Origin of the sequence: Staphylococcus xylosus (assembly GCF_002732165.1) — a bacterium.
Taxonomy (GTDB): Bacteria; Bacillota; Bacilli; order Staphylococcales; family Staphylococcaceae; genus Staphylococcus; species Staphylococcus xylosus.
Genome location: NZ_MRZO01000004.1, coordinates 173,015 through 230,685, shown reverse-complemented (window position 1 = coordinate 230,685; position 57,671 = coordinate 173,015). Strand labels below are relative to the sequence as shown.

The 57,671-nt window shown below is 32.7% G+C and carries 47 protein-coding genes (2 of these 47 running past the window's edge); 14 read left to right on the top strand and 33 right to left on the bottom strand.

Going from position 1 to position 57,671, the window contains the following annotated elements:
* From lgt to fakB1, 13 genes are all read right to left on the bottom strand, one after another.
* Nucleotides 1-765, bottom strand: the 5' portion of a protein-coding gene (gene lgt, locus BTM19_RS08000; RefSeq protein WP_029377666.1) for a prolipoprotein diacylglyceryl transferase. The gene continues 72 nt to the left of window position 1, outside the view; only the first 765 of its 837 coding nucleotides appear in the window; its start codon is at nucleotides 763-765; the stop codon falls past the left edge of the window.
* A gap of 3 nt (nucleotides 766-768) precedes the next feature.
* Nucleotides 769-1,722, bottom strand: a complete 954-nt coding sequence (gene hprK, locus BTM19_RS07995) for an HPr(Ser) kinase/phosphatase (protein WP_029377667.1) — start codon at nucleotides 1,720-1,722, stop codon at nucleotides 769-771.
* A 306-nt stretch (nucleotides 1,723-2,028) separates the two neighbouring features.
* On the bottom strand, nucleotides 2,029-4,863 hold the full coding sequence (uvrA, locus tag BTM19_RS07990) for an excinuclease ABC subunit UvrA (protein WP_029377668.1): 2,835 nt from the start codon (nucleotides 4,861-4,863) through the stop codon (nucleotides 2,029-2,031).
* Between the two features lie 5 nt (nucleotides 4,864-4,868).
* Nucleotides 4,869-6,851: an excinuclease ABC subunit UvrB gene (gene uvrB / locus BTM19_RS07985; RefSeq protein ID WP_038678148.1), complete on the bottom strand. Its 1,983-nt coding sequence runs from the start codon at nucleotides 6,849-6,851 to the stop codon at nucleotides 4,869-4,871.
* 324 nt (nucleotides 6,852-7,175) lie between these two features.
* A complete protein-coding gene (locus BTM19_RS07980; RefSeq protein ID WP_017722498.1) occupies nucleotides 7,176-7,406 on the bottom strand; it encodes a CsbA family protein in 231 nt (76 codons plus the stop codon).
* 5 nt (nucleotides 7,407-7,411) lie between these two features.
* Nucleotides 7,412-8,053, bottom strand: a complete 642-nt coding sequence (locus BTM19_RS07975) for a YfbR-like 5'-deoxynucleotidase (protein ID WP_029377670.1) — start codon at nucleotides 8,051-8,053, stop codon at nucleotides 7,412-7,414.
* A gap of 315 nt (nucleotides 8,054-8,368) precedes the next feature.
* Entirely contained in the window at nucleotides 8,369-9,319 is a 951-nt protein-coding gene (locus BTM19_RS07970; RefSeq protein ID WP_038678146.1) for a COG3942 and LysM peptidoglycan-binding domain-containing protein, read from the bottom strand.
* 472 nt (nucleotides 9,320-9,791) lie between these two features.
* A protein-coding gene (gene prfB / locus BTM19_RS07965; protein WP_099265805.1) for a peptide chain release factor 2 occupies nucleotides 9,792-10,908 on the bottom strand; the annotation gives its coding sequence in 2 pieces (ribosomal slippage) (nucleotides 9,792-10,835 and nucleotides 10,837-10,908; 1,116 coding nt in all).
* Between the two features lie 220 nt (nucleotides 10,909-11,128).
* Complete coding sequence (gene secA / locus BTM19_RS07960) at nucleotides 11,129-13,660, bottom strand: preprotein translocase subunit SecA (protein ID WP_058626003.1); 2,532 nt, start codon at nucleotides 13,658-13,660, stop codon at nucleotides 11,129-11,131.
* A gap of 285 nt (nucleotides 13,661-13,945) precedes the next feature.
* Nucleotides 13,946-14,512: a ribosome hibernation-promoting factor, HPF/YfiA family gene (hpf, locus tag BTM19_RS07955; RefSeq protein ID WP_029377674.1), complete on the bottom strand. Its 567-nt coding sequence runs from the start codon at nucleotides 14,510-14,512 to the stop codon at nucleotides 13,946-13,948.
* 66 nt (nucleotides 14,513-14,578) lie between these two features.
* Entirely contained in the window at nucleotides 14,579-15,250 is a 672-nt protein-coding gene (locus tag BTM19_RS07950) for a ComF family protein (protein ID WP_058626002.1), read from the bottom strand.
* Entirely contained in the window at nucleotides 15,243-16,427 is a 1,185-nt protein-coding gene (locus tag BTM19_RS07945; protein WP_228064925.1) for a DEAD/DEAH box helicase family protein, read from the bottom strand. The genes BTM19_RS07950 and BTM19_RS07945 overlap by 8 nt, the downstream gene beginning before the upstream one ends.
* Nucleotides 16,428-16,596: 169 nt before the next feature.
* Nucleotides 16,597-17,460 (bottom strand): fatty acid kinase binding subunit FakB1, encoded by an 864-nt coding sequence (gene fakB1 / locus BTM19_RS07940; RefSeq protein ID WP_029377676.1) that lies wholly within the window; start codon nucleotides 17,458-17,460, stop codon nucleotides 16,597-16,599.
* A gap of 164 nt (nucleotides 17,461-17,624) precedes the next feature.
* Here fakB1 and BTM19_RS07935 point away from each other — a divergent pair, with 164 nt between their 5' ends.
* Entirely contained in the window at nucleotides 17,625-18,266 is a 642-nt protein-coding gene (locus tag BTM19_RS07935) for a YigZ family protein (protein WP_038678138.1), read from the top strand.
* Between the two features lie 118 nt (nucleotides 18,267-18,384).
* Here the strand turns inward: BTM19_RS07935 and BTM19_RS07930 are convergent, their stop codons facing one another.
* The gene (locus BTM19_RS07930; RefSeq protein WP_029377678.1) at nucleotides 18,385-19,446 is read right to left on the bottom strand and encodes a glycosyltransferase family 4 protein; all 1,062 of its coding nucleotides are present in this window, start codon (nucleotides 19,444-19,446) and stop codon (nucleotides 18,385-18,387) included.
* A 403-nt stretch (nucleotides 19,447-19,849) separates the two neighbouring features.
* On the opposite strand from BTM19_RS07930, the gene gdpS reads away from it, so the two are divergent.
* From gdpS to pepT, 4 genes are all read left to right on the top strand, one after another.
* Nucleotides 19,850-20,920: a GGDEF domain-containing protein GdpS gene (gene gdpS / locus BTM19_RS07925; protein WP_029377679.1), complete on the top strand. Its 1,071-nt coding sequence runs from the start codon at nucleotides 19,850-19,852 to the stop codon at nucleotides 20,918-20,920.
* Between the two features lie 525 nt (nucleotides 20,921-21,445).
* Nucleotides 21,446-22,207 carry a threonine/serine exporter family protein gene (locus BTM19_RS07920; RefSeq protein WP_029377680.1) on the top strand — a complete coding sequence of 254 codons (762 nt, stop codon included), beginning with the start codon at nucleotides 21,446-21,448 and terminating at the stop codon, nucleotides 22,205-22,207.
* Between the two features lie 18 nt (nucleotides 22,208-22,225).
* Nucleotides 22,226-22,726: a threonine/serine exporter family protein gene (locus BTM19_RS07915; protein WP_228064924.1), complete on the top strand. Its 501-nt coding sequence runs from the start codon at nucleotides 22,226-22,228 to the stop codon at nucleotides 22,724-22,726.
* A gap of 17 nt (nucleotides 22,727-22,743) precedes the next feature.
* Nucleotides 22,744-23,976 carry a peptidase T gene (gene pepT, locus BTM19_RS07910; RefSeq protein WP_029377682.1) on the top strand — a complete coding sequence of 411 codons (1,233 nt, stop codon included), beginning with the start codon at nucleotides 22,744-22,746 and terminating at the stop codon, nucleotides 23,974-23,976.
* A 191-nt stretch (nucleotides 23,977-24,167) separates the two neighbouring features.
* Here pepT and BTM19_RS07905 read toward each other — a convergent pair whose 3' ends face one another.
* From BTM19_RS07905 to BTM19_RS07895, 3 genes are all read right to left on the bottom strand, one after another.
* Nucleotides 24,168-25,292, bottom strand: a complete 1,125-nt coding sequence (locus BTM19_RS07905; RefSeq protein ID WP_029377683.1) for a glycerate kinase — start codon at nucleotides 25,290-25,292, stop codon at nucleotides 24,168-24,170.
* 275 nt (nucleotides 25,293-25,567) lie between these two features.
* Nucleotides 25,568-25,888, bottom strand: a complete 321-nt coding sequence (gene ytxJ, locus BTM19_RS07900; RefSeq protein WP_029377684.1) for a bacillithiol system redox-active protein YtxJ — start codon at nucleotides 25,886-25,888, stop codon at nucleotides 25,568-25,570.
* A gap of 154 nt (nucleotides 25,889-26,042) precedes the next feature.
* Nucleotides 26,043-26,936 carry an EMYY motif lipoprotein gene (locus BTM19_RS07895; RefSeq protein ID WP_029377685.1) on the bottom strand — a complete coding sequence of 298 codons (894 nt, stop codon included), beginning with the start codon at nucleotides 26,934-26,936 and terminating at the stop codon, nucleotides 26,043-26,045.
* A 127-nt stretch (nucleotides 26,937-27,063) separates the two neighbouring features.
* Here BTM19_RS07895 and BTM19_RS07890 point away from each other — a divergent pair, with 127 nt between their 5' ends.
* The 3 genes from BTM19_RS07890 (at nucleotide 27,064) to BTM19_RS07880 (ending at nucleotide 29,087) form a co-directional block, all read left to right on the top strand.
* Nucleotides 27,064-27,606: a GrpB family protein gene (locus BTM19_RS07890; protein ID WP_029377686.1), complete on the top strand. Its 543-nt coding sequence runs from the start codon at nucleotides 27,064-27,066 to the stop codon at nucleotides 27,604-27,606.
* Nucleotides 27,607-27,837: 231 nt separating this feature from the next.
* Nucleotides 27,838-28,758 (top strand): UDP-N-acetylmuramate dehydrogenase, encoded by a 921-nt coding sequence (gene murB / locus BTM19_RS07885; protein ID WP_029377687.1) that lies wholly within the window; start codon nucleotides 27,838-27,840, stop codon nucleotides 28,756-28,758.
* A gap of 14 nt (nucleotides 28,759-28,772) precedes the next feature.
* Nucleotides 28,773-29,087 (top strand): CHY zinc finger protein, encoded by a 315-nt coding sequence (locus tag BTM19_RS07880; protein WP_099265804.1) that lies wholly within the window; start codon nucleotides 28,773-28,775, stop codon nucleotides 29,085-29,087.
* Nucleotides 29,088-29,324: 237 nt separating this feature from the next.
* On the opposite strand, the gene BTM19_RS07875 is transcribed toward BTM19_RS07880, so the two are convergent.
* The 8 genes from BTM19_RS07875 to nrdI form a co-directional block, all read right to left on the bottom strand.
* A complete protein-coding gene (locus tag BTM19_RS07875; RefSeq protein ID WP_029377689.1) occupies nucleotides 29,325-29,651 on the bottom strand; it encodes a PH domain-containing protein in 327 nt (108 codons plus the stop codon).
* A gap of 314 nt (nucleotides 29,652-29,965) precedes the next feature.
* Nucleotides 29,966-31,012 carry a ferrated catecholamine ABC transporter substrate-binding lipoprotein SstD gene (locus BTM19_RS07870; protein WP_029377690.1) on the bottom strand — a complete coding sequence of 349 codons (1,047 nt, stop codon included), beginning with the start codon at nucleotides 31,010-31,012 and terminating at the stop codon, nucleotides 29,966-29,968.
* Between the two features lie 102 nt (nucleotides 31,013-31,114).
* Complete coding sequence (locus tag BTM19_RS07865; RefSeq protein WP_029377691.1) at nucleotides 31,115-31,915, bottom strand: iron ABC transporter ATP-binding protein; 801 nt, start codon at nucleotides 31,913-31,915, stop codon at nucleotides 31,115-31,117.
* Nucleotides 31,912-32,871 carry an iron chelate uptake ABC transporter family permease subunit gene (locus BTM19_RS07860; RefSeq protein ID WP_029377692.1) on the bottom strand — a complete coding sequence of 320 codons (960 nt, stop codon included), beginning with the start codon at nucleotides 32,869-32,871 and terminating at the stop codon, nucleotides 31,912-31,914. Before BTM19_RS07860 ends, BTM19_RS07865 begins: the two co-directional genes overlap by 4 nt.
* Complete coding sequence (locus BTM19_RS07855) at nucleotides 32,861-33,829, bottom strand: ABC transporter permease (RefSeq protein ID WP_029377693.1); 969 nt, start codon at nucleotides 33,827-33,829, stop codon at nucleotides 32,861-32,863. The genes BTM19_RS07860 and BTM19_RS07855 overlap by 11 nt, the downstream gene beginning before the upstream one ends.
* 368 nt (nucleotides 33,830-34,197) lie before the next feature.
* The gene (gene nrdF / locus BTM19_RS07850; protein WP_029377694.1) at nucleotides 34,198-35,166 is read right to left on the bottom strand and encodes a class 1b ribonucleoside-diphosphate reductase subunit beta; all 969 of its coding nucleotides are present in this window, start codon (nucleotides 35,164-35,166) and stop codon (nucleotides 34,198-34,200) included.
* A 116-nt stretch (nucleotides 35,167-35,282) separates the two neighbouring features.
* Complete coding sequence (gene nrdE, locus BTM19_RS07845; RefSeq protein ID WP_029377695.1) at nucleotides 35,283-37,388, bottom strand: class 1b ribonucleoside-diphosphate reductase subunit alpha; 2,106 nt, start codon at nucleotides 37,386-37,388, stop codon at nucleotides 35,283-35,285.
* Nucleotides 37,351-37,749 (bottom strand): class Ib ribonucleoside-diphosphate reductase assembly flavoprotein NrdI, encoded by a 399-nt coding sequence (gene nrdI, locus BTM19_RS07840; RefSeq protein ID WP_017722526.1) that lies wholly within the window; start codon nucleotides 37,747-37,749, stop codon nucleotides 37,351-37,353. The genes nrdE and nrdI overlap by 38 nt, the downstream gene beginning before the upstream one ends.
* A 724-nt stretch (nucleotides 37,750-38,473) precedes the next feature.
* Here nrdI and BTM19_RS07835 point away from each other — a divergent pair.
* The 5 genes from BTM19_RS07835 (at nucleotide 38,474) to BTM19_RS07815 (ending at nucleotide 44,869) form a co-directional block, all read left to right on the top strand.
* Nucleotides 38,474-39,355, top strand: coding sequence for a DMT family transporter (locus BTM19_RS07835; protein ID WP_029377696.1), 882 nt, complete (start codon nucleotides 38,474-38,476; stop codon nucleotides 39,353-39,355).
* Nucleotides 39,356-39,376: 21 nt separating this feature from the next.
* Nucleotides 39,377-39,877 (top strand): preQ(1) synthase, encoded by a 501-nt coding sequence (gene queF, locus BTM19_RS07830; protein WP_029377697.1) that lies wholly within the window; start codon nucleotides 39,377-39,379, stop codon nucleotides 39,875-39,877.
* A gap of 183 nt (nucleotides 39,878-40,060) precedes the next feature.
* Nucleotides 40,061-41,575, top strand: coding sequence for a peptide MFS transporter (locus BTM19_RS07825; RefSeq protein WP_029377698.1), 1,515 nt, complete (start codon nucleotides 40,061-40,063; stop codon nucleotides 41,573-41,575).
* A 483-nt stretch (nucleotides 41,576-42,058) separates the two neighbouring features.
* A complete protein-coding gene (locus BTM19_RS07820) occupies nucleotides 42,059-43,567 on the top strand; it encodes a peptide MFS transporter (protein ID WP_029377699.1) in 1,509 nt (502 codons plus the stop codon).
* A 351-nt stretch (nucleotides 43,568-43,918) separates the two neighbouring features.
* Nucleotides 43,919-44,869, top strand: a complete 951-nt coding sequence (locus BTM19_RS07815) for a diacylglycerol/lipid kinase family protein (RefSeq protein ID WP_080704801.1) — start codon at nucleotides 43,919-43,921, stop codon at nucleotides 44,867-44,869.
* Nucleotides 44,870-45,033: 164 nt separating this feature from the next.
* Here the strand turns inward: BTM19_RS07815 and BTM19_RS07810 are convergent, their stop codons facing one another.
* From BTM19_RS07810 to BTM19_RS07785, 6 genes are all read right to left on the bottom strand, one after another.
* Complete coding sequence (locus BTM19_RS07810) at nucleotides 45,034-45,582, bottom strand: 5' nucleotidase, NT5C type (RefSeq protein WP_017722532.1); 549 nt, start codon at nucleotides 45,580-45,582, stop codon at nucleotides 45,034-45,036.
* Nucleotides 45,583-45,831: 249 nt separating this feature from the next.
* Nucleotides 45,832-46,887 carry a histidinol-phosphate transaminase gene (gene hisC, locus BTM19_RS07805; RefSeq protein WP_029377701.1) on the bottom strand — a complete coding sequence of 352 codons (1,056 nt, stop codon included), beginning with the start codon at nucleotides 46,885-46,887 and terminating at the stop codon, nucleotides 45,832-45,834.
* A gap of 186 nt (nucleotides 46,888-47,073) precedes the next feature.
* Nucleotides 47,074-48,591: an ABC transporter permease/substrate-binding protein gene (locus tag BTM19_RS07800; protein ID WP_029377702.1), complete on the bottom strand. Its 1,518-nt coding sequence runs from the start codon at nucleotides 48,589-48,591 to the stop codon at nucleotides 47,074-47,076.
* Entirely contained in the window at nucleotides 48,588-49,550 is a 963-nt protein-coding gene (locus tag BTM19_RS07795; RefSeq protein ID WP_029377703.1) for an ABC transporter ATP-binding protein, read from the bottom strand. Before BTM19_RS07795 ends, BTM19_RS07800 begins: the two co-directional genes overlap by 4 nt.
* Nucleotides 49,551-50,004: 454 nt before the next feature.
* Nucleotides 50,005-51,783: a DNA helicase RecQ gene (gene recQ / locus BTM19_RS07790; RefSeq protein ID WP_029377704.1), complete on the bottom strand. Its 1,779-nt coding sequence runs from the start codon at nucleotides 51,781-51,783 to the stop codon at nucleotides 50,005-50,007.
* A 13-nt stretch (nucleotides 51,784-51,796) separates the two neighbouring features.
* Nucleotides 51,797-53,677, bottom strand: a complete 1,881-nt coding sequence (locus BTM19_RS07785) for an ABC-F family ATP-binding cassette domain-containing protein (RefSeq protein WP_058625500.1) — start codon at nucleotides 53,675-53,677, stop codon at nucleotides 51,797-51,799.
* A 112-nt stretch (nucleotides 53,678-53,789) separates the two neighbouring features.
* On the opposite strand from BTM19_RS07785, the gene BTM19_RS07780 reads away from it, so the two are divergent.
* The gene (locus BTM19_RS07780) at nucleotides 53,790-54,608 is read left to right on the top strand and encodes a ZIP family metal transporter (protein ID WP_017722538.1); all 819 of its coding nucleotides are present in this window, start codon (nucleotides 53,790-53,792) and stop codon (nucleotides 54,606-54,608) included.
* 256 nt (nucleotides 54,609-54,864) lie between these two features.
* Here BTM19_RS07780 and ltaS read toward each other — a convergent pair whose 3' ends face one another.
* Nucleotides 54,865-56,805, bottom strand: a complete 1,941-nt coding sequence (gene ltaS, locus BTM19_RS07775) for a polyglycerol-phosphate lipoteichoic acid synthase LtaS (protein ID WP_029377706.1) — start codon at nucleotides 56,803-56,805, stop codon at nucleotides 54,865-54,867.
* 699 nt (nucleotides 56,806-57,504) lie between these two features.
* Nucleotides 57,505-57,671 carry the 3' portion of a 5-oxoprolinase subunit C family protein gene (locus BTM19_RS07770; protein ID WP_029377707.1) on the bottom strand. Its footprint extends 838 nt past the window's final position, so the window shows 167 of its 1,005 coding nt (coding positions 839-1,005); its start codon lies off the right edge, out of view; its stop codon occupies nucleotides 57,505-57,507.

Genomic DNA, 57,671 nt, shown 5'->3' with positions numbered 1-57,671 from the left:
TCTAATAATCATTATGATAACACCAATTAGAATTAAGATAATAGACATTAACTGTGCTACACGAATATCACTTGTTAACATTAAGCTGTCCGTGCGCATGCCTTCCACGAAAAATCTACCAATAGAATACCAAATTAAGTAAAGGCAGAACGTATCACCAACACGCAGATGTTTTCTTAATAAAATTAATATAACAAAACCTAAAATATCCCATAAAGATTCGTATAAAAACGTTGGTTGATAATATTTACCATCAATGTACATATTATCAATAATAAAATTGGGTATATGTAAGTTTTCAAGTACAGATCTTGAAATTGGTCCGCCATGAGCTTCGTGATTCATGAAATTTCCCCATCTTCCAATACCTTGACCAAGAATCATACTAGGTGCAATGACATCGCCGATTTGAAAGGGATTAATATTCTTTTGTTTACAAATAATAATGCCGGTAACAAATCCTCCAATTAAACCGCCGTGTATCGCAATACCACCATGCCATATCATTGGTATCTCAATTGGATTTTGTATGTAGTATGGCCATTGAAAAATAACAAAATAAATTCTTGCTACAATAAAGCCAAATATTGCACTCCAAAAAATAATATCAACTAGCGTGTCTTGGTCATAGCCAATCTTTTTCACGCTAGCTTGTGCTATAAAATAGCCTAATAGGATACCAGCCGCAATGATAATACCGTACCATCGGACTGAAATCGGTCCTAGTTCAAATGCAATAGGATCGATATAGTTTAATGTCAACATTGCTTATTTCTCCTCACCATTATTACCGTTATTACCGTTATTACCATTGCGTAAAATTTCTGCGTTTAAACGATCATTAAATTCTTCAGCTGTATTAATACCCATAATATTTAGTCTGTAATTCATTGCTGCTACTTCAATGATTACTGCTACGTTACGACCAGGTCTTACTGGTATTGTTTTCTTCGTGATTTCTGTATCTAAGATGCGTAATGTTTCTTCATTTAATCCTACACGATCATATAATTTCTCTTTGTGCCAGTTTTCTAAATGAATATTCAAGCGCAATCTTTTTTCTGTTAGTATCGATCCAGCACCAAATAACGTCATAACATTGATAATGCCCAGACCTCTAATTTCTAGTAAATGTTCTATTAATTTTGGTGCTCTACCAATTAATTCATCTTTACTTATCTCTCTAATTTCAACGTTATCATCTGCTACAAGTCTATGACCTCTTTTAATTAATTCTAAGGCTGTTTCACTTTTACCTATACCAGAATCACCAGTTATTAGTACACCTACGCCGTACACATCTACTAGTACACCGTGAAGTGACGTTGTCCTAGCTAGTTCATGTTCTAAAAACGTGGTCAATCGGCTCATTAATTGTGTAGTAGCAATTTTAGAAGTTATTAATGGCGTTTCATGTTCTTTAGCAGCTTCAATTAATTCCTCTGGTGGTTCTAAATCTCTCGTCACAATAATTGCCGGTGTTTCTGGTCGGCATAATTTTCTCATGCGTCCTTTACGTTCTTCATCTGGCAATAAATTATAAAAAGATAATTCCGTAGTACCTAATAATTGGATACGGTCTGAAGCATAGTGAGAAAAATACCCCGCCATTTCCAATCCAGGTCTTGAAATATCAGTGTTTTTAATTTGTTTATTTAGTCCTGCTTCACCTGCAATCATCTCGAGTTCGAAGCGTTCTACTAAACTTTTTGTAGTTAACATTGGTTCACCTCTATCAATATTTCTCCGACTTTTATAGTATAGTTATTATCATATCAAAAAGAATTGATAATCCATATTAAAAAGTGTAGAAGATCAATAATTAATTCATCTTTTTAATCATATCACTGTCTAATTAATTATAAATGATATCTTCAATTTATAGTTCCTTCATCTAACGATTATGTATTTTTCATAACAAAATAGAGAAAAAGACTCCTTATATCTGACACTATTTCGTGTTTGGTATAAGGAGTCTCATTTTATATGATTTAATACGATTGGTTGCTCAGTATTAAATCGCGTTTTTTATTTAACCGTATCACGTGCTAATACTGGTTTTAAATATCGACCTGTATAACTCTCTTCAACTTCTGTAATTGCTTCAGGCGTACCAGTAGCAACGAGTGTACCACCACCATCGCCACCTTCAGGTCCTAAGTCTATGATATGGTCAGCCATTTTAATCACATCTAGATTATGTTCAATAATAACTACAGTGTCACCATTCTCTACAAGTTTATTTAACACTTTTAACAAACGACTAATATCGTCCACATGTAAACCAGTTGTAGGCTCATCTAATATATAGATTGATCGACCTGTAGATCGTTTATGCAATTCTGAAGCAAGTTTAACACGCTGCGCTTCACCACCGGATAAAGTTGTAGCAGGCTGGCCTAGAGTTACATAACCTAAACCAACATCTACTAACGTTTTCAATTTGCGATGAATTTTAGGTACGTTTTCAAAGAACATCGTAGCTTCTTCAGCAGTCATGGCTAAAATATCAGCAATATTTTTTCCTTTGTATGTCACTTCTAGTGTTTCACGGTTATATCTAGAACCACCACACACTTCACAAGGTACATATACATCAGGTAAGAAATGCATCTCTATTTTTATAATACCGTCGCCTTTACATGCTTCACAACGACCGCCTTTAACATTGAAACTAAAACGACCTTTCGTATAACCTCTCACTTTCGCTTCATTAGTCTGTGCAAAGATATCTCGAATATTATCAAAAACCCCTGTGTAAGTAGCTGGATTAGATCTTGGCGTTCGGCCAATTGGAGATTGGTCAATGTCAATGATACGATCTAATTGATCTATGCCTTGAATTTCATCGTAATCACCAGGTTTTATTTTAGATTTGTTGATATGTTTAGCTAATGATTTGTAAAGCACCTCATTCACTAATGTACTTTTACCAGAACCCGAAACGCCTGTGACCACAGTCATTGTTGAAAGTGGAAAATCAACATCTATACCTTTCAAGTTATTACTTCTCGCACCTTTCACACTAATTTTGCGATCTGTAACCTGTCTACGCGCTTCAGGTACTTCAATACGTTTTTGACCACTTAAATATTGGCCTGTTAATGATTTCTTATTATTCATTACCTGTTTCGGTGTTCCACTCGCAACAATTTCTCCACCATGTTCGCCGGCCCCTGGACCAACATCAACTAAGAAGTCTGCTGCGCGCATTGTATCATCATCATGTTCAACAACAATTAAAGTATTACCTAAATCACGCATTTCTTTTAACGTATTAATTAACCGGTCATTGTCTCGTTGATGTAACCCGATAGAAGGTTCATCTAAAACATAAAGTACACCTGAAAGTCTTGAACCAATCTGTGTCGCAAGTCGAATACGTTGTGCCTCACCACCAGATAGCGAACCAGACGCGCGATTCAATGTTAAATACTCTAGTCCAACATTATATAAGAATTCTAACCTTGAATTGATTTCTTTTAAGATTTGGTTCGCAATTTTTCTATCTTGTTCAGATAATTCTATATGTTCATAGCTATGCAACGCTTCCTTAATAGATTGTTCAACGACATCACCAATGTTATGTCCTGCAATATAAACAGATAGCGCTTCACGACTTAAACGTTTACCGTGACAAGTTTCACATGGCAATTCAGTCATGTATTTACTCATCATTTCTCTTACCAATTCAGATGGTGAATCATGATATCTTCTATTTATATTATTGATTACACCTTCAAACTCCATTGTACGTTTGCGAGTTTGGCCATTGCGTTGTGTGAATGTAAATTCAATTTCTTTACCTTTTGAACCATATAAAATGATATCTTTTTGTCGATCTGTAAGCTTTTTAAATGGTTTGTCCATATTTATTTTAAACACTTCACAAACACGGTTTAACAAAGTTGGATAATAATCAGAACTAGATGATTCCCAAGCAACAATAGCACCTTCGTTTAACGTTTTGTCAGCATCAGGAACTACTAAATCTAAATCAACAGTAAGTTTTTGGCCTAAGCCATCACAAGTTGGGCAAGCGCCAAATGGACTGTTAAAACTAAACATACGTGGTTCTAATTCGCCAATTGAGAAACCACAAATAGGACAAGCATGATTTTCTGAGAATTTTAATTCTTCGCCGTCAATAATATCTACAATGAGACTACCTTCAGAAAGTTGCAACGCTGTTTCGATAGAGTCTGCCAAACGTGCTTCAATGTCTTCTTTAACTACTAAACGGTCAATGACTACTTCAATAGTGTGGTTTTTATTTTTATCTAATGCAGGTACTTCATTTACATCAGTTATTTCACCATCTACTCTGACACGCACATAACCTTTTTTACTAATGTCATCAATTAATTTCTCATGAGCACCTTTTCTATGTGTAATCACTGGCGCGAGAATTTGAATCTTAGTACGTTCCTCTAATTTCATGACTTGATCAACCATTTGTTGTACTGTTTGTGATTCTATTTCAATGCCATGATTAGGGCAGAATGGTCTTCCTATACGCGCATAGAGTAATCTTATATAATCATAAATTTCTGTTACGGTTGCAACAGTAGATCTTGGATTTTTACTCGTCGTTTTTTGATCTATTGAAATAGCTGGAGATAAGCCTTCTATCGTGTCTACGTCTGGTTTATCCATTTGACCTAAAAATTGTCTTGCATATGCGCTTAATGATTCAACATATCTACGCTGTCCTTCGGCATATATTGTATCAAATGCTAAAGATGATTTACCTGAACCTGAAAGTCCAGTCATAACTATAAGTTTATCTTTAGGTATTTCTATATCAACATCTTTTAAATTATGGGCACGTGCCCCTTTTACTACAATGGATGGTTGTTTCATTTGTGTCACCCTTCTGCTTTTAATTCAAATAACATATCCCTAAGCTCTGTAGCTTTTTCGAAATCTAAATCTTTCGCCGCTTTTTTCATTTCTTTTTCTATATTTGCAATTGTTTTTTCGCGTTCTTTTTTCGTCATCTTCTTAGGAACTTCCGTTTGTTGTCGCTCATTAGTTTCATCGTTATCGACAGTAGCACTAATCACATCATGTATTTTCTTATTGATAGTCGTAGGCGTAATGTTATATTTTTCGTTATATGTTTCTTGGATTGTGCGACGTCTTTCCGTTTCGTCCAACGCATAACGCATAGAATCAGTAATCTTATCACCATACATAATAACTTCACCACGACTATTACGTGCAGCACGTCCAATCGTTTGAACAAGTGATCTTTGTGAACGCAAGAATCCTTCTTTATCTGCATCTAATATCACTACGAGAGATACTTCTGGTATATCAATACCCTCTCTTAATAAATTAATTCCGACTATGACATCATATGTGCCCATTCTCAAGTCACGAATAATTTCAATTCGTTCTAATGTTTTAATTTCTGAGTGTAGATAGTTAACTTTTATTCCTGCTTCTTTCAAATAAGTAGTTAAATCTTCACTCATTTTTTTAGTTAAAGTAGTTACTAGCACACGTTCGTTTCGATCAATACGATCTTGAATTTCTCCAATTAAATCATCAATTTGATTTTCAGTTGGTCGAACTTCAATCTTAGGATCCAATAAACCTGTTGGTCGAATAATTTGCTGTACCATCTCATCTGTATGTTCTAATTCAAATGGACCTGGTGTAGCAGATACATAGACTAATTGTTTGGTCTTCTCTTCAAATTCTTCAAATTTTAATGGTCTATTATCTAAAGCACTTGGTAAACGGAAACCATGGTCTACCAGTACTTGTTTACGAGCGCGATCCCCATTATACATCCCTCTAATTTGCGGTAATGTAACATGTGACTCATCAATCATCACTAACCAATCATCACCAAAGTAATCTAGAAGCGTATATGGAGTTGAACCTGTTGGTCTTAAAGTTAGATGAACGGAATAGTTTTCTATGCCTGAACAAAAACCCATTTCTCTCATCATTTCTAAATCATAGTTCGTCCGCTGTTCTAAGCGCTGTGCTTCTAACAATTTATTTTCAGAACGTAATTCAGTCAAACGTGCTTCTAATTCATTTTCAATTCTTTGGATAGCTAATTTCATTTTTTCTTCACGTGTTACGAAGTGTGAGGCTGGGAAAATAGCAAAATGGTCTCGTTCTCTTAATACTTCGCCCGTTAAGTAGTTAACTTCACGAATGCGATCTATTTCATCACCAAAAAATTCTACTCTTATACACATTTCTTCTCTTGAGGCTGGGAAGATTTCCACTACATCGCCTCTAACGCGGAACGTACCACGTTTAAAATCAATATCATTTCTTGTATATTGCACGTCAACCAATTTTCTCAGTAATTCGCTTCTGTCCATTTCCATGCCAACACGAACACTTACGACTAAATCACGGTATTCTTCAGGATTACCCAGACCATAAATACAGCTGACACTTGCTATGATAATAACGTCATCTCTTTCAAATAATGCACTAGTTGCTGAGTGTCGTAATTGATCTATTTCATCATTAATTGAGGCATCTTTTTCTATAAAAGTATCAGTCGATGGCACATAAGCTTCTGGTTGATAATAATCATAATAGCTGACAAAATATTCCACTCTATTTTCAGGGAAAAACTCTTTAAATTCGCTATATAATTGACCTGCAAGAGTTTTATTGTGCGCGATAATTAACGTAGGTTTACCCACTTGCTTAATAACGTTACTCATTGTAAAAGTTTTACCTGTACCTGTAGCTCCAAGTAACGTTTGATGTCTTTTTCCTTCATTGACACCATTCACAATTTTTTTAATGGCTTCTGGTTGATCACCTCGAGGCTCAAAATCAGAATGCAGTTCAAACGGATAATGTTCCATATTATAATCCCTACCTCCTATATCATTTCTAACGCTTAGAACCTATTTAAAATCTTTTTATTGGGCTATATATATATTATTTTTTGGCGTAATATTTTCCGAAGGTGTTTATACTCGATACATATTTTAACAGATTAGCAAACACGAAAGCAAACATTTGTTCGTTTTAATTAAACTTGTTCTATATAAATAAAAAAACAAACATAGTCACTCTACCATGTTTGCATAAATTAACATTATAATCATATTCTTGATTATCTTAAGCCATATAATTATAAAGCGATTATTAAATTATAGCAATTAGGTTGCTCAACACTTACTTTTTCAATCGTCTTCTTTTTTGTGCAATTCTAATTGATCAATAATGAGATATCCTGCCAACATAGACACTACATCTATAAAAATAATCCATTCACTATGGAAGAATCCTTTTTGTACAGATGCACCTATAATAACTAATGTCAGAATTGTTCCTACCCATTTACTTCTCGTTAATACACTAAACAACACAACAAATATACAAGGAAAAAAGGCCGCAAGCGCATACCAAATCATTCAATTCACCCATTCCTATTATTTAGAATAGCCATGGTTGTTTCTCGTAATTCAGATTTTGGAATGAACTTTTCCGTTAGCATTTCAGGGATGATATTTTCTATGAAATCCTGAACTGAGCTAAGGTGATCAAATTGCATGATTGTCTCTAATGACATTTCATATATTTCAAAGAATAGTTGTTCTGGATTACGTTTTTGAATTTCTCCAAATGTTTCATACAATAAATCTATTTTATCGGCTACCGAAAGTAATTGGCCTTCTAAAGAATCGTCCTTACCTTCTTGTAGCCTTTCTCTATAGATAGCTTGATATGGTTCTGGAATCTCTTCATTTATAAAATGATCCACCATTTCCTCTTCTACTTGTGAGAATAATTTCTTTAATTCTCCACTAGCATACTTTACAGGTGTTTTGATATCTCCTGTAAATATTTCTGCAAAATCGTGGTTTAATGCCTTTTCATATAAGCTTTTCCAATCCACTTCATTCCCATGATACTCTTCAACTGTACCTAAATATTGAGCTATTTTAGTCACTTTGAATGAGTGGGCAGCGACGTTATGCTCGAAATACTTAAATTTACCTGGCAATCTAATTAATTTTTCTAAATCAGACAAGCGTTTAAAATATTGATGTACTCCCATGACATCGCCTCCTAGTTTATTTAATGAATCATTATACTTGTTTTTATAATATCACTCAACAAATAAAATGTCTTACCAATATCCTTAAAAATAATTATTTATTTGTATTATAAACACACTTCTTTAATTAATATAATAAAGGAGTGAGACAATGAAATCATTGTCCCACTCCCTTAAACACAACTTTCAGGTTAGTTAGTCACTTCTTCAGCCTTAATTTTATTATATAAATATTGTTCGTGATTCTACTCATTATGTCACAAAAGAAGATATCAACCTATTTATTCTCAATCCAACTGAAAGCTATAGTATTAGCTAATGAATGTAATTATATTGTCCTGTGTTATGTACCGTTCTATAGGATTTTTGTCCTACTCCTTGCCAGTTCATTTCTGACACAAGAATCGATCCATCTGAATTTTTACGTTCCACTACACCTACATGACCATAGCTACCAGCATTACTTTGGAAAATAGCGCCAACTTCTGGCGTGTGGTTTACTTGATATCCATTTTGGCGAGCTGCTGAAGCCCAATTATTCGCATTTCCCCATAAATTACCAACTGATTTTCCTAATTGCTGGCGTCTATCGAAAGCGTAATATGTACACTGTCCCCATGTGTAATAGTTATTGCCATTTGAAGCTTGTTGTACTGGGCTATAGTGTTTTGTGTCTTCCGCATTACCATCGACATACACATGTTGATTATCTCCACCTGCATCTTGTGTGTTAACATTTGACCAGGTTTGCGGTACCACAGACGTCACGTTAGTTGATGTTGTAGCACGATGTGGTATTGACTGTTCACTAATTGCTTCATTGTAATTACTATTAGAGGTATTGCTTTGTCCTTGGATTTGCTCATTAAACATTTGCTGTAATTGATTGTTTAAATGTGCTGAACCTTTTTCAGAAACTGCGATAAGCTGACCAGGATATATGATTTCGCCTATATTTGGGTTCAACTGGTTAAGTTGCTCAACTGTCAGTTGATGTGCAGTTGCAATACTTTGAACGGAATCACCACCTTTTACTTCTACAATATCATTGTCTGGTAATACTAATCTTTCCCCTGCTTGTACATATTCTCTATCATCTATTTGATTTAAATTTTGAATTTCATTAGTTGATGTTGCAAATGCTTGAGCTATATCTGTTAATTTAGCATTTTCCTTTACTGTATGGATTTGGTCTGCTGATGCTATACCATTTATACCAAAAAACATTGCTGCCGTAGTTATAGAAAATGTTAAGCCTTTCTTCATTACATATTTCATCCTTTACTTTCTTAATTTTAATCAAGAATAATATAGCATATCCTCCATAGCCATATGTGTTTGTTATTATACTGTAATACAACAGTCAATTTTCAATTTTAACGAATAATTTTATATCGTTTAATTCTCGTCTAATCCCTTGATAAAACTATGTTTGAATAAAGATTATTATTCTGCGAGTATCAGACTATGTAATATTAAAAAATGCATTTTACATCCAACTATTAAAGTTTTAAAGACATTAAAATATATAATTATATATTTTCACTCTATTTAACGAATAGACTGCCTATCCATTTGTTAAAGTTCGCATATCTTTTCTTAACATTCACTAAAAAATCCAAAAAAATAAGGGATGAAATAGCAATCAACATGTTAAATTTAATCGCTATCACATCCCCTCTATACATAGTAAGCTTCAGCTTGCTACTTTATATCATATATTTAATTACATTCATGCTTATTTTTCGCTATGGTCCATCTGACTGCGTAAATATGCTTCTATAAACGAACTAATGTCTCCATCCATAACCGCATCAACCTTACCAGTTTCAGCATTAGTACGATGATCTTTAACCATGGCATATGGGTGGAATACATAAGATCTTATTTGACTACCCCAGCCTATATCTTTTTGTTCTCCTCTAATTTCTGCCATTTCTTGTTCTTGTTCTTCAATTTTTAATTGATATAACTTAGATTTCAAAGTCTTCATAGCAGCTTCTCTGTTTTTAATTTGAGAACGTTCGTTTTGGTTATTTACAACTATACCAGTTGGATGGTGAGTTATTCGGATAGCTGATTCAGTTTTATTGATGTGTTGTCCACCTGCACCTGATGCTCTAAAAGTATCAATTGTAATATCATCTTGATTAACTTCAATTGCTATCTCGGTATTATTAAATTGTGGGATTACATCACATGATGCAAATGATGTATGTCTACGACCTGAAGAATCAAATGGAGAAATTCTAACAAGTCGGTGCACTCCCTTTTCAGCTTTTAAATAACCATAAGCATTATGACCTTTTACGATTATCGTTACACTTTTAACTCCAGCCTCATCTCCAGGTAAATAATCAGCAATTTCTACCTTAAACCCTTTTTGCTCACAGTAACGCTGGTACATTCTTAATAACATGTTAGTCCAATCTTGTGATTCGGTACCACCTGCACCTGGATGTAACTCCATAATTGCATCGTTCGTGTCATATGGACCATCTAACAATAATTGTAACTCGAAGTTATCTAACTGGCTTTCAAACGTATGAACGTCTTCTTCCAATTCTTGTTTCATTGTGTCATCATTTTCTTCTAATAGTAATGCTCTTGTGGTGTCCATGTCTTCCAGAGTTGATTCAAGTGATCTATAAGCATTCACAATTGATTTCAAAGCATTGTTCTTATCAATTACCTCTTGCGCTTTATCTTGATTATCCCAAAAAGTAGGATCTGTCATCATCTCTTCGAATTCCTTAATATTCGTCTCTTTTTCTTCTAAGTCAAAGAGACCCCCTAAGTTGTTCTAATCTTTCTCTATAAGCATCAATATTTCGCTTGATTTCTGATAATTCCATTTTGCATCTCTCCTATTATCATTTAAATGAAGTACTTACAAAACATACTTATTCATCTTATTTATTTTATCCAATATCACTATTCTACATAACTCGCGGTTAACATTTCAACTTTACACTTAATCTCCTCCGTTTACCTGTAATGTTGTAGAACAAAAATAAAACCGGAAGTTAATGATACGACTATCAAAGCTCCCGGTTTAATTTATAATCACATGTGTTACGCACCGTGACAGTTTTTATATTTCTTACCACTACCACAAGGGCAAGGGTCATTTCTACCAATATGTTCATCTTTAACATATGGTGACGATTTAGCTTTTTCTTTGCCATCTTCTGCAGAAACGTGTTCAGCTTTACCAAAGTCAGTAGCTTTGTCTCTTTCTACGTCATCTTCAACTGAAACAACTGATTTAAGAATATATTTACTTACGTCTTCTTCAATATTTTCCATCATTGTATCAAACAATTGATGACCTTCATTTTGATAATCACGCAACGGATTTTGTTGACCATAGGAACGTAAATGTATACCTTGTCTAAGTTGATCCATCGTATCGATATGGTCAGTCCAATGTGTATCAATAGAGCGAAGTAGTATCATACGTTCAAATTCGTCAAATTGCGTACCAATCTTTTCTTTTTGGTCTTTTAACGCTACTTCAACTTTATTCCAAACGATTTCAATAATGTCTTCTTTATCTTTCCCTTTAATGTCTTCAACTTTTAAGTCGCCTTCATTTAAAAATACATCATCGACATAATTAATGAATGGTTCATAATCAGGTTCGTCTACTTCTTCATTCACGTGATAGTGAACACTTCTCTCTAATGTTGAATGCAGCATTTGATCGACTAAATCACCACTTGTATCACTATCAATAATATTATTACGCTCACTATAAATAATCTCACGTTGCTTACGTAATACATCATCAAATTCAAGAACACGTTTACGCGCATCGAAGTTATTACCCTCAACACGTTTTTGTGCAGATTCCACTGCACGTGAAACCATCTTAGACTCAATTGGTGTAGAATCATCCATACCTAAGCGATTCATCATATTTTGTAAACGCTCTGAGCCGAAACGCACCATCAATTCATCTTGAAGTGATAAATAGAAACGACTATCACCTTTATCACCTTGACGACCAGAACGACCACGTAATTGGTCATCGATACGACGAGATTCGTGTCTTTCCGTACCAATCACTGCGAGTCCACCTATTTCTTCAACGCCTGCACCTAGTTTAATATCTGTACCACGACCTGCCATATTCGTAGCAATCGTAACAGCGCCACGTTGGCCAGCATTGGCAACAATATCTGCTTCACGTTCGTGATTTTTAGCATTTAATACATCATGACGTACGCCATTTTTCTTCAATAAGTTAGAGATGTACTCACTGGTCTCCACTGCCACGGTACCTAAAAGTACAGGCTGACCTTGCTTATGCTTTTCAATAACATCTTCAACTACTGCATCGAACTTACCTTTTTGACTAATGTATATCAAATCGGGTTTATCTATACGTTGAATCGGTTTATTTGTAGGTATTTGAGTCACAGTCATGTTGTATATATTTCTAAACTCTTCTTCTTCCGTTTTTGCAGTACCCGTCATACCTGATAATTTATTATACATTCTAAAATAGTTTTGGAATGTAATAGATGCCATTGTCTTAGATTCATTTTGAATTTTTACGCCTTCTTTGGCTTCAATAGCTTGATGTAGCCCTTCAGAGAATCGACGTCCCGGCATTGTACGACCTGTAAACTGATCGACAATAAGCACCTCGCCGTCATTGACCATGTAATCTACATCTCGTTGTAATGTTACATGAGCGCGTAATGCAGTATTAATGTGACTAATAATATCGACGTTTTTCACATCATATAGGTTATCAATTTTAAACATACGTTCAGCTTTATCGATACCTTGTTCTGTTAATTGAACTGCTTTTGTTTTCTCATCAAAGTTATAGTCATCTTCACTTTTTAGCATTTTTGCGAAAACATTTGCTTGTGTATAAAGGGAAGTAGATTTCTCTGCTTCACCTGAAATTATTAATGGTGTACGTGCTTCATCGATTAAGATAGAGTCAACCTCATCAATAATAGCAAAGTTTAACGGTCTCATAACACGCTCTTCTGCATAATTCACCATGTTATCACGTAAGTAGTCAAAACCTAGCTCATTGTTTGTACTATAAGTAATATCACATGCATAGGCTTCTCTCTTTTCATTTGTTGTCTTACTATTTAAATTTAAGCCAACAGATAATCCAAGAAACTCATATAATTCAGCCATTTCTTGGCTTTGAACACTAGATAAGTATTCATTGACCGTAATTACGTGTACGCCACGCCCTGTTAAAGCATTTAGATAAACTGGCATCGTTGCTGTTAATGTTTTACCTTCACCAGTTCTCATTTCTGAAATATCGCCACCATGAATTGCGATACCACCCATAACTTGTACTTTGTATGGAATCATGTTGAACACGCGTTTCGAACCTTCTCGTACGATTGCAAAAGCTTCTGGTAAAATATCATCTAGTATTTTATTTTGTTTTTTTATATCTTCTTCAGCTTGTAATTGTTCTTGAAATGCTTTTGTTTTCCCTTTAATTTCTTCATCAGTTAATATCGACATATCCTCTTCTAATGCAAGGACTTTGTCGGCTAATTTACCAAGGCGTTTTATTTCTTTTTTATTGCCATCTGCAATTTTTGATAAAAAACCCATTTTGTTCGCTCCTTTAGCTTAATAACTCTTAGCTTACAACAACTTATATTATCATTAATAAGCTTAAATTTACACTTATAGACTTCAATATATATGTTGATTGTGACATCAAACATAAACTTAGTTATTTTTTAATTCGTCTTCGAAACCCTGTTCACTAAAAATATACACAATTTCATGTATAACTTTCAAATTATTTTATAGTAACATAGCAAAAAATGAGCGTCCACGATTTAACACAATCATGAACGCTACTGTTATTTAATATGAAACTAAATTAAAATGTTATTCAGTTGTTTCAATTAGCCCATATTTACCATCTTTTCTTTTGTAAACAATGCTTGTTCCATCTGTTTCACGATCTGTAAAAATGAAGAAATCATGTCCTAATAGGTCCATTTGTAATACTGCTTCTTCTGAATCCATTGGTTTCAAGCTGAAATTTTTAGCACGAATAATTTCGATTTCATTTTCAGAATCGTCATTTTGAATTTCTACTGCTTCATTTTCTTCTGGTAGTGATGCAAATGCTTCTTGCTCACCACGGTTTCTATTTCTACGATTTACGCGTGTTTTGTATTTTCTAACTTGTCTTTCTAGTTTGCTATTAATTAAATCAATGCCTGCATACAAGTCATCGTTACGTTCTTCAGCTCGTAAAGTAACATTTTTCAATGGAATAGTTACTTCTATTTTAGTAGCTGAGTTTTGGTACGTTTTTACTTTAACGTGTGCAGTTGCATTTGGCACATCGTTAAAATAACGTTCTAGTTTACCAATTTTCTCCTCAATATAGTTGCGAATCGCATCAGTAATAGTGAGGTTCTCCCCGTGAATTTCAAATCTGATCATAATAATCGACTCCTTTAAAACCTCTATATTGGTAATATTGCTTACTCTTATAATACCACTTTTATGTTATCGTGCAAACGTAAACACATCGAATTTTCTGATTTTTCTAATAAGTAGTGTTGCTAATGCATTATGAACTGTTAATCCTGTAGTATATATATCATCTACAAGTAAAATATTTTTGTTTTCCAAATCTATGTTTCGCACAATTTCAAATGGATTGGTCAGCTCCGCACGATGTAATTTATTTAATACGGATTGTTTCGGTCTCACTTTTGCTATTAATAGAGATTCATACGCTACATTCATATGATCTAAGACACACGTCACAGGATTAAATGTACGTGCCTGATCTCTTTCTCTCGATGACGGTATAGGTATGACATAATCGTATTTCATTTTAGGCAGTTGCATTTGTGCTGCTAATACTTCAGCAAGTGCCACATCTTTCATAAATTTATATTCATGTAATAATTGTTTTACAATACCTTGATATTGGTAATTACAGTAAAGTTGATGCATTAGTTTAAATTTTGACGCCAAATACTTACAGTCTAAGCAAGCTGTTTCATTTATATCTAATCGTTTCAAACATCGCTGGCACCGATTTTCTGATGACAGCTTAGCCTTTTCCCACAGACCTAAACAACTATCACAGAACTTTGACGTTTTTTTATAGAATGTTTTAGCATTAAACGGTTCATTATATATTGTTTGGCACTGTATACATTTAGTCATCTATCCACCCTTTTTCACGAGCCAATTGATTCATACGTTTAATGTTTTTACGTGCCTGTAACATTTTAAATGTGATACCTTCATGCAAAAACAAAACAAGTCCACTGGGGTCTTCTCTCTTGCGTCCAACTCTCCCAGCTATTTGAATCAATGCATTGGTTGAAAAGTTATTACTATTGCACACTATAACGTCTAAATTAGCCATCGTAAAACCGCGTTCTAATATTGTAGTCGTAAACACAATATGATACTTTCCATTTCTTAAGTCTTTTACTTTTTCCAAGCGATAAACATCATCACTGTGCACATAAGTTATTGACTTGAACCGAGTTTTGTATTGGTTATAAGTTTCTTTCATTAATTGAATATTGTTAAAAAATACGAGTGTATAACGTTGATTAGTAATTTGCTTTCTTAAAATACTAAAGAGTTTTCTTTGTATTTGGTGAGGTTTTAAGTTGAAGTATTTAAAATGAGGTATCGGAAGGGAGTGTCTATGAAAACGTGCAGGTAAGACAATCACATCAATATAATTCAATCTTTGGAGTAAGTTTTTCGATGGCGTAGCAGTCATATAAATATGAGAACAATGTTTATTTGAAGCGTGTTTAACCGCTTCAAATAAAGAAGGGTCTATGTCTAAAGGAAAAGCATCTACTTCATCAACAATAATTAAATTAAAATGCCTTTTGAAACGATATAACTGATTTATTGTTGCTACGATGAAATGTCCATTATATTTTTGTCCATGCCCTTGGTATAAAACATCAATATCTTCTTGCTGAAAGGCTTCTGCAATTCTCATGCTCACCTCGATAACTACATCCACTCTAGGAGAAACAACGGCAACATTAAATCCTTGACTACGTGCATATTGAATAGCTTCAAATATCATCTCCGTCTTTCCTGCACCTGTCACTGCATATAATAACTTTGAACGAAATGCCTTTGTAGCAGCTAAAATTTCATTTGATGCATAGCTCTGTTGTTCCGAAAGGTTAAATTGCAATTGAAATGTGCCCGACGAAACGCAATTTTGTGATGCTGTGATGAAAACAGAGTGAACACTGTCCATTCTTCCTAAATTAATACAGTTTCTACAATAAACGATATACTTATTTAAAACTTCTGAATAATATTTATAGTAATGGCTTGGTTGATTAGTATGACATTGCATACAATACCACTTATTCTTTTTTATAATTACACCTTTTGATACATGACTTATCGTTTCATTTGTTAAAAGTGATTTATCTAAAATTAATCTACCATAATATTTTATCGCTCTTTACCTCCAAATAAAGACATGTGGCAACAAAGCCAAACATGTCTTTATTATAAAAATATTATTTTGTACGAATATTACGCCCTACATAACCTAATCCAATTCCACCTGAGCCTAGATGAGCTGCAATTACAGGTCCGAAACTAGAACGATAGACTGGATATTGCGCATATTTTTCTTCTAACTCATGTTGAATCCAATCTGAGTCTTCCGCGATGTCGCCCTCGATAACAAATAATGTTGCTTCATCAAAATCTTTTACTTCTGCAATAACTTTATCAATCATTTTACGTAATGCGCGTTTTTTTGTTCTTACTTTCTCGTCAGGTACTATTTTACCATCTTCAAATTTCAATACTGGCTTCATTTTCAGCATTGTACCAATCCATGCCTGTGCACCTGTGATTCGTCCACTTTTTTGCAGATTTTTTAAGTCATCCACCATTAAAACCGCACCAGTATCTTCTCGCATCGCATATAACTCTTCAATGATTGCTTGTGGTTCATAGTCTTGTTCAATCATTTCAATGGCCTTGAGTACATATGCACCTTCAACCATTGCAGCTAATTTTGAATCGAATGTATGAACATTGATACCTTCTACCATTTCTCCAGCTTGAGTAGCTGTTTGATAACAACCACTAATACCTCCAGATAAAAATACACAAATAATATCTGTATAACCTTCTTCACGTAGTTGCTCGAAATTCTCCAAAAAATCTCCAATCGCGGGTTGGCTAGTTGTTGGAATAGTATCAGATGTTTTCATGCGTTTATAAAATTCATCCGTTGATATTGTTGCATTCTCAACAAAATTTTCTCCAGAATCAAAAGTGACACTTAATGGGGCTACTTTTATATTATATTTTTCAATTAATGTTTGAGATAGATAACTCGTTGAATCTGTCAAGACAGCGATTTTCATCATAATCCTCCTCAATTATACTCACAACTATAATACCTTACTTTTGCTTAAAAGAAAATTTATTTTAACATTTAATCTATAATTCAATACAGTGTATAATATGAGTTAATAACTGATTCACTGAAAATGACTAAACGTATAATACATACTCGAGGTGACTATAAATGGATGACACAATCAAAACAATTAAACAAGAACATACGATTGAAAATATAATTAGTAAGTCGCGTTTTATAGCGCATATTAAACCTGTTGAATCAGAAGATGAAGCAAAAGATTTTATTGCAGCTGTCAAAGCAAAACATAAAGAAGCTAATCATAACTGTTCGGCATACACAATTGGTGATCAAATGAACATTCAAAAAGCAAATGATGACGGTGAACCAAGTGGTACAGCCGGCGTACCAATGTTAGAAATTCTAAAAAAGCTTGAAATCCACAATGCATGCGTCGTGGTTACACGTTACTTCGGTGGAATTAAATTAGGCGGTGGCGGCTTAATACGCGCTTATAGTGGCGCTGTGAGGGATGTCATATTTGATATCGGACGTGTCGCTTTACGCCCTGCTATACCTACTACTGTAACTATAGGTTATGATTTAACAGGCAAGTTTGAATACGAGTTAGAAAGCACACCTTTCTTATTGCGCGAGCAAAACTACACGGACAAAGTGAGTTATCATATTGATGTTGTAACTTCCGATTACGATATCTTTCTAACATTTTTAAATCGCACTACTTCAGGTAATTATAATTTAATTGAGGGCGAGACAGTTCGTCTGCCTTTCGATATTCCTACAAATTAACGTTTGAGTCATTAAATTAACTTTCGATTAATATATTGTCTTAAATTTTAAGCATAAAAAAATACACCTCCAATAATATGGAGGTGCCTTTGTATTACTATGACCAATTTTCAGATTGTTACTTGTGATAATCGTCATGCTGTTCTTTATTTTCAATTAATTTTAATAATGGTCTATAATCATCATCAATCAATCCCGTAAATTCTACGATAAGTTCAATTGTGATTAAAATCAAAATAAACATCATGAGTACGCCCCACGGTTGAGATAGATATAAAATTATACTAGCAAGACTAAATAGTATTGCTATAGAATATATCAATAGTACAGTTTGACGATGTGAATAGCCAAGTTCTAAAAATTTATGATGTAGATGAGATTTATCAGCTTGCATAATATGCTGACCTTTCTTCACACGACGAATCATAGCAAAGAGCGTATCAATAAATGGTACAGCTAAAATAACAATCGGGAAGAATAATGATACAAAGGTAATATTTTTAAATCCGAGCAACGATAAGAAACCTACGATAAAACCGACAAGCAAAGCACCACTATCGCCTAAAAAGATTTTTGCTGGATGGAAATTAAAGAATAAGAATCCTAGAAGCGCTCCAATTAAAACACTACAAATCATCATAATGAATATATTTGCTTGTAAGATGGCGATAAAACCTATCGTCATTAATGCAATCATTGAAACACCAGATGCTAAACCATCTAGTCCATCTATTAAATTAATCGCATTAGTAATTGCCACAATCCAAATAACTGTAATCGGTATGCCTAGTATACCAAAATGAATCGTCGGCCCAATAGGTAAAGAAATAAAATCAATAGTCACACCATAATAAACAACAACAAGTGCTGCAATTACTTGTCCTAATAATTTAATTATTGGTTTCAAATCATAAATATCATCTATGAGTCCCACCAAGTAGATTAACACTGACCCAATAACCAGAGGTTTAACTTCCGTTTCTATAGGATGTCCAAGCCATATCCCTACTAAAAATGATATGAGTATTACAGTTCCACCAAGTACGGATATAGGTTTAGTATGTACCTTTCTAAAATTCGGTTGATCCACAATCCCTAATTTATGTGAAACCTTTATAACTATTGGTGTAAGTATCAAACTGACAATCATTGAAAAAATGATTAATAATAATGTATACATCAGTTCACCTTCATTAATATAATTCTATTTTATTTTTTGATTTCAAAATTCTAAGTTAAAAATAATTATTTAAATTAATTGTAAGCTAATCATCATCTTATTTATCCGCTTATGTAAATTTAAAAAATTAATTACAATTGTTGTATAGTCTGATATATTACATAATTCTATAATACCCTATACACTTTTACTTATACAACTCGAAATGCGATAATTAATAAGTCTTATGATTATTTCTTAAATATTTAAATTTCAAAGTGAATCGTTATATGTATTCACTCAAAAAATCATTTTAACACGAATGTTAAGTGAATGTTATAAATTTCTATTTTCATAAAGATGACAAATTGTAAGTTTTCACTTACAATTACTAAGTGTTAATTAAAGAGGAGTGTCAAATTAAATGTTTGAAGCTATTATTTATAATATTTCTGTTACAGTAGCAGGTATCTATTTATTTCATCGCTTACAGTATTCAGAAAATAAAAACATGGTGTTTTCTAAAGAATATGTTACTGTTTTAATGACCATAGTAGCACTTTTATTATCTGCATATCCCGTACCATTATTTAACCAATATACGCTTTACTTAACCTTCATACCTATACTCTTCTTAGGTAGATATACAAACATGTTTTACACTGTGCTTTCAGCATTAATCGTAGGGTTAGTAAACGTTCTAATTGGTGACTATACGATTATTGCAGCTATGATACTCATCGTTATCGCTGTGATTGTTGGTGCTGTCGGCCCATTTTTAAAACAAAACGACATTATTTCACTACAAATTCTTAATGCGATTACACTTGTTATTTTCTTTATCTTATCACTCATAAGTCCGTATTACGAAATTACAGAGGTATTATTCCTAATACCTATATCATTTATATTAATGATTACTTCGTCAATTACATTTGTAGATATTTGGTATTTTTTCTCTTTAGTAAATCGTTATGAAAATGAAGATAAGTTTGATTATTTAACAGGTTTAGGTAACGTTAAAGAATTCGACAGACACCTTAATGAAACGACAAGCATCGCTGAGAAAAATAACCAAAGTATTGGACTGTTGCTCATCGATATCGATGGCTTTAAAGATGTAAATGATAAATTTTCGCATCAATCTGGTGATGCCGTACTAAGACAAGTTGCACAACTTCTTAAAAATTATGTACCGCAAGAATTTAGTATTTATCGTAATGGTGGCGAGGAATTCTCTATTGTTTTATACGACTATACTTTAGATCAATGTGTTAAATTAAGCGAGAGTATTCGTGGTGGTGTAGAACAATCGACTTTCCATTTGCCTAATAAAGAGGTTATTAAGTTATCTGTTTCAATAGGTGTTGGCTATTTAACAGCAGATGATTATAAATCACAACGTAAAGTGTTTAAAATCGCAGATGATATGTTGCATATGGCTAAAAATGAAGGCCGTAATCAAGTGATGTTCAACCCTATTGTTAAACTATAAATCCCTTTAAAACATATTTATAGTTGTGTCTATATGAGCTCAGTCCATAAACCTATTGTTAAACATAACTTGGGAGTTGTTCTATCTTAAAATAACTTCCTAGTACCTCACAACATGATTTATACTAATCAAAAGACAAACACTCATCAGAAGTTGTTTGTCTTTTTTTGATAGACTTAAATCCCTATCAAATCAACTTTTAATACGAAATACATCTCTAACTTGAACAACCGTTATGAATTAAACTATCATTTACTTCATATACTAAAAACTTTAAGTTTTTTATATTTAGAATTCATCAAATCATTATGACAAGCAGTGTTAATCTAATGAAGTAGCTACTAACTTTAATATCTTTAGCTAAAACTTTCAATTCTATAAACTGTTATAGTTATACAATTGAGTTTGTTACAATATATAATGGAATATAAAAAAATGATGATGGCGTATGAATTGCTATTGAAAGTTTCAATTGTACAATGTAAACTTTCAATTGTTCTAAAATTTTTCAGGGGGTGCAAAGCTATGTCAGATTCAATTACGATTATTGATGAGGATAAAGTCATTGATGTCGTGCTTATTGCAGGAAGAATTTTACTTGAAAGTGGCGCTGAAACATACCGTGTTGAAGACACGATGACACGTATAGCTGCGAGTTTTGGTTTAGATGATACATATAGCTTTGTGACATCTACTGCAATTATTTTCTCACTAAATAACCGTACTAATACACGGCTTGTCAGAATTCGCGAACGTACAACAGACTTAGAAAAAATTGCTTTGACTAACAGTCTCTCACGAAAAATTTCTAATAATGAGCTTAATATAGATCAAGCAAAATCTGAATTGGTACATTTGCATCACGCTTCTTTACAATATTCATCCATAACTAATTTCTTGGCAGCACCGATTGCATGTGGCTTTTTCCTATTCATGTTTGGTGGAATCATCCAAGACTTTATTTTCGCTATCATTGCTGGCGCGGGTGCTTTTTTAACCTTTAATTATGTACAACGTTACATACAGATTAAATTCTTTTCTGAGTTCATTAGTGCAACAGTGGTTATCATGATAGCCTCTGCTTTCACCAAAATAGGTTGGGCCCATAATCAAGATATTATAACCATTGCTGGTGTAATGCCTCTTGTACCTGGTATTTTGATTACTAACGCTATACGTGATTTGATGGCTGGAGAATTACTTGCTGGTATGTCACGTGGTGTTGAAGCGGCGTTAACTTCATTTGCTATTGGTGCTGGTGTTGCTATAGTTTTATTAATATTTTAAAGAAGGAGTGCTAACATCATGGCCATTGTATATTATTTTTCACAATTTATAATTAGCTTTCTTGCAACAATGCTATTTTCAATTCTGTTCAATGCACCAAGACGCCTCCTTTTAGCATGTGGTTTTGTAGGCGCAATGGGCTGGATAATCTATAAGTTGACCTTTGATGGTGATTTAGGTAAAGTGCTAGCATCTTTTCTAGGTAGTTTTATCTTAGGATTAATGAGTCACGTCATGAGTAGACGATACAAACGGCCTGTAATCATCTTCATTGTACCTGGTATTATTCCACTTGTACCAGGTGGCTTAGCATATGAAGCGACACGATTTTTAGTAAGTAATGAATACACACACGCTGTTAATACATTTTTAGAAGTAACTCTAATTTCAGGAGCAATTGCTTTTGGTATTTTATGTGCAGAGATTATTTATTATATCTATACACGGATAAAACAACATTATGGTAAAATGAATGGCAAAACTTATAAAAAATCTTACAATATGAACAATAGAGCTTAACTTTAAGGGGTGTTTTTATGAAACAAGACATAATTGAAAGACTGACAAGATACGTAACTATTGACACACAATCCGATCCAGAATCTAATACGACACCATCTACAGAGAAACAGTGGGATTTATTAAACTTGTTAAATGATGAATTGACTGACTTTGGATTAGAGACGGACATCGATGAACAAGGCTACTTATTTGCAACATTAGAAAGCAATGCGGATGCTGATCTACCGACTGTTGGTTTTTTAGCACACGTCGATACATCACCAGACTTCAACGCTACGAATGTCAATCCACAAATAATTAAATCTTATGATGGCAAACCGATTCAACTTGGAGATACGAGTCGCGTTTTAAGTCAAGATGTTTTTCCAAACATGAAAAACGTTGAAGGCCACACACTTATGGTTACAGATGGAACATCATTATTGGGCGCTGATGATAAAGCTGGTGTAGTTGAAATTATGGAAGCTTTAAAATACCTAACTTCACATCCTGAAATAAAACATGGGCGTATACGTGTTGCATTTACGCCAGATGAAGAAATCGGTAGAGGTCCTCATGAATTTGATGTCGAACGCTTTAACGCTGACTTTGCGTACACGATGGATGGTAGTGAATATGGAGAATTACAATATGAAAGCTTTAATGCTGCTGAAGCGATCGTAACTTGTCACGGAGTCAACGTACATCCAGGTTCAGCAAAAGACGCTATGATTAATGCTGTATTATTAGGTCAGCAATTTAATTCATTACTTCCACCAAACGAAGTCCCTGAAAGAACTGAAGGTTATGAAGGTTTTTATCATTTGATGAAAATGAATGGTGACGTTGAAAAAACAACACTTCATTATATTGTTCGCGATCATGACAGTAATCAATTTGACTTGCGTAAAAAACGTTTAGTCGAAATTAAAAATGATATCAATACGCATTTTGAAGACAATCCTATTGAAATTGAAATCAATGATCAATATTATAATATGGGTGAAAAAATTTCGGCAAATCCACATGTTATTGACATACCAAAACGTGTTTTTGCTAAATTAAATATCCCAGCCAATACCGCCCCAATTCGTGGAGGTACAGATGGTTCACAACTCTCTTATATGGGGTTACCTACGCCAAATATCTTTACTGGCTGTGATAATTTCCATGGTCCTTTTGAATACGCATCTATTGATGTAATGGAGAAAGCTATTAAAGTCATTATCGGCATTACTGAAGAAGTCGTACAAACTTATCAAAAATAATTATATATGTATTAAAATAGGTTCCAAGACATTTTCATATGTCTCGGAACCTTAATTTTTATCATGCTTAACAACATATTCTCACTAAAGGATAGCAACATAACGGATGCAGTTACTAAAAACTATTTATCATAATAATAATTTGAAACGCCATTCAAAAAGAAAACTAGCGACGCACTTTAATCCTGAATCTATTTGTTTATATCAAATTGCGTTTTTAATAACTTAATCGCTTGAACAGTGTAATGCCTGATTTGAATTCCCATTTTAAAATCAGTAAAACTTTCTGGCATTTCAATAAATGTATTAAACATTGCGGTAACACCTATAGATTCAAACAAATCAAACTTATCATCAGTGGCACAAATTGCTATTGAAGGCTTATTATATTTTGTAGCTAATTCTGCTAAGCGTAAGGTTGTTGTTTCAAGAATTTGATCTTCTTCATTTATACCTTCACCAAAAATGATTAAATCTGCTTGCTCAATCAATGCATCTAAATGTGTGATTTGATCTACGAGTTCATGGCTAGTCATGATTTCTGCATTATAGAGCGCATTTAATACTGCAGCGATACCACCACCAGCGCCACCTCTTTGCACTGGCCCAAGCACAAGTCTTAGTTCACTTTTGAACATTTCACTTAAGTACCAAATCAAGTTATCAATTTCAGCAGCATTGCTACGTGTTATCCCATAAGCCTCATAAGTCTGCATAATCTCACTATTTTTACCATAAATTTTACTATCAAAATCTGACATTAATTGAAAACGTACGTTATTTAATTTTGGATGTAATCCGGAAATATCAATTTTACGTATATATTTCAATTTATGGCTACCTTGTCGTAAGTCAATTTCCTGCGCTTCGTCATCGTAAAACTTAGCACCCAATGCTTGTAACATACCAGCGCCTCCATCAAAGCTACCCATACCACCAAGGGAAATAACAATATGCGTCGCGTCGTTCTCTAAAGCACCTAATATAACTTCTCCCAAACCATAACTTGTACGTTCATTAATTGGCTTTTGACCTTTTAAAAACAGATTACCTTCAATCACAGTCATACCACTATCTGTGATGCCATATACAGCTTCTACTTCTTCCATATCAGCATCATGTGTCAACATTCTATATTTAGTACCTGACTGCCAAAGAAAGACAGAATCCATAAGCTCATGGCGTCCATTAAATAAAGGTACTTGCACTATGTCTGCTTTTTCAATTTGGCTAGCTACCGCTTCTTCAACATAACGATTCGCTTGATAGCTGGAAATAATCCCATTAAATTCATCCATCGCAACTAAAACTTTCATTTTTGTCACCTCTAGTATTTTTATTTTAAAAATTTTAATTGATAAAAGTAAAAAATTGGATATATGATTACTTTTCAATTTTATACACCCGAATATATGAACACCACATACTTTACCTGTATATGTGCAACAATAAAATCGTAGTCTACATTTCTTATTCAATTATTTATTATACATGCCAGAAGAAAATTTTTCACATTATAAGAAACGCTTGTTAAACACCTACCTCATTGATAAGCGCTTAACAAGCGTTTGAATCTGTATTTTATTGTAGTTTATTCTTCAGCGCTTGCTAAAGTCGAAACATTAATGTCTTCATGACTCGCATTCCAAATTGCTTGTCCCTCAACAAAATAAAATGCTTGTGGTGATTCATGTTTTACACTAGTTTTTTCTTCTATATAATCAGATAATTCACGTTCTTGTTGTACAATTAAATAATAACCATCCATATCTCTTTCATATAAAAATTTGTTGAATTGGTCAATTGCATTTGCTGAAATCGGGCATGTTTCGCTATGTTTCAGTACAAATACATATTTATTTTCATTAATAATTTGCTCAAACTGGTCAATCGAACTCAGCTTTATAGCCATTCTATTCACCTCTAAAAATATTTAACACACATTGATTTTTCAAAAAGTGTGAAATTTACACGATATACTCGCATCATTGTTTCCAATTATACACAACTCTCTTTTTGTTGTTAACTGTTTATTTTAAATTTTATAACTTTAGTAAAAAATCTTTTTAATTAAAGTCTTCTTTCACATTATTATATTCTTTGTCAAAATCAGCGTCAAACTCCTCTAAATCTTCACCCTTCTTAGGTAAATCTTTAGCATTGATTTTGTCTAATTGTTCGCTAATATCTATCGTCTCTTTTCGAGTTTCATAATAATTTTGTAAGCTGTAATACATTTCTATGGCATTTTTACGAGCATCATTGACATAATTATTTGTTATTGCTGTTTGATTCAAATCTTTAATTTGCTTATCAATTAAAGGCATAATTTGTGTTTCTATAGACTGTTTTACTTTTGTAGCATCCGTTGAGTTCGCTTCTTTTTCAGCTGTGTTTTTCAACTCTTTATTATTTTGCTCTAATTTATGTTTAAAATTATTTACATCAGTTGTCGAACCAGCGTCACTTGCTTTTTGTATATGTGCTTCAACCTGGGATCTATTTTTTTCAAATAACTTAGTATAATCTAAGATATCTTCGTTTGCCTTAACTGCTTGATTGCACAAATCTATGAAGTTTTTTAAGTTATTAATAGCTGCTTTTTTATCTTCCACTGACTTTAAATATGTTGATTTTAATTCTTTAGTTTCTTCAGAATCAGCAGGTAGTTTTTTCGCTGACGCTTCATAATTATCTAGCTTAGGAATCAATTTACTATTTACTTTATTTTGCAACTCGTTAAATTCTTTTTTATTTTTATCTGTCATATCTGTCTTGCTTAGATCATCTAAACGCTTTAAATGAATATCATCTATGACTTTTTTTAGTTCATTCTCCTTAGTTTTTACGTCATTAAGCGTACTATCAAAGTCTTTAAATTCGGTAGCTCCTTCATTGCCACATGCGCTTAGTGTAATTGAAAAGCAAAACAATAAAACAATGCAAATTATTTTTTTCATTTCTGCACTCCTTATCAATCAGTATTATACAGAAACTTATTTAACTTGAAAATGATATATGATATATTGTTTCAGAATTTACAGTTTAACAGTTCTATCAAAACATTGAAAGGCGTGGACAACCTACATGTATTCTCATATCCAACCATTAATAACAGAAGATCATAACAACATTTATCGACAACGATACCAAGAACTAAGCGACATCCTCTTTAACTTACTTGATACACCTGTTAAATCAACACATCATATCGGTGGAACTTCACACTTTAACTATCCTACCGAGCCTATTCTAGATATATTAGTGGGTGTAAATAATTTACACGACATTACATCCCTAGATGAAAAACGTTTGAATTATGAGGGATTCTACCGCTTGCACCATCCATATAAGAAAAAAGTGGTTATGGCACAATTTAATAACTTAATTGAATTGAAACAAGTCACTCGTTTACATATCATACAAAAGGACTCGAAACTTTATAATGATTATTTGCAAACAAATTTTTCACTCAGTAAAAAGAGCCCCTTAGTCACGACATTTGGCCAAGCAAAACAATCTGCTTCAACTACTGCTATAAATATCCGCGACTATGAAAATAAGAAGCAACAGCTGTTTGACAATTTCATAAAACATTTAAGTGATGGCTTGAAAGATACTGATTTGTAATTAAATATGCTTAAACACTTATATGAATATATCAAAATGATTAAAATAGGTATTTATAACTTGCACATGTAATTTAAGTCACTTTAACTAAAATCTTGTTTCTACATGAAATCCTTAAATGTATCAATTAAAGTTTTAAAAAATAATGAATATTATCCTAAGATTTTAGCCAAGCGCACAAATCATTGGTATAATAAATAAATGAATTCAACAAGAAAGGATGTTCTATAGTTGCATAAAGATAACATCTTAAAGGAATTAAAAGCAATTGTACCATCAGAAATTATTAAAATTGATGAGCCCTTAAAAAAGTATACTTATACGCAGACTGGTGGTAAGGCTGATTATTATCTTTCCCCTACCAAAAATGAACATGTTCAAGCCATCGTTCACTATGCCTATACTAAAGATATTCCTGTAACCTATTTAGGAAATGGTTCTAATATTATTATTCGCGAAGGTGGTATTCGTGGAATTGTTATTAGCTTACTTTCACTTGATTATATCGATGTATCAGATGATGCAATCATTTCTGGTAGTGGCGCAGCAATCATAGATGTTTCGCGCACTGCAAGAGACCATGCCCTAACAGGACTTGAATTTGCATGCGGTATACCTGGCTCGATTGGCGGCGCTGTATTTATGAATGCAGGTGCTTATGGTGGAGAAGTAAAAGATTGTATAGATTATGCCCTTTGTTTAAATGATAAAGGCGATTTGATTACGTTAACGAATAAAGAATTGGAATTAGATTATCGTAATAGTATTGTGCAACAAAAACACTTAGTGGTCTTAGAAGCTGCATTTACACTTGCACCTGGTAATCTAGAAGAAATACAAGCGACTATGGATGATCTAACTGAGAGAAGAGAAACAAAACAGCCATTAGAGTACCCATCATGTGGTAGTGTTTTCCAACGTCCACCGGGCCATTTCGCGGGTAAATTAATTCAAGACTCTGATTTACAAGGTCATCGTATTGGCGGAGTTGAAGTATCTAAAAAGCATGCTGGCTTTATGGTGAATGTTGATAAAGGTACGGCTACTGATTACGAAGATTTAATTCACTACGTTCAAGAAGTTGTAAAAGAAAAATTTGACGTTGATCTCCATCCAGAAGTGAGAATCATTGGAGACCATCCTGTTGATTAATAGGAGTAAAGACTATGATTAATGTATACGGTTCTACAGTAGATAATGAATCTCGGTGTACACATTATCAAACACCATTAGACATCATTGCGATTAAATTCAAATGTTGTAACAAATACTATCCTTGCTACAAATGTCACAATAAACATGAAAACCATAGCATACAGCGATGGAATTCAGATGAATTTAATGAAAAGGCAATTTTATGTGGCGTTTGCCATCATGAAATGACCGTAAATGATTATATGATGATTGAAGCTTGTCCTGAGTGTGATGCACATTTTAACAATCGTTGTAAGTATCACTATCATTTATATTTTTCAGTTTAATTAACTATTTAAAAATACGTGTCACATCATTTTTGATTAAACAGAAGATGTAACACGTATTTTTTATACTTACTTGTTATATTTGGATAATATTAAAACAACACCTTCACAAAAGTTGAAGGTGTTGTTTATTTTAAGTATTAGTATTTATGTACCAAACTATTTCATTTGTTATAACTTTATTTATTAATTCAAAATTTCACACTTTGATCGTATGACGATTTTTCAGATAGGCTATTAATGATCTATTTTATCACTAACAAATTGAACGAAAGTCTCTACATCACCTTTTTGAATATCCTTCATAGGCATTGGTCCAATATTAAATTTAAAATTAATCTTTTCACCATCATAGTCAATTGATTCTATTTCATTATACGCGATACTTCTATAATAAAATTCCCCGTTCATATCCACATTTAAAATAACTCTTTCGCTTGTGGCTATAAAAGCACCTTCAAATTCTGAAGAACCTTGTACAGAATATTCTATCGTCCCTAATACATTAGGTCCTTTTTTCTCAGTTGGATATAAATCATTTGGATTAACATTATCTAATATCATGTATCTCAATCCCCCTACATTCGATGTTTTAATTTTTACAAGTTGATGTTAGAGGTTTATTTTCTAAAAATCAACTTGTATTCTTTATGTGATTATAACATTACTAACTTAAAGTTTAATAATATATTGATTTATTCAAAATCAATATAACATGTATATCCAATCATTATTTATAATATTATATATGTGTTGTAACTTAATAATTCTACTATTTCTTAATCAGCTATAAGACTGGCTTCGCACATAAAAAAAGAGAGCCTAGTATGCTCCAGACTCTCGATTCAGATGTTTCCCCACAAATAACATCTTTAACTTTATTTTTCTAATGCCTTCTCAACTTCTTCAATTTGTTTAATTGCTGTTGTTGTAGAACCACTTGCAAAGTACCAAAGTTTAGGATCTAACTCATACACTTTGTTATCTTTAATTGCATCCACGTCTTTAATCACATCATTACCTAATGCATTTTTAGCTGTTGATTTACCACCAATTGCTTGTCCACGGTCCATTGCAAAGATAATACTTGGATTTTTCTCTGCTACGTATTCATTAGTGACATTTTGACCATGTTTACTATTTTTAATATTATCATCAGCTGGCGTGAAGCCCATTGTGTCGAATATCATTGCACCGAAACGTTCTCCTGCTCCGAATGTTGATAATTCACCTTCATTTACTAATAAGAATAAAGCTTTGTTATCTTTTAAATCTTTTGTTTTATCTTTGATACCAGCAATTTTATCATCTAATTTTTTAGTTAGTGATTTTGCTTTGTCTTCTTTATCATAAATTTTACCTAAAATTTCAGTATTCTTTTTCAATGAATTTACTTCATCTTTATCGTCAACACCAACGTAAACTACTTTTGCATCTGGTGCAGCTTTTTTAAATTCATCTAGATTTTTTTGATTCGCTGTTCGTCCAGAAATATAGATAACTTCTGGTTTAGCTTCTGCAACTTTATCGAAATTAACTTCTTTTAGACTTCCAGTATTCAAATATTTTTCATCTTTGAAATCACTTAAGAAATCTGGCAATGATTTATTGCCTTCACCTTTAGGAAGTGCTTTAACTTTATCTTCAAGTCCCATTTCTTTCATTGTATCTAAAGTACCATAATCAAAGACAACTGCATTTTTGGGATTTTTAGGAACTTCTACAGTTTCTTTAACAGCTTTAGCATCACTACCATCGCGTTTTTCACCACTTGCTTGATAGTTATTTTCAACCTTTACTGTTTTATCTGAACTTTCACCCTTTGAATCAGCATCTGAATTCTTTTTGTCATCTGATCCACCATTGCTACATGCTACTAATAAAAACATTAAACCTACTACTAATAATATACTTAATTTTTTCATGTGCTTAACTCCTCCTGTATTTCTAAATGGTGCACTCCTTTTTTATGTCCCTAAAAGTTAACAACGTTACAGTTGCATCACTCCCCTCAAAGTCAACATTAATTACATTGAATGTGCCAATGCTAAATCTTGATGCGCTGTTAACTCATCGTAATAAACACATATACGTTGCCCACGAATTTCTTCAATCCTAACATCCATATCGTATAGCGTTTTTAATACATCTGTTTGTATAACATCATTTTTTGTACTGGCTTTTACAAGTTGACCGTCTTTTAATGCGATGATGTCATCAGAATAGCAAGACGCAAAGTTAATATCATGAATCACAACGACTATCGTTTTATTCAAATCTTGCGCGAGCCTACGTAGTGTTTGCATAATCTGAACTGAATGTTTCATATCAAGATTATTCAATGGCTCATCTAATAATATGTATTCAGTGTCTTGAGCAATCGTCATAGCTACATAAGCTCGTTGGCGTTGCCCTCCAGAAAGTGTTTTTAAATAACGATCTCTTATTTCATTTAATTGTAATAAGTCTAATGCGTATTCAACTTGATCTCTATCTTCTTGTTTTAATCGACCTTTTGAATGTGGAAAACGTCCAAATTTCACAAGTTCTTCAACAGTAATATTTAATTCTGTATGGTTGGATTGTTTTAAAATTGCTAATTTTTTAGCTAACTCATTACTTTTGTAATCCCTAATTAACTTTCCTTCAATTTCAATCGTACCTGATTCAAAGTCAATCAACCTTGTTATAGCTGACAAAAGTGTACTCTTCCCTGCACCATTTGGACCTATCATAGTTGTCAATTTTCCTTTGTTGATTTCAACGTTTATATTTTGCAAAATTGCTTTATCTTGTATCGTCTTATTAAGACCTTGAACTTTGATCAATGCGCATGTCTCCTTTTTATTAACAGATAAATGAAGTAACTTCCACCAACTAAATCAATGATAATGCTAACTTGCGTAGTTGCTTCAAAGAAATTTTCAACGACTGCTTGGGCTAGAATTAAACTTAACCAACTAATACAAATCGTTGCTGGCAAAATATACTTATGTTTATATGTTTTCATTAATTCATGTGCTAAATTGACTGTTAGTAAACCTAAGAATGTGATAGGTCCAACTAAAGCTGTTGAAATTGATACCAACACAGACACTAAAATTAATAATAATCGCGTTAAAGTTTTATATGATATCCCTAAGTTAATCGCTTGGTCTCGACCTAATAACAGCACGTCTAAATATGGTATTGCGTATACAGTAATCAGGATAAGAACAATAAGTATAATGCCACATAAGGTTACGAGCTTACTATTGGAAGCATCAAAATTTGCAAACATTGCGCTTTGGACCGCTAAAAAATCTTCTGGATTTATAATTAGTTCTAAAAAGCCTGTAATACTTCTAAAGAAAGTTCCTAAAATGATACCAACCAGTAATATAAAATACACTGATACATCACCAATTCTAAAAATACCTTGGAATAGTAGTAACGAAAATCCAATCATAACTATTAAAGAAATTAAAAAGCTTAAATATAAATCTGTAACAAATACTGATTGTACACCGAATACGAATATAATTAGTACTTTTACAAACATATAAATCGCATCTAATCCCATTATAGAAGGCGTTAGTAATCTATTGGTCGTAATCGCTTGGAAAATAACTACAGATGCTGCTATTGCACCACCTACTAAAACCATAAGTATGAGCTTTCTCAAACGACTAGTAAATTGATATCGGAATATTTCAAAATCAATACCTACTAGAAGGTAAACCGCTGCTACTATGACCGTACAAGAAATTAATATGTACATTTTTGTTTTAGCGCTAATTTGCATAGTTATGTCTTCCTTTCATTAGCAAGATTAAGAAAATAATAGTGCCAAAGACACCAATTGTTAAGCCGATATTAATCTCATATGGATAAACAATCAGTCTGCCGATAATGTCTGAAAACATAACAAAAATTGCACCTAACATTGCTGTATGCGGTAAAGCATTTTTCAAATGATCTCCTCTAAAAATCGATACAATATTTGGGACAATAAGCCCTAAAAAAGGTAATGTTCCTACGGTAACAACTACTAAAGCTGTAATCGTGGCTGTGATAAATAAGCCAATGTTAATAATTCTTTCGTAGTTAACACCTAAATTATTACTGAAATCTTTTCCCATTCCTGCGATTGTAAAATGATTCGCAAAAATATATGTAAATATTAGTAACGGTATACTTAAGTATAAAATTTCATACCTTCCACTCGTAATAATGGCAAAATTACCATTTAACCAGTTACCGATACTTTGAACTGTATTCGTTCTAAGTGCTATAAAAGTTGAAAAACTCGAAACAATACCACCGAGCATGATTCCTAACAGCGGAATAAAAATAACATCGGTAAAACGAATATATTGAACTAATTTTACAAATAAAAAAGTACCTGCAATACTCAAAACTACTGCAAAAACTAATTTAATCATGATATTTTCTTGAGGGAAAAATATCATTGATATTAAGATGCCTAGTTTTGCCCATTCCATAGTCCCAGCTGTAGTTGGACTCACAAATTTATTTTGCATCATTTGTTGCATGATCAAGCCAGCGAGTGCTAGCGTACTACCTGATATTAATATACTAACAGTCCTTGGAATTCTACTTGAGACTATAATATTCATTTGCTCTTTAGAAAGTGTGAAAATGTCAGTAATTGAAACCTTACTCACACCTATAAAAAGAGAAAGGATAGTAAGTAATGATAAAATGATAGCTAAAACAATACCATTTAAAAAGAATTTCATAATGATATACCTCTAATCCTTTCATAATTGCGAATTATTCATGATGTTAACCATTGGTTATGATAATCATTATCAGTGGTTATAATAAAATTTTACCATTTTTAAACGTAAATTCAATAGCAATCAGTGATTTAAATAAAAGTATTTAATTGTATACTATATACAAAAAATATTCAGTTTACTATCTATCAATTATTTCTTGCTGAAATATTAATGTATCTTTTTCATTGATTTCTTCCTGAAATATTTGTCTCTAGCTACTAATATCATATAAAAATAAGCCTTCTAAAAGTTTAACTTTTAGAAGCTTATTGATTATATAATTAACATTAATACACTAAAACTAATCTTATATTTATAAATTTGGTTTAATCTTCGAAAATAAAGTCTTCGTCTTTTAACGCTTCAACGTTTAAAGCTAATGTATAACCATCACCTTTTACAGAGAAGAAGTCATGGTTTTTAGTAGTAGTGTCTAAAGCATTTTCTATAATTGGATTAAATTCACGTTCTTCGAAATATGGATCGAATCCTAAATTAGACAACGCTTTGTTACCATTATACCTAACATAATTAAGTACATCTTCAGATAAACCAATATCATCATAAAGTGAATGTGTATAAGCAACTTCATTTCTATATAAATCTTCTAATAATTTATACATTTCTTGATCTGCTTGTTGTTTCTCACTTTCTGAAAGTTCATTACGTAAACTTTGTGCATCCATACCAGTAAACACACCATGAATAGATTCATCTAATAATATCTTACGGATGATTTCTCCAGATGTAGTCATTCTACCTTGTCCTGCAAGATATAATGGGTAATAGAAACCAGAATAGAATAAAAATGTTTCTAAGAATACGCTTGATACGCGCGCCATATATTGATCAAAAAACGAAGCTTCTTTGCCCCATAATTTATGATAATTATTAACTATTTTATCTGATTTATATTTCAAATGTGGTTCTTCAATAACCCATTTGTCTAATAAATAGTTTGTTTCACTAGAAGGTAGTAATGTTGTAAAAATATGCGAATAACTTTTAGCGTGGATTTGTTCCATCATAGCCATAAATGAATAAACGGCTTTCTTACGCAAATCTGTCGTGTGTAACATGATCAGTGGCATACCATCGTCTGCTTGATGAGTATCTAAACCTGTTAATCCTGCTAAAGCTTTTTTGAATGTTTCTTTTTCGGGTTCAGATAATGTTTTCCAGCTTGCAATATCTTTAGATACCTTAAATTCTGTTTCTACCCACATTTGAGAAATGTTTTGTCGCCAAAACATATTGGTCATGTCTTCTTGTGTATTCCAATTGACTGCTTTCATTTAGATAATGTCCCCTATCTAGTAAAAATTTAATTAAAGCAGTGATTTACAGCCTAATCTGATTCTTAGATTAGACTGCTTTTATATAATCACTTAACTCGACTCTTATTGCTTATTTATATTGAACAACTTGTACATTCTTCAACACTCAATAATTTATTTCTAGTGTAGTATAAAGATTTTAATCCTTTATGATGTGCATATACATAAAGTCTAGATAATTCACGTGTAGAAATTTCGGAATTTACATATAAAATTGTAGAAATACCTTGATCCACGTGAGTTTGAATAGTTGAGATTAAATCTATTAATTTCATTTGATCTGTATTAAATGCAGATTTATAGTACCACATTGTCTCTGGTGATAAGAATGGCATTGGATAGAATGTTTCTGCATTACCGTAAGTACGGCGCTCAATTTGGTCAACGATTGGCATAACTGAACTAGTTGCATTTTGTACATATGAAATACTTTGCGTTGGTGCAATAGCTAAACGATATGCATGGAATAAACCATGTGCTTCTACTTCTTTTTGTAAAGCTTTCCAATCTTCAGCTGTTGGAACTTCAAAACCTTCAAATAATTTACGAACTTTTTCATATTTTGCTTCAAAATTTTGAGTTGTATAGAATTCGAAGTACTTGCCGTTTGCGTAATCAGATTTTTCGAAGTCTTTGTATACTTCTTGTCTTTCTTTAGCAATTTCCATTGAACGTTCAATAGAATAATAGTTCATCATCATGAAGAAAATATTAGCGAAATCTTTCGCTTCTTCAGATTCATAACCAATTTTATTTTTAGCTAAGTAGCCATGTAGATTCATTACACCTAATCCTACTGAATGTAACTCTCTATTAGCTTTTCTAACGCCAGGTGCATTTTGAATATCCGCTTCATCACTAACAACCGTTAAAGCGTCCATACCTGTGTGTACTGAGTCTTTGAATTTACCTGATTCCATTACATTAACAATATTTAATGAACCTAGATTACATGAGATGTCACGTTTAATTTCATCTTCAGTGCCATAATCATTGATAATAGAAGTCTCTTGTAATTGGAAGATTTCAGTACATAAGTTGCTCATTTTAATTTGTCCGATATCAGAGTTAGCATGCACTTTGTTTGCATTATCTTTAAACATTAAATATGGGTAACCTGATTGTAATTGTGTTTGTGCAATCATATTTAACATTTCACGTGCATCTTTTTTCTTTTTATCAACATTCGGGTTAGCAACAAGTTCATCGTAATATTCATCTAAGTTAATATCATCTAAAGTAACACCGTATTCTTTATAAACTGTATGCGGTGCAAACATATGGAAATCTTTGCCTTCTTTTGCAAGATCGAAGAACTTAGATGGCACAATTAACCCTGTTGAAATTGTAGACAAACGTAAATCTTCATCAGCGTTTACTTTTTTCGTATCTAAAAACTCTTCAACATCGTAGTGGAAAATATTTAAATAAACCGCGCCCGCACCAGGACGTTGTCCAAGTTGATCTGCATAGCTAAAGCCGCCTTCAAGTGATTTTGCAACTGGAAGTACACCTTTGGCAACGCCTTTTATACCTTTAATCGCTTCACCACGCGCGCGTAATTTAGATAAATTAATAGCAACACCGCCACCAATTTTACTTAATTGCTTAGCTGTTGAATCAATGAAATTAATTGAATTCAAACTGTCATCTGTTTCAAGCAAGAAACAAGATACGAGCTCACCACGACGAGCACGACCGGCATTTAAGAATGTAGGTGTTGCTGGTTGGTAACGTTGTTCAACCATTGCTGAAATAAATTGTTTAGCTGTCGCTTTATGTCCATTTGCTAGATATAATGCAACGATTGCTACGTGTTGCTTATAGTCTTCTAAATACTGACTTTTATCATTTGTTTTTAAAGCATAATCTTTGAAAAACTTACTTGCAGACATGTAACTCGCAAATTCAAATGGAATGCTTTTAGCGTAATCTGTTATTTCTACTAAATCTTCTTCTGAGTATTTTGCAAATAAGTCAAAATAGAAATCATTATCAACGAGATAGCGAAGGCGTTCGATTTCAGTATCAAAGTATATCGTCTTATCTTCTATTTCCTCTAAATAAACTGCCAATGCTTCTTGATCCTTTTCTAAATTGAAAAAGCCATTATCTTTACGTTTAGTAACCTCGTTATTTAACTCAATATGATTGTATTTCTTCTCGTCCATAATCTTCATTGAAATGCCCCACCTTATCTTTAAATTCGCTAATATCATTTTGTGTTCCTTGTACTTCAAATTTCATTAATAAAGGAACTTGATATTTTTCTGAGATAGACCGTCCAGCTTTCGCAAAGTTTTGACCCCAATTGCGATTTCCGCTTGCTGCAACGCCTTTTAATAAATTTTTATTTACATCTAAAAATGACTGAACTGGTTGTGGTACTTCGCCAAATCCTATCGTTCCAGTGACCAATATGAATGGTTCTTCGATTTTCTCAGAACAATTACTTTGTGTAATTTCCATCACATTCGTAAGCTCAGTTTTTTTGATAAATCTGCGCACATTGCCGGAAAATGAAAAATAGACAACCTTCATTGGACCACCTTCTTTCTTATATTTAACTCATATTTTATTAATGAAAAATCACAAGTAAAAAAATTGAACTATTACAATTCTCACTTAATAAATAAATACTCGTATTAACTTTTGGAGTAAACCACTATATATAGTAAACTTGTTATCTATATATTGGTATGTAAAAAATCATTAATTAAGTATTTATGCTTGATTTGTCATTATTAAACGCTCTCAATAGTGTTATTTTACTTAAAATTTGGTTTATTATAAATAAAGTGACAACGTGTATAAAACACAATATATTGTGTTTCGTCCCGACTATCAATACTATATTATGTGTTTCATTATACATAATTCAGAACCTTATTTAAAGACCTTTGTTTTTGACAAAATCTTGAAAATCAGAGATAAATGGCACCAATTCAACTTTAAACTGATGTTTTTGATTACAAAAAAATTTTTTTCTAAATTTAAGGTTTTTTCATTTGCTTTTTTTGAAAAGCATGTAACGCTTGATTTACCGTGGTTTAGGCATTAACGCCCATCCTGTTGTTTACAACATAAATTACACAAGCTATAAATTTCATTTAGATAAGTTATAGGTTACAGTATAAAAACAAGAACGTTTGTTCTCTTTTTTATAATCATAATATAGTTACTTCATACTTTCAAGGATATATACATATTCTAGAAAAATATGCTAATATAAATACGTTAAAAACTAACAATTGAGGCGATACATGTGAATCCTAAAGTTAAGGGTATCATTGCCATACTTATTTCAGCAGTTGGTTTTAGCTTTATGTCTGTTTTCTTCAGACTAGCTGGTGACTTACCAGTATTCCAAAAGTCACTTGCTCGAAATTTAGTAGCAATGTTTATACCAATGTATTTTATTTTCAAATATAAACAACCTCTATTTGGTAAACTCAGCAGTCAGCCCCTGTTGATTTCACGTTCAACATTAGGTTTGATTGGTGTTTTGCTAAATATTTATGCAATAGATCATATGATTCTAAGTGATGCTGATACTTTAATGAAGTTAAACCCATTTTGGACTATCTTACTTAGTTTAATATTTTTAAATGAAAAGGTTCGTAATTATCAATTTATAGCTATGATTGTAGCGATAGCAGGAATGTTATTTGTAGTGAAACCAGAGTTTTCTTCATCTATGTTTCCAGCTATAGCCGGTTTATTATCTGGCATATTTGCAGCAAGTGCTTATACTTGTGTCAGAGCACTTAGTACACGCGAAGCACCCTATACAATTGTGTTTTACTTTTCATTCTTTTCCATTATAGTTCTAATACCATTTACTATATTTACATTTGAGCCAATGACAATGACTCAGGTATGGTATTTAATCGGTGCTGGTTTATCAGCTGCCGCAGGTCAAATTGGTATTACGCTTGCTTATAGCTACGCACCTGCTAAAGATATTTCCATCTTTACTTACGCATCTATTATCTTTACCGCGTTATTTGGCTTTATCTTATTTGGGGAATCGCCCGACTTTTATGCAGTGCTTGGCTATATGATTATCATTGCATCTAGTTACTATATGTTTGAAAAGGCTAGAAGACAACCTACTACTGTTCAAAAAGCAGAACAAAAACCATAAATTTAAAGGAGTTTTTTAATTATGAGCGAAGGACGTAACACAGAAGATTTACAAGATATTACTCTACTTGGCAATCAAAATAATAAATATGAATTTGATTATGACCCAGCTGTCTTAGAATCCTTTGACAACAAACACCCAGGACGTGACTACTTTGTAAAATTCAACTGTCCAGAATTCACATCACTTTGTCCAATTACAGGTCAACCTGATTTTGCGACAATTTATATTTCTTATATACCAAATGTAAAAATGGTTGAGTCAAAATCATTAAAACTATACTTATTTAGTTTTAGAAATCATGGTGATTTCCATGAAGATTGTATGAATATCATTATGAATGATTTAATCGAATTGATGGACCCTCACTATATTGAAGTTTGGGGCAAATTCACACCTCGTGGCGGTATTTCAATCGATCCTTATACAAATTATGGTCGCCCAGATTCTAAATATGAAAAAATGGCAGAACATCGTTTAATGAATCACGATTTATATCCTGAAAAAATAGATAACCGTTAGTATCCTATTTCCATAAACTATCAAAGAAGATTGCCTAATTTACATCTTTGATAGTTTATTTTTTATACTTTTTTATCATTAATTAACTGATTATTCATTAAATTTTGTACTTTTCATATATACGCTTGTTATTTTTTTGAAAACGGTATAAAATAAATCCAACCGTTTAAGGGGAGGGAATTTATGAAAAAGATTGATTACACACACGAAGAAATAATGAAAAGTATTCCAAATAAAGGTTTCTTCGGACATCCAAAAGGACTAAGCACACTTTTCTTCACTGAATTTTGGGAGAGATTCAGTTACTATGGTATGAAAGCCATTTTGATTTTTTATCTATACTATAGCGTAGCTGAAGGTGGTTTCGGATTAAGCCAAGCCGTCGCGATGCAAATCGTTGCAATATACGGTACCTTAATCTACATGTCGGGCGTGATTGGCGGTTGGATTGCTGATAGGATTACTGGTACTCAAAATGCCGTCTTCTATGGTGGTATCCTCATCATGATTGGTCATTTATTGCTATCATTACCAAATAATTTAACATTAGTCATGGTTGCATTAGCTGTCATCATTGCAGGTACGGGTTTGTTAAAACCAAACATCTCAACTACAGTTGGTGAATTATATGACCGTAATGATGTGCGCCGAGACTCTGCATTCACATTATTTTATATGGGAATTAACTTAGGTAGTTTACTTGCACCGTTATTAACTGGTTTCTTACAAACTAGAATTAGTTTCCACGCAGGTTTCTTAGCTGCTGCAATCGGTATGTTCTGTGGTTTAGTTGTCTATGCGATTAAACGTAAGAAAAACTTAGGTTTTGCTGGACGTAACGTCCCAAATCCATTAACAAGACCAGAAATTAAGAAATTCGGTTTTATATCTGGTGGTTTCATCTTATTATTCTTAGTTTATTTATTAGTTTTACATTTATTCAATGCACTGACGCTTGAAAACTTCAGTTTCTTAATTACTATTTTAGGTATCGTATTACCTATTTACATCTTTATTAACATGATTGTAAGTAAAGATGTAACTAAAGATGAGCGTTCGCGTGTATATAGTTACGTACCACTGTACATAACATCTGTAGCTTTTTGGATGATTCAAGAACAAGGATCAACAATTTTAGCAACATTTGCAGATAAAAAAACACAATTAGAAATGTCAGTCCTTACCAATGGATTATTCGACTTTACAATTCCAGCAGCTTGGGCACAATCATTAAATCCAATATTCATTGTTATTCTAGCACCGGTATTTGCAACGTTGTGGATGAAATTAGGCAAACACAACCCGCCTACTGTATATAAATTTGCATTTGGTGCAATTATTGCCGGTCTATCATATTTAGTAATGATTATTCCGTTAGCTACTGGTAATGAGTTAATTAACCCATTATGGCTTGTACTAAGTTTCTTATTGATAACAATTGGTGAACTTTGTATCTCACCTGTTGGTTTATCAACAACTACAAAATTAGCACCAATTACATTCACAGCACGTATGATGAGCTTATGGATGCTTAGTAACGCAACTGCACAAGGACTGAACGCACAACTCGTTGTTGTCTATACTAAGATGGATCAAAGTGATTACTTTATGTATTCAGGTCTTCTTGCAGTAGTCATTGGTGTATTATTATTACTCATTTCACCAAAAGTTAAACGCGCAATGAAAGGTGTTTATTAATTAAATTTATTGAACAGATGTTTAGGAGAAATAACTTTATATTTATGGTTTAACTACGCTCCTTTCGTCTATACTATACATGATTAGAAGCCCGAGACATTTATGTCTCGGGCTTTTTTGTCTTATCATTAGTTCTGACTACCTTTAAAAGTAGTTGATTTTAAATATGCCTGCCTTATATCTCTATCCACTAACACATTGCTAATCCATACACATATGCACTTTACAGACTTCATCTCTCCCCCCTTTTATCATGAACATACTATTCTCAACTAAAATCCAGCACAAGAATTTCCATTTTATACATTCTGTAAAAAAAATATTTACATCTACCGAAATATAAATGCAATGCTATATTAACTATATTTTATCGGAATATTCAGAATATTCTTATTTTGAGAATATTATTGCAATTAAATTTAATTAAGCGTAAAATCTTTTTTATACATTTTTATTGGGAGCAAGGAAGGACGGGAATGTTTTATGCAAGATAAGTATACATCACAAGATCCAACAGTCGAATCAATTCCTCAAAAAGGTTTTTTTGGTCATCCTAAAGGCCTTGGTGTTTTATTCTTCGTAGAATTTTGGGAAAGATTTAGCTACTATGGTATGCGTGCATTATTAATTTTCTATATGTATTTCGCTATCAAAGACGGTGGCCTTGGTATGGATAAAAGCACTGCACAATCAGTTATGGCTGTGTATGGTGCTCTAATTTATATGACTTCAGTACTTGGAGGTTGGATTTCAGATAGAGTTACCGGCACACGTAAAGCCACATTTTATGGTGGCGTATTAATTATTATTGGCCACATTTTCTTAAGTTTACCATTAGATGTTATCGGTTTATTTATCTCAATGTTTTTCATTATAATTGGTTCAGGTTTAATGAAACCAAGTATTTCAAATATTGTTGGTAGACTATATCCAGAAAATGACACGCGTATTGACGCCGGTTTTGTTATTTTCTATATGTCAGTAAACTTAGGTGGATTACTTTCACCATTAATCTTAAATCAATTTGTTGATAGTGGAAATTTCCATGCAGGCTTCTTAATCGCAGCCTTTGGTATGGCACTTGGTTTAATTTGGTACATGATTTTCAATAAGAAAAACATTGGCGATGTTGGTACAAAACCTACCAATCCATTAAATCAGCAAGAAAAGAAAAAATATGGTTTAATATTTGCGGTTGTAACACTAATCATTGCCGCTGTGTTAATCATTACTGGTTTAACAGGTACACTTTCATTTAACATCGTAAGTACAACTGTATTAGTACTTGGTATAGCATTACCTATTATTTACTTTACAATAATGATACGCAGCAAAGAAGTAACAGACGATGAACGTTCACGTGTTATTGCATTTATACCATTATTTGTTTTAGGTGTTTTATTCTGGTCTATTCAAGAACAAGGGGCAAATGTACTCAACTTATTCGCCTTTGAAAGCAGTGATATGAAATTAAATATTTTTGGATGGAAGACAGACTTTGGTCCAACAATGTTCCAATCTATTAATCCACTGTTTATCGTATTACTAGCTCCAGTTGTTTCAATCATATGGGCAAAAATGGCTCGACGCCAACCAAGTATAGCGACAAAATTTGTTTTAGGTGCATTGTTAGCTGGTGCTTCGTATATCATGATCGGTTTAATAGGACACTCCTCAGATGGTTCAATGTTAAGTGTTAACTGGGTTATCCTTTCATATATCATCTGTGTAATTGGTGAGCTATGCTTATCACCAACAGGTAATAGTGCTGCTGTTAAATTAGCACCAAAAGCGTTTAACACACAAATGATGAGTTTATGGTTATTAACAAATGCATGTGCACAAGCGATTAATGGTACACTTGTTCATTTAATCGAACCACTAGGCTATAAAAACTATTTCTTATTCTTAGGTGTTATCGCAATTGTCGTAAGTCTTATTGTCCTTGCTTTTGTACCCAAAATTGTCAGAGGCATGAGAGGCATTAAATAATTTAAATTAAGATACAAACAAACCAAACGCTTAAACAAGTGTTTGGTTTGTTTTTTATTATTTTTAAATTTTTCTTTTTAATATACACTTATCTATAGGCGCAAAAATTTAGAATAGCTCTCATTTCTAACCATCACTCGTCATGAACACTAAAACATCATTTTATATGTACATAAAAATCACACAATTTGCTAACTCACTACTGGCTCATAACTATAATAAAAATTGGTATTTGCTTACTAAATGATTAAAGGCTATAATTTAGTCCCTAAACGTTATGTATTTATTTTGTTAAAAAATCGGGTAAATAATAAAATAGAACGCAAAATCAAAAGAAAAATGGTGAATAGATTGACTAAAACAAAATACAAACACGGTGTGTTATTTTATCATGAACACTCAGGTATAAAAGATATTTATAGAGGCTTGGGGGATGTAGCCTCTTCATTAACAACATTTTGTAAACATTTATCTATCCAACTAAGCGAGAATGAAGGTGATATTATCACTTTCTGTAAAGAAATAAAAAATCAAAGCTATAGCGATGATGTTGATATTATTTTCATTCTTGGTGGAGATGGCACAGTAAATGAACTTATTAACGGACTGATGCAAAGCGAATTAGATATTCCTATTGGTATTATTCCTGGCGGTACGTTTAATGATTTCGTAAAGACATTAAATCTTAATCCACGCCATAAAGTAGCAAGCCAGCAACTTATCAATTCAGAGTTACAAGCTTATGATGTAATGAAGATAAATGATCAATACGCACTTAACTTTGCAGGATTAGGTCTTATAGTGCAAAATGCAGAAAATGTGCAAAATGGGAATAAAGACGTTTTCGGGAAACTGAGCTATGTCGGTTCTACTGTTAAGACATTACTCAATCCAGAGCACTTTGATTACAAAATGACCGCAGATGGAAAAGAAATCAATGGCAATACCGCAATGATTGTTGTAGCAAACGGTCCATTTATAGGGGGAAGTCGTATTCCTTTAACAGACCTCTCACCTAGTGACGGTTATTTAAATATATTCGTTTTTGAAGAACATAGTTCAAGTGTAATAACTGATATATTTAAACAACGTGATAGTATGAATTGGAATAACATGACGGACGGTATTAAACACATCCTAGCTAAAGAAATAACTATTGAAACTGACCCACAAATGAAAGTAGACATAGATGGAGAAATTGCCTTAAATACACCACTCAACATTGAGATTGTGCCTAGCGCAATTAATATACTAACTCTACCGGACTCAAATATAGATACACAACAAACAGAAGAAGAGTAGCAAAAACACTGATTTACAACCTAATAACGTAAAAAATAAGATTTTATTAGTGGCTATAATACCAATAATAAAATCTTATTTTTAATGCTTGCATAATGTTTAAAATTTATAAATAAAAGCAGCAAAAAGGCAATAAACCCACCCACTTCACTGCTAACAAATATTCAAATCTTGTATTCACTATCTCCTAAAAAATACTGCTCTACATCTTTCCAATTATTAACACGTGCAAATCTATCATCATTAATATTATGTGTTGCTGTGTACATAATTGGTGTTCCAGTAAAGATACTTAACTGTCGTGGATTATCGTCAATTAAATAATCTGCGTTAACAATATCTTTTCGACCACAAAATACAAAATGTTGAGGATCAAGAAACGGGAAATACTCTCTCAACCAATTATATTTATCATGAAACGACGTCGGTACATCCATTGCAGCAGTGGCAATAAATACATCATAATGTTCAGTTAACTTCTTCACAACTTCTTGTGCATCAGCCATAACTTCTAATTTTTTAAAAAATCCAGGTTCACGTAAAATTTCAGTCAGTAAGCCATCATGTTCAGGCATCGCATGTCTTAATTTAATACCATCTAACATATCTATAGAAATACCTAAATCTGTGCGTTTATTTACATCTTCAATTAATGCACCCACTGTATCAGCAAGTACTTCATCCATATCAATCGCTATTGATTTTCTAGTCATGTACTACTCTACTCCCTTTTTCTTACTTTATATTCTTTAATTTGTAACGTAATATATACATAACAAATCTATCCCGATACACCTCAATTATAGCAAAACACGTTCAACTAAACCAAAATTGAACATAGCATTAATATTATCATCTTCAAGTATTTTACTAGACCGATAGGATAGCCATATAATAAACACCATACTAATATTAATCAAATGCTAAATTTTGTATCGTTGAACGTTCATTAAGAATTATTTTTAGAAGTTAAACGCTTTAAGTACTTCTATCATTTTTTCATTTTGCTCTGGGAACCCAATTGTAATACGCACACCTCTAGGAAACTCTCTTGTAATACATCCTACATTTAACAATGCTTCATACAATTCGTGTGGCTTATCTGTTCTCACATAAATAAAATTCGTTTGACTAGGATAAAACGCATCACTTTGAGATAATTCAAAGAATTTTGCTCTCTCTTGAGCGTTGCGATCACGTATAGAAGCTAAATAAGCCTGGTCCTCTAATGCAGCTAAGGCAGCGTATTCTGATAGACGGCCAACATTAAATGGCGGACGTATAATGTTGTACTTATCAATAGCTTCTTTAGCGGCTACAACGTATCCAATACGCATACCTGCCAAGCCATATGCTTTAGAAAATGTACGCAATAAAAAGGCATTGGCAAATTGTTGTTGTAATGCTAATGTATCTGGGAAATCAGCAGCAGTAACAAATTCAACATATGCTTCATCAATAATAACTGGGATATCACTCGGTACACGTTCTAAAAAACGCTGTAATTCATCATGTGAAAAATAAGTTCCCGTTGGATTGTTTGGATTACATAACCAAACCAACTTAGTATCTTTATCAATTTCCGCTAAAATACCTTCTAAATCAAAATGACCCTCTTGAAGCGGCACTTGTGTTACGTTTGCAGATTCTACAATTGCATTATGATAATATTGTCCAAATGTCATTTCACTTGTCACAATTTTATCTCCAGCTGTCAGTACTGCACGTGATATCATTAAGATAACTTCATCTAAACCAGCACCGAATAATATACGTGATGCATCTACATTTAAATGTTTGCTTATTGCTTCTTTTAATAATGGAGAACCCGTTTCAGGGTAAAATTGTAGCTCATCTAAATGTGCTTGAATGGCCTCATTAACTTTTGGTGTTGGACCATATAAATTCTCATTAGAAGCTAATTTATATAACTCACCTTCAATTCCGTATTGTTCTTTTAATGCTCGAGGTGATAGTCCTGGTTCGTAAGCTGATAATTGTTCAATTTGTTTCTTCATAGTTGCTTCGGTCCTCCTTGAATTTACAGAAATTTCAAAACTTAGTAACTATTATAAACCTTATAACAGACTAAAATCAATGTATCAATATAGACACCATTATTTATAAAGATAAAAAAATGAGACCAGCTAACTTAGTATTATGTTTCATACCAAGTTAACAGTCTCATATTATTTTATTAAGATTTATTTATCGATTAAATTATGTTTCTCTAGATAATTTTTTGCAACATTATAAGGGTCTTTCTTTTTCACTGTTACATCATAATTCATAGCCTGCATATCTTCGTCTGAAATTTTCCCAGCTAAGCGGTTTAGTGGTTTTTTAATTTCAGAATGTTCTTTCAGGTAAGATGTTTTAAACATTGGAGCTCCTTGATAAGGCGGGAACACATGCTTATCATCTTCTAAAACAATCATATCATATTGTTTTAATTCGGCATCCGTTGAATAAGCATCAATCAGGTTAATATCTCCATTCTCGATTGCTTGATAACGTAATTTTGGTTCCATTGTTTTTACATCACCTACATCTAGATCGTAGGCTTTTTTAACAGCTGGATATCCATCATCGCGATCATTAAACTCCAATGTAAAGCCTGGTTTAATCTCGTCACTTACTTTATTCAAATCGCCAATTGTTTTGATGTTATGTTTTTCAGCAAAATCTTTTTTTACTGCTAATGCATACGTATTATTGTATTTCATAGGTTTCAACATCGTCATATCATATTTATCTTCTAAACTAGACTTCGCTTGATTGTATACTTTTGCTTCCTGCTTAGATTTTAAATCTTCTTTAGTTAATTCACCTAATACAGTTCCAGTGAATTCTAAATAACCATCAATATCATCAGATTTTAGCGCGTTAAAAAGGAATGAAGTTTTCCCCATACCATCTTTAACTTCTACTGTATTATCGGTTTCTTCCTCGATTAATATTTTATACATATTAGTTATTACAGATGGCTCTGAACCTAATTTTCCAGCTAAAACAATCTTATCTCCTTTTTGGGCTAACAACGGTGCAATAATTATTAGCAATAAAATAATAACAATCGCTCCAAGTGACACCAAAAGTTTTTTATATGAAAGTTTTTGCATAAAACGTAACACTAAATCGAATAAAATAGCTAATAATGCCGCTGGTATGGCACCAATTAAAATAAGTGATGAATCATTTCTATCAATTCCCAGTAATATTAAATCACCTAAGCCGCCAGCACCGATTAACGCAGCTAACGTTGCTGTACCAATAATTAATACCATTGCCGTACGAACACCCGCCATAATGACTGGCATAGCAATCGGTAATTCTACTTTAATCAATCTTCTACCTGGTTTCATACCAATACCTTTTGCCGCTTCTACTAATGAGGCATCTACTTCCTTAATACCAGTATATGTATTTCTTAAAATTGGTAATAGCGCATATACAACTAATGCTATAACCGCCGGAACTTTCCCTATACCGAATAGCGGTATCATTAACCCTAACAATGCTAATGAAGGTATCGTTTGAAGTATCGCCGCGATATTCATAACAATTTCGGAAAGTTTACGTGTTTTTGTTAAAAATATACCTAACGGCACACCGATTATTGCTGCAATCAAAAGTGCTATAAAAGATAATTGTATATGTTCAAATATCGTTGTTATTAATTGTCCTCTACGCTCTAAAAGTGTATTAATGAAGGTATTCATTCATCATGACCTCCTTTATGCTCTGACAAAATTTGAAAAATGTCTTTTCGTCTTAACACTCGCTGTGTGGAGGTAGCTGAATCATTTATAATAACCGCTTCATTGTTTATCAAATCTGTATATACGTCTTTAACATATAAATTACTGTCAATGATTGGATAACCTTCTTTTGTTTCTCCTTCTTGTATAGATAGTTGATTTGTTACTTCGGAAAGTTTCAACTCATTAACTGATCGGTTTAATTTGTCACCCATAAATTGTTTAACAAAGTCATTTTTGGGATTTGTGACAAAGCCTTCTGGTGTATCTATTTGTTCGACATGGCCTTTATTCAACAAACATATACGGTCGCCCATCTTCATAGCTTCTTGAATATCATGAGTTACAAATATAATTGTTTTTTTGATTTTTTGTTGTAATTCAATTAAATCATCTTGTAATTTTTCACGGCTAATTGGGTCCAAAGCACTATATGGTTCGTCCATTAAAATAACTGGTGGATCAGCTGCCAGAGCACGAATAACGCCTACACGTTGCTGTTGTCCACCGGAAAGTTCATCTGGTTTACGATCTTTATATACTTCAGGTTCTAATCCTACCATATCCATTAGTTCATCAATACGTTGATCTATATCGGCATCTTTCCACTTCTTCATTTGCGGTACTTGCGCAATATTTTCCTTAATTGTCATATGCGGAAATAATGCAATTTGTTGTAAAACATAGCCAATATCCCAACGCATTTCATATATTGGATAATCACTTATCGGTTTATCTTTAAAATAAATATAACCTTCAGAAAGAGAAATTAATCGATTTATCATTTTTAGCGTAGTTGTCTTGCCGCAACCAGACGGCCCGATTAAAACAAAGAATTCTCCTTCATCAATATTAAAACTAATATCATCAACAGCTACTTTATCACCGTAACGTTTAACTACATTTTTAAATTCTATCACTTTGTCACCTTCATTATCGTATATTCATTTAACAAAAATTTGCATTTTCAATTAAATGGTATATTCCCTATTTTTATTGATTTTATGTATAATTCAATTAATTTATCCATAGCATTTAACTTACAAGTCATCGTTATAATCTTTAAAAAAACGAAGTTAATTCGAAATAAAATTATATCTATGTCTTAAGAGTTTGCATAGTATATTAATTATTGTCAAATTAACTTCGCTTAATAACTTTAGTTTATTTATTTTTCACTTATGATAATCAATAGGGGTACAACTATCAAATTCTATTAGAAGATGGCTACAACCTTGAACTCTCAACAATCTCAACTTAGAAAAGCGTTTTGTTAAGCCTATTTTTAGTGCAAGGATCATCGCGATTATCTTAATAGCATATAAGTGACTCATTCTATCGCAATTATTTGTGCACATTAGCTGTTTGAATCTGCTAGATTTTAGATTTATATGATTGAATTTTTTCTAAAAACATCGGGCAATAATGTTTTAATTTATAACTACCTACACCTTCAATTAAAATCATTTCTTGTTTTGTTTCTGGTTTTCTTTTAGCAAATTCTTCTAATGTAAAATCTGAAAAAATACTAACTGGTGGAATACTCAAGCTCTCACTTAATTCTTTGCGGACGCTAATCAATTCATCAAATAGTGCACGGTCCACACCTTCTACCGTATTTATATTTACTTTTTCTCTAGTTTTTCGTTTGAATGGAGTTGTAAATATTTCAACTTGCTCGCCGAGCAAATTCTTAACAGATTGATCACACGTTAAAATCTCATCGTGTTCATTTAAAAACCCTTTAAATCTCAATTCATCTATCAAATGGCTAAGTTCTGAAGTTGTATAATTTTTCATAATTCCATGTGTTGAGAGTTCGTTATAATCACAATAACGAATATAATCAGAATCTTCGCCTCTTAACACCTGTATAATGACACTATAACTCTCTTTTTGCTTCATACGAGCTATACAACTTACAATCATTTTCGCTTCGTTCGTCATATTATAAGTCTTATTTTCAATGACACAATTACTACATTGTTCACATTCTTCAAGTTTTTCGTTTGGTTCAAAATAATGAACTAAAGTGGCCTCTAAACATTTTTTCGTTTTAGTGTAGAGAATCATTTTTGTTAATTTTTCACCCATTTTATCTTTATAGTCATCATCAGCTTTTGAAGATGAAATAAAATATTGATGTAATCCAATATCTCGTTCACTAAATAATAAGATACAATCACTGTTCAAGCCATCACGACCGGCACGCCCTGCTTCTTGATAATACGATTCTAAATCGCCAGGCATATTATAATGTATAACAAATCTCACATTGGATTTATCTATACCCATACCAAAAGCATTAGTCGCAACAACAATACGTACTCGATCATACACAAAATCATTTTGCGCTGCTTCACGTTCTTTGTTTGTTAGTCCAGCGTGATAAATCGTGCTGTTGATATCATTATTCTGTAAAGCTTCATGTAATTCTTCAACTTGTTTACGTGTAGAGCAGTAGATAATGCCCGCTGCCTTTTTATGTTGCTTCACATATTCCATAACAAATTTTTGTCGTTGATATGTAGGATTGACTTGAAACACGAGATTTCGTCTTTTTGTACTCGTTTTTATCTCATCATTTTTTCCTATATTCAAACGTTCCATTATGTCTTTTTGAACTTCAATAGTTGCTGTTGCAGTTAGTGCAACGATCGTAAAGTCTTGTGGCAATGCAAATACCTTATGGATTACATCTTGATAACTTGGTCTAAAATCATGTCCCCATTTAGAAATACAGTGCGCTTCATCAAAAGCAACTAAATGAATTGATAATTGTTGTAATAAGCTAATAAAATAAGCGTTATCAAAACGTTCTGGTGCAACATATAAGAATTGAATTTCACCTTTTCTTAATTGTGTTTCAATTTCTTTTTGTTGTTTTTGAGTTAAACTACTATTTAAATATGCTGCACGAATACCCATTGCCTTTAATTGATCAACTTGGTCTTTCATCAATGAGATTAATGGGCTGATTACAATTGTTGTGCCACCCAACATTAATCCTGGTACTTGATAACAAATTGATTTTCCCCCGCCGGTAGGTAAAACGCCGAGCACATTTTGATGATCTAATACTTTTGATATGATTTCTTTTTGACCAGGACGGTATGTGTCATAGCCAAAATAATGCGATAAAGTTGACTCCATGTTATAAAATCCCTCATTGTTCTTTTTGTTCTTCAAGTTCGCTCCATCTTGCAATATCTTCTTCATACAACGCATTTAATCTTCGTTGTTCTTCGCTTAGTTCTTTAATCTTGGCATAATCAGAGGTTGCCTCAATCATTTCTTTTTCTATAGTTTCTAATCGTTCTTCAGTTGTATCAATACGCTCGACAATCATTTCATACTCTTGTTTTTCTTTAAAAGATAAACCTTTTTTCTTTTTCTTGTCAGGTTGTTGTTTGACTTTAGACTGTTGACTCTTTTGCTCTTTTAACTGATGTTGTTCCTTTTTGTAAGCTTCATAATCTTCAAAAGTACCGATGATGCGCTCCATTTGTCCATCATGAATATACCAATACTCTTGTGCTACTTTATTTAAGAAATATCTATCGTGACTAACTGTGATGACGGCGCCACCAAACGTTTCAATATAATCTTCAAGAATTGTAAGTGTTTCTGTATCTAAATCATTTGTTGGCTCATCTAGAAGAAGTACATTCGGTTGGTGTACCAATAAGCTTAAAAGGTATAATCTTTTCTGTTCTCCACCTGATAATTTATAAATCTTTTTACCATGTGTTGAACTTGGAAATAAGAACCTTTCGAGTAATTGAGTGATTGATACTGACGTGCCATCTTTTTCTTTAGCAACTTCACTTTCTTCCCTCAAATAATCTATCATTCTTATATCACGATCTAGTCGTTCCTCAGTTTGTTTAAAATAAGCGACTTTTACCGTTTGACCAATTTTAAGGTCACCTTCAAAATCTTTATCTTCACCGTTTAAGATATTCAGTAACGTTGTTTTACCTGCACCATTTGGACCAACAATACCAATTTGTTGACCACTTTGGATAATTTGCGTTACATCTTTAAATAATGTTTTTTGATGAATGCGTTTCGTTAAGCCTTCTAATTCGAAGACTTGTTTCCCTAATCTAGAATAAGCAAGGTTTAAAGAGGCTTTATCTTGTTGGTGTTGATTTTTCACATCTTGTTCTAGGTCGTTGAATCTATTTTTACGAGCTTGCTGCTTAGTCGTACGTGCCTTAACGCCAGCACGCATCCATTCAAGTTCCTTCTTGTATAAGGATTGCTGTTTCGCTTGTTGTTTTTGTTCTATAATTTCGTTTTCTGCGCGTTGAGCTATATAATCTTCGTAATTTCCTACATAGGTTGTAAGCTTACCTCTATCTAATTCAATAATGCGCGAGGATACTTCATTTAGGAAATAACGATCGTGTGTGATAAATAATACTGTATGCGGATATTGTTTCACATAGTTGATTAACCAATTGATTGATTCAAAATCTAAATGGTTTGTTGGTTCGTCTAATAGTAATAAATCAGGTTGTTCAATAAGTGTTTTAGCTAAACCAACGCGTTTCTGTTGGCCTCCTGAAAGTTCACTCACTTCTTTGTTTGTATCATAAATACCTAATTTAGAAAGAATCGTTTTAATTTCAGCACTATAATCCCATGCTTGGTAATTATCCATTGCTTCTTGTGCTTGCATCATTTTCTGAAAATCTTCATTACTTTGGGTCGCTGTATATCGCGCCAAAGCATTTTCATACGTTCTTATAACTTTAATTGTTTCAGTTTCTGAAGTTAATACTGCTTCAAACACCGTCATATTTTGATCAAAGTCATGTTTTTGAGAAGAATATCGGATGCGATAAGCATTGGGATGTGATACTTCTGCCTCAAAGTCTTCATCCAATCCAGCTATTACCTTCAATAATGTACTTTTACCTGTACCATTTATACCTACAAGTCCTATTTTTTCACCTTCAGAGATTGACAACTGCAAATTATCAAAAATGGTTTTATCGGCATATGATTTATGTAAATGTTCAATTTTGTATGCTTCCATTGCCCAACATCCTTTTTAATATCGAAAATTATAATTATTTCTGTTAAACTTAATTTCAGTTCTACATATTATACACCTTTTTTAACTCAAATGATACAAAGGAGCAATGCTTATGTCGGAATTTTTCCAAAACTTGCCTCCTTATATCCAAGCATTAATAGCAGGTATTATTACATGGCTACTTACTGCATTAGGAGCTGCAGCTGTTTTTATTTTCAAAAGAGTAAACGATAAGATTTTAAATTCAATGCAAGGTTTCGCTGCGGGTATAATGATTGCAGCTAGCTTTTGGTCACTCTTGCAACCAGCTATTAATTATGGCGAAGGTACATCATTACCGTGGCTACCGGCTGCTATCGGTTTTCTATTGGGCGGAGTATTTATTCGTGCACTAGATTTAGTTATCCCACACATACACCCAAACACCCAAGACACAAACCAATATCAAGAAGGTGTAGGCACAAAAAAACTCAATAAGAATACGTTACTCGTTTTAGCTATAACGCTACACAATATACCCGAAGGTTTATCTATTGGTGTGGCATTTGGTGGTATCGTAGCTGGCAATGGGCAGGCTACATTTTTAGGTGCCCTTGGTTTAGCTATAGGGATTGGTATCCAAAACATTCCAGAAGGTGCAGCCTTGTCTATGCCAATAAGAGCAGCTGGTGCTTCTAGATGGAAAGCCTTTAACTATGGGCAAGCGTCTGCTATTGTCGAGCCTATATTTGCTACAATTGGTGCAGCAGCCGTACTGGTCGTTACACCTATGCTACCGTATGCCTTGGCATTTGCTGCAGGCGCGATGATATTTGTAGTTGTTGAAGAACTTATTCCTGATTCTCAAGCTAGTAATAATACTGACCTTGCAACAATGAGCCTCATGTTAGGGTTCACTATCATGATGATTTTAGACGTTGCGCTTGGATAAGGGCAAACAAAACGATGGATGTTGACATATTTTAAAAATTAAACATTACGCAAAGCAACTTGGTTCAGTAGTCCGGGATATACATTAATGTCCTGGACTTTTCTTATTCATAGTCATACTTGGATCAAATGGACATTTTAATCAATTTACAAGTCACAGTCAATTCCTCTTTTTTTATAATTATATTAAAAATCCCTCTAGATTTTTAGTATAAAAAATACCGACGACTCTATATTAGAATCGTCGGTATTTTTATTTATTTTTTCTCTTGTCCTTTTGGACCTGTTTTGTATTCATAATCTGAAGGCTTAATTTTATCGAAATCAGGATTATCATAGAATCTCAATAAATCACCGTTGAGAACATCATCACTCATTTGTAAATCTTTCTCAGATTGTTGTTTACGCTTATCAAAGTCTTTAGGTTTTTCTGTCATAGGTTCATTATTCTTATTATCATAAATTCTACCGTTAACATATTTATAATCTTTCGTTACAAAGTCACCATTTCTGAATGGTACTGTATCATTGTGATCTTTAGATAATAAATCTGTACCCATCATTAAATAGTTCTTCGTATCGATACCCATTAAGTGTAATAATGTAGGCATTACATCAGCTTGCCCAGCATAAGTTTTATCTACAGTACCTTCCTTACCAGGAATCTTCAACCAGAAACCTGTACGGTTTAAGTCATTGAATTTAGCAGGTGTAATTTCTTCACCTAATAATTTTTCCATTGCTTTATTATGGTTTTCAGAAATACCATAGTGGTCACCATAAATCATTATTACTGAATCGTCATATAAACCTTTTTTCTTCAATTCATTGACAAACTCTTCTAATGATTCATCGAGGTATCTTGCTGTTTGTACATAACCATCTACTGTAGAATCGCCTGTGTTCGGTTTGTCGATTGATGCATCTTCTGGTTGCACAGTGAATGGATAGTGGTTAGTTAACGTAATTAAATGACTATAGAATGGTTCTTTTTCTTTTGCTAAATAATCTGCTGATTCTTTAAAGAACTCTTTATCTTTAAGACCTAAGTTTTCAAGATTCTCTTCAGACATGTCGTAATAAGTTGCATCGTAGAATTTATCTACGCCAAAGTGTTTGTAAACTTGATCACGGTTCCAGAAAGTTTTGTAGTCACCATGCATAACACTAGATGTATAACCTTGCTGTTGATCTAGTATAGCTGGCAGTGATTGGTATGTGTTATCACCTTTCAATGAATAAGCTGAACCTTGTGGTAAACCAAACAAGCTGTTATCCATAGTAAACTCTGAATCCGATGTTTTACCTTGTCCTGTCTGATGATAGAAGTTTGGATAATATCTGTATCCTTCATTACCAGACGAGAGTTTATTTAAGAATGGTGTAACTTCTTCACCATTTACTTTTTTATTTATTAAGAAAGTTTGGAAACTTTCTAAATGAATTTTAATAACATTTTTCTTTTTAGCAGCACCGAAATATTCCTTATTTGGCTCAGTTTGCTTTTGCTTCGTATAATTCAATACTTTAGTTAAATCATCTTCATTAGCCAACGCTTTTTGTTGGTTATTTTGAATTGTTTTAACACCATCATATACAGTGAAATTATACGGACCTAAATATTTAACTAAATATTTATGGTCAAATGTACGTGTTAATAATTCTGGGCGATCTGATTCAGCAAATGCCAAGTTTAAGAAGAATAAGGCAACTGAAGCAGCCATTACTACTGGTACAAACTTTTTGCTGAATACACGTTTATCAAACCATTTTTGTTTAAAAATTAAAATAAACAGATAAACAAAAGTATCTATAAAGTAAACGAAGTCATACCATTTGAATGAAGCTGTTACCGCGCCACCCATTGATTCAACATTTCCAACCTGGTTTAATGTACTAAATGTTAAAAAGTCAGAAAAGAATCTAAAGTATACAACGTTTGCGTATAATAAGAAAGTTAATATAAAGCCACCAATAAAGATGAACCAAAAAGCTTTCTTACCCTTGAAAAACAAGAAAATACTCAATACTAATGCAATTAAACTGTAAGGATTCATTAACAAGATTAAGTTTTGAACTAATCCTTTAACGCCTAAAGAAAAATCAACATAATATGAAAAATATGTTTTTAAGGTGACTGTTAGCACCGTTAAAATAAAAAACCCAAAAAGAGTTAATTTCTTTTTGTGTATACTCATGTTCTTATCCCCCGATATAAATTAATATAGGCTAGAACGCTTACCTAACCTTATAAAAAGTGTCAAAGTTACTATCTTAAACGCTTATTAGCGATGTTAGTATCTCTAATAAACGAAAGTCGTTATTGGCTTGGGTAAATTGTTTTTAGAATTATGCTTTAGTGCCATCTTTAATCAATAATTTAAAGTACACTGTTACAAGCATTCATATGTTTCAGTTTTTAAGTTTTAATTGGTGTCTATATTATAAATCATTGATATTTGTTTATAATCTTTCCAATCCATATTATTCATAATTATAGGTTGAAATTAGCTTTACATTTTTTATAGTTTTGTAATATGTTCGTAATAAAACGCACATAGTTCAATTAATAAATATAAAGCAATTATAGCTAAATATCAAGTAAAAAGACACTTTTTTATGTAATTAGGCATTCAACAAAACCTTTATTAACGCCTTGTTAAACGGTTATTAACTTACTATTAAGTATTTATATGTTTTTTAATTATACCTTTATTGGATAGTATATTAATCGGACTATGGTCGCATTAAAATTTTAGTTAATACAATGTCAGACTTTCATGTGCTTACATAAATAAAAAAACTATTCAAAAATTCATGGGAATAAAAATAGAAAAAGCAGTAACCCAAAACCTAGGCTTATCTTTGGTGTTACTGCTTTACATTATATATACTCGTTATTTTAACATTTCTAATTGCATCCTATATTCAATGCCGTGAAATAACTGGTTCAACCAGTTTGTATATTTGATTAAATTCTTCTCCGCACTTTCCACATCTATAAATTGAAATTTCAATTTAGTTCCTTGATGCTTTTGCCCTAGCTTTGTTAAATGATAACTCG

Bases quoted from the DNA above. Each gene is read 5' to 3' on its own strand.
- BTM19_RS07780 (WP_017722538.1), top strand. From the start codon at position 53,790: ATGTCGGAATTTTTCCAAAACTTGCCTCCTTATATCCAAGCATTAATA.
- pepT (WP_029377682.1), top strand. From the start codon at position 22,744: ATGAAACAAGACATAATTGAAAGACTGACAAGATACGTAACTATTGAC.
- hisC (WP_029377701.1), bottom strand. From the start codon at position 46,887: ATGAAGAAACAAATTGAACAATTATCAGCTTACGAACCAGGACTATCA.
- BTM19_RS07950 (WP_058626002.1), bottom strand. From the start codon at position 15,250: ATGACTAAATGTATACAGTGCCAAACAATATATAATGAACCGTTTAAT.
- secA (WP_058626003.1), bottom strand. From the start codon at position 13,660: ATGGGTTTTTTATCAAAAATTGCAGATGGCAATAAAAAAGAAATAAAA.
- BTM19_RS07945 (WP_228064925.1), bottom strand. From the start codon at position 16,427: ATGCAATGTCATACTAATCAACCAAGCCATTACTATAAATATTATTCA.
- BTM19_RS07970 (WP_038678146.1), bottom strand. From the start codon at position 9,319: ATGAAGAAAGGCTTAACATTTTCTATAACTACGGCAGCAATGTTTTTT.
- BTM19_RS07800 (WP_029377702.1), bottom strand. From the start codon at position 48,591: ATGAATACCTTCATTAATACACTTTTAGAGCGTAGAGGACAATTAATA.
- hpf (WP_029377674.1), bottom strand. From the start codon at position 14,512: ATGATCAGATTTGAAATTCACGGGGAGAACCTCACTATTACTGATGCG.
- BTM19_RS07860 (WP_029377692.1), bottom strand. From the start codon at position 32,871: ATGCAAATTAGCGCTAAAACAAAAATGTACATATTAATTTCTTGTACG.
- BTM19_RS07820 (WP_029377699.1), top strand. From the start codon at position 42,059: ATGCAAGATAAGTATACATCACAAGATCCAACAGTCGAATCAATTCCT.
- BTM19_RS07855 (WP_029377693.1), bottom strand. From the start codon at position 33,829: ATGAAATTCTTTTTAAATGGTATTGTTTTAGCTATCATTTTATCATTA.
- uvrB (WP_038678148.1), bottom strand. From the start codon at position 6,851: ATGGAACATTATCCGTTTGAACTGCATTCTGATTTTGAGCCTCGAGGT.
- BTM19_RS07880 (WP_099265804.1), top strand. From the start codon at position 28,773: ATGATTAATGTATACGGTTCTACAGTAGATAATGAATCTCGGTGTACA.
- nrdI (WP_017722526.1), bottom strand. From the start codon at position 37,749: ATGAAGGTTGTCTATTTTTCATTTTCCGGCAATGTGCGCAGATTTATC.
- BTM19_RS07810 (WP_017722532.1), bottom strand. From the start codon at position 45,582: ATGACTAGAAAATCAATAGCGATTGATATGGATGAAGTACTTGCTGAT.
- BTM19_RS07980 (WP_017722498.1), bottom strand. From the start codon at position 7,406: ATGATTTGGTATGCGCTTGCGGCCTTTTTTCCTTGTATATTTGTTGTG.
- BTM19_RS07870 (WP_029377690.1), bottom strand. From the start codon at position 31,012: ATGAAAAAATTAAGTATATTATTAGTAGTAGGTTTAATGTTTTTATTA.
- BTM19_RS07895 (WP_029377685.1), bottom strand. From the start codon at position 26,936: ATGAAAAAAATAATTTGCATTGTTTTATTGTTTTGCTTTTCAATTACA.
- BTM19_RS07975 (WP_029377670.1), bottom strand. From the start codon at position 8,053: ATGGGAGTACATCAATATTTTAAACGCTTGTCTGATTTAGAAAAATTA.
- nrdF (WP_029377694.1), bottom strand. From the start codon at position 35,166: ATGAAAGCAGTCAATTGGAATACACAAGAAGACATGACCAATATGTTT.
- uvrA (WP_029377668.1), bottom strand. From the start codon at position 4,863: ATGAAACAACCATCCATTGTAGTAAAAGGGGCACGTGCCCATAATTTA.
- ytxJ (WP_029377684.1), bottom strand. From the start codon at position 25,888: ATGGCTATAAAGCTGAGTTCGATTGACCAGTTTGAGCAAATTATTAAT.
- gdpS (WP_029377679.1), top strand. From the start codon at position 19,850: ATGTTTGAAGCTATTATTTATAATATTTCTGTTACAGTAGCAGGTATC.
- BTM19_RS07825 (WP_029377698.1), top strand. From the start codon at position 40,061: ATGAAAAAGATTGATTACACACACGAAGAAATAATGAAAAGTATTCCA.
- ltaS (WP_029377706.1), bottom strand. From the start codon at position 56,805: ATGAGTATACACAAAAAGAAATTAACTCTTTTTGGGTTTTTTATTTTA.
- BTM19_RS07915 (WP_228064924.1), top strand. From the start codon at position 22,226: ATGGCCATTGTATATTATTTTTCACAATTTATAATTAGCTTTCTTGCA.
- BTM19_RS07875 (WP_029377689.1), bottom strand. From the start codon at position 29,651: ATGATATTAGATAATGTTAATCCAAATGATTTATATCCAACTGAGAAA.
- BTM19_RS07890 (WP_029377686.1), top strand. From the start codon at position 27,064: ATGTATTCTCATATCCAACCATTAATAACAGAAGATCATAACAACATT.
- BTM19_RS07930 (WP_029377678.1), bottom strand. From the start codon at position 19,446: ATGTATACATTATTATTAATCATTTTTTCAATGATTGTCAGTTTGATA.
- BTM19_RS07920 (WP_029377680.1), top strand. From the start codon at position 21,446: ATGTCAGATTCAATTACGATTATTGATGAGGATAAAGTCATTGATGTC.
- queF (WP_029377697.1), top strand. From the start codon at position 39,377: ATGAGCGAAGGACGTAACACAGAAGATTTACAAGATATTACTCTACTT.
- fakB1 (WP_029377676.1), bottom strand. From the start codon at position 17,460: ATGAAAATCGCTGTCTTGACAGATTCAACGAGTTATCTATCTCAAACA.
- BTM19_RS07935 (WP_038678138.1), top strand. From the start codon at position 17,625: ATGGATGACACAATCAAAACAATTAAACAAGAACATACGATTGAAAAT.
- nrdE (WP_029377695.1), bottom strand. From the start codon at position 37,388: ATGAAGATTATGGACGAGAAGAAATACAATCATATTGAGTTAAATAAC.
- BTM19_RS07905 (WP_029377683.1), bottom strand. From the start codon at position 25,292: ATGAAAGTTTTAGTTGCGATGGATGAATTTAATGGGATTATTTCCAGC.
- hprK (WP_029377667.1), bottom strand. From the start codon at position 1,722: ATGTTAACTACAAAAAGTTTAGTAGAACGCTTCGAACTCGAGATGATT.
- BTM19_RS07785 (WP_058625500.1), bottom strand. From the start codon at position 53,677: ATGGAAGCATACAAAATTGAACATTTACATAAATCATATGCCGATAAA.
- recQ (WP_029377704.1), bottom strand. From the start codon at position 51,783: ATGGAGTCAACTTTATCGCATTATTTTGGCTATGACACATACCGTCCT.